Source organism: Streptomyces sp. NPDC107546, from assembly GCF_055639175.1.
Map to the genome: position 1 here is coordinate 115,344 of NZ_JBVKBA010000017.1, position 54,177 is coordinate 169,520.

The 54,177-nt window shown below is 70.9% G+C and carries 41 protein-coding genes and 5 pseudogenes (1 of these 46 cut by a window edge); 31 read left to right on the forward strand and 15 right to left on the reverse strand.

Annotated elements, in window-relative coordinates:
• A protein-coding gene (gene pglX, locus ACZ7L1_RS24475) for a BREX-2 system adenine-specific DNA-methyltransferase PglX (RefSeq protein ID WP_471440124.1) crosses the window boundary here: on the forward strand, window positions 1-3,121 show its 3' portion. Its footprint begins 491 nt before the window's first position; only the last 3,121 of its 3,612 coding nucleotides appear in the window; the start codon falls outside the window, past its left edge; it ends in the stop codon at window positions 3,119-3,121.
• On the opposite strand, the gene ACZ7L1_RS24480 is transcribed toward pglX, so the two are convergent.
• Window positions 3,048-3,632, reverse strand: coding sequence for an ATP-binding protein (locus ACZ7L1_RS24480; protein ID WP_471440194.1), 585 nt, complete (start codon window positions 3,630-3,632; stop codon window positions 3,048-3,050). The genes pglX and ACZ7L1_RS24480 overlap by 74 nt on opposite strands.
• A gap of 206 nt (window positions 3,633-3,838) precedes the next feature.
• On the opposite strand from ACZ7L1_RS24480, the gene ACZ7L1_RS24485 reads away from it, so the two are divergent.
• The 9 genes and pseudogenes from ACZ7L1_RS24485 (at window position 3,839) to pglZ (ending at window position 15,865) form a co-directional block, all read left to right on the forward strand.
• Window positions 3,839-4,669, forward strand: coding sequence for a helix-turn-helix domain-containing protein (locus tag ACZ7L1_RS24485; protein WP_471440126.1), 831 nt, complete (start codon window positions 3,839-3,841; stop codon window positions 4,667-4,669).
• A complete protein-coding gene (locus ACZ7L1_RS24490) occupies window positions 4,666-4,875 on the forward strand; it encodes a DUF397 domain-containing protein (RefSeq protein ID WP_471440128.1) in 210 nt (69 codons plus the stop codon). The genes ACZ7L1_RS24485 and ACZ7L1_RS24490 overlap by 4 nt, the downstream gene beginning before the upstream one ends.
• Before the next feature lie 237 nt (window positions 4,876-5,112).
• Window positions 5,113-5,988 (forward strand): hypothetical protein, encoded by an 876-nt coding sequence (locus ACZ7L1_RS24495; protein WP_471440130.1) that lies wholly within the window; start codon window positions 5,113-5,115, stop codon window positions 5,986-5,988.
• Window positions 5,989-6,085: 97 nt separating this feature from the next.
• Window positions 6,086-6,326: pseudogene (locus ACZ7L1_RS24500) on the forward strand (SAM-dependent methyltransferase); the annotation flags it as partial.
• A 367-nt stretch (window positions 6,327-6,693) separates the two neighbouring features.
• Window positions 6,694-7,155 (forward strand): hypothetical protein, encoded by a 462-nt coding sequence (locus tag ACZ7L1_RS24505; protein ID WP_471440132.1) that lies wholly within the window; start codon window positions 6,694-6,696, stop codon window positions 7,153-7,155.
• 119 nt (window positions 7,156-7,274) lie between these two features.
• Window positions 7,275-7,733 carry a hypothetical protein gene (locus tag ACZ7L1_RS24510; RefSeq protein ID WP_471440134.1) on the forward strand — a complete coding sequence of 153 codons (459 nt, stop codon included), beginning with the start codon at window positions 7,275-7,277 and terminating at the stop codon, window positions 7,731-7,733.
• A 105-nt stretch (window positions 7,734-7,838) separates the two neighbouring features.
• Complete coding sequence (locus tag ACZ7L1_RS24515) at window positions 7,839-8,606, forward strand: hypothetical protein (protein ID WP_471440135.1); 768 nt, start codon at window positions 7,839-7,841, stop codon at window positions 8,604-8,606.
• Window positions 8,607-9,053: 447 nt separating this feature from the next.
• Window positions 9,054-12,944 (forward strand): BREX-2 system ATPase PglY, encoded by a 3,891-nt coding sequence (pglY, locus tag ACZ7L1_RS24520; RefSeq protein ID WP_471440138.1) that lies wholly within the window; start codon window positions 9,054-9,056, stop codon window positions 12,942-12,944.
• The gene (gene pglZ, locus ACZ7L1_RS24525; protein WP_471440140.1) at window positions 12,941-15,865 is read left to right on the forward strand and encodes a BREX-2 system phosphatase PglZ; all 2,925 of its coding nucleotides are present in this window, start codon (window positions 12,941-12,943) and stop codon (window positions 15,863-15,865) included. Before pglY ends, pglZ begins: the two co-directional genes overlap by 4 nt.
• A gap of 58 nt (window positions 15,866-15,923) precedes the next feature.
• Here the strand turns inward: pglZ and ACZ7L1_RS24530 are convergent.
• From ACZ7L1_RS24530 to ACZ7L1_RS24545, 4 genes and pseudogenes are all read right to left on the reverse strand, one after another.
• Window positions 15,924-16,088 (reverse strand): annotated as a pseudogene (locus tag ACZ7L1_RS24530) (DUF397 domain-containing protein); the annotation flags it as partial.
• 171 nt (window positions 16,089-16,259) lie between these two features.
• Entirely contained in the window at window positions 16,260-17,312 is a 1,053-nt protein-coding gene (locus ACZ7L1_RS24535) for a CBS domain-containing protein (RefSeq protein WP_471440142.1), read from the reverse strand.
• Window positions 17,309-19,126, reverse strand: coding sequence for a GmrSD restriction endonuclease domain-containing protein (locus tag ACZ7L1_RS24540; RefSeq protein WP_471440144.1), 1,818 nt, complete (start codon window positions 19,124-19,126; stop codon window positions 17,309-17,311). The genes ACZ7L1_RS24535 and ACZ7L1_RS24540 overlap by 4 nt, the downstream gene beginning before the upstream one ends.
• Before the next feature lie 155 nt (window positions 19,127-19,281).
• Entirely contained in the window at window positions 19,282-20,007 is a 726-nt protein-coding gene (locus ACZ7L1_RS24545; protein WP_471440146.1) for a DUF4839 domain-containing protein, read from the reverse strand.
• 270 nt (window positions 20,008-20,277) lie between these two features.
• On the opposite strand from ACZ7L1_RS24545, the gene brxD reads away from it, so the two are divergent.
• Together brxD and ACZ7L1_RS24555 are read left to right on the forward strand one after the other, a co-directional pair.
• The gene (brxD, locus tag ACZ7L1_RS24550) at window positions 20,278-21,627 is read left to right on the forward strand and encodes a BREX system ATP-binding protein BrxD (RefSeq protein ID WP_471440148.1); all 1,350 of its coding nucleotides are present in this window, start codon (window positions 20,278-20,280) and stop codon (window positions 21,625-21,627) included.
• Entirely contained in the window at window positions 21,627-23,828 is a 2,202-nt protein-coding gene (locus ACZ7L1_RS24555; RefSeq protein WP_471440150.1) for a DEAD/DEAH box helicase, read from the forward strand. The genes brxD and ACZ7L1_RS24555 overlap by 1 nt, the downstream gene beginning before the upstream one ends.
• A gap of 32 nt (window positions 23,829-23,860) precedes the next feature.
• Here the strand turns inward: ACZ7L1_RS24555 and ACZ7L1_RS24560 are convergent, their stop codons facing one another.
• The 4 genes from ACZ7L1_RS24560 to ACZ7L1_RS24575 are packed head-to-tail and all read right to left on the reverse strand — an operon-like array spanning window position 23,861 to window position 30,641.
• Window positions 23,861-25,009: a substrate-binding domain-containing protein gene (locus ACZ7L1_RS24560; protein WP_471440151.1), complete on the reverse strand. Its 1,149-nt coding sequence runs from the start codon at window positions 25,007-25,009 to the stop codon at window positions 23,861-23,863.
• Window positions 25,010-25,061: 52 nt separating this feature from the next.
• Window positions 25,062-26,141: an ABC transporter permease gene (locus tag ACZ7L1_RS24565; protein ID WP_471440153.1), complete on the reverse strand. Its 1,080-nt coding sequence runs from the start codon at window positions 26,139-26,141 to the stop codon at window positions 25,062-25,064.
• Window positions 26,138-27,766: a sugar ABC transporter ATP-binding protein gene (locus ACZ7L1_RS24570; RefSeq protein ID WP_471440195.1), complete on the reverse strand. Its 1,629-nt coding sequence runs from the start codon at window positions 27,764-27,766 to the stop codon at window positions 26,138-26,140. The genes ACZ7L1_RS24565 and ACZ7L1_RS24570 overlap by 4 nt, the downstream gene beginning before the upstream one ends.
• Complete coding sequence (locus tag ACZ7L1_RS24575; protein ID WP_471440196.1) at window positions 27,753-30,641, reverse strand: SpoIIE family protein phosphatase; 2,889 nt, start codon at window positions 30,639-30,641, stop codon at window positions 27,753-27,755. The genes ACZ7L1_RS24570 and ACZ7L1_RS24575 overlap by 14 nt, the downstream gene beginning before the upstream one ends.
• 199 nt (window positions 30,642-30,840) lie before the next feature.
• On the opposite strand from ACZ7L1_RS24575, the pseudogene ACZ7L1_RS24580 reads away from it, so the two are divergent.
• The 7 genes and pseudogenes from ACZ7L1_RS24580 (at window position 30,841) to ACZ7L1_RS24610 (ending at window position 38,251) form a co-directional block, all read left to right on the forward strand.
• Window positions 30,841-31,624: pseudogene (locus ACZ7L1_RS24580) on the forward strand (serine hydrolase).
• Window positions 31,625-31,964: 340 nt separating this feature from the next.
• Window positions 31,965-32,459, forward strand: a complete 495-nt coding sequence (locus ACZ7L1_RS24585; protein WP_471440155.1) for an SH3 domain-containing protein — start codon at window positions 31,965-31,967, stop codon at window positions 32,457-32,459.
• Window positions 32,460-32,688: 229 nt separating this feature from the next.
• Window positions 32,689-33,492 carry a helix-turn-helix domain-containing protein gene (locus ACZ7L1_RS24590; protein ID WP_471440157.1) on the forward strand — a complete coding sequence of 268 codons (804 nt, stop codon included), beginning with the start codon at window positions 32,689-32,691 and terminating at the stop codon, window positions 33,490-33,492.
• A 195-nt stretch (window positions 33,493-33,687) separates the two neighbouring features.
• Entirely contained in the window at window positions 33,688-34,278 is a 591-nt protein-coding gene (locus tag ACZ7L1_RS24595; RefSeq protein WP_471440159.1) for a hypothetical protein, read from the forward strand.
• 220 nt (window positions 34,279-34,498) lie between these two features.
• Window positions 34,499-36,340 carry a phosphatidylglycerol lysyltransferase domain-containing protein gene (locus tag ACZ7L1_RS24600; RefSeq protein WP_471440161.1) on the forward strand — a complete coding sequence of 614 codons (1,842 nt, stop codon included), beginning with the start codon at window positions 34,499-34,501 and terminating at the stop codon, window positions 36,338-36,340.
• Window positions 36,341-36,464: 124 nt separating this feature from the next.
• Window positions 36,465-37,481, forward strand: coding sequence for a permease (locus tag ACZ7L1_RS24605; RefSeq protein WP_471440163.1), 1,017 nt, complete (start codon window positions 36,465-36,467; stop codon window positions 37,479-37,481).
• Entirely contained in the window at window positions 37,478-38,251 is a 774-nt protein-coding gene (locus ACZ7L1_RS24610) for a TIGR03943 family putative permease subunit (RefSeq protein WP_471440164.1), read from the forward strand. Before ACZ7L1_RS24605 ends, ACZ7L1_RS24610 begins: the two co-directional genes overlap by 4 nt.
• A gap of 24 nt (window positions 38,252-38,275) precedes the next feature.
• Here the strand turns inward: ACZ7L1_RS24610 and ACZ7L1_RS24615 are convergent, their stop codons facing one another.
• Window positions 38,276-38,857 carry a TetR/AcrR family transcriptional regulator gene (locus ACZ7L1_RS24615; protein WP_471440166.1) on the reverse strand — a complete coding sequence of 194 codons (582 nt, stop codon included), beginning with the start codon at window positions 38,855-38,857 and terminating at the stop codon, window positions 38,276-38,278.
• 304 nt (window positions 38,858-39,161) lie between these two features.
• On the opposite strand from ACZ7L1_RS24615, the gene ACZ7L1_RS24620 reads away from it, so the two are divergent.
• Window positions 39,162-40,598, forward strand: a complete 1,437-nt coding sequence (locus ACZ7L1_RS24620) for an MFS transporter (protein ID WP_471440168.1) — start codon at window positions 39,162-39,164, stop codon at window positions 40,596-40,598.
• A 103-nt stretch (window positions 40,599-40,701) separates the two neighbouring features.
• Here the strand turns inward: ACZ7L1_RS24620 and ACZ7L1_RS24625 are convergent, their stop codons facing one another.
• A complete protein-coding gene (locus tag ACZ7L1_RS24625; protein ID WP_471440170.1) occupies window positions 40,702-41,316 on the reverse strand; it encodes a DNA polymerase ligase N-terminal domain-containing protein in 615 nt (204 codons plus the stop codon).
• 89 nt (window positions 41,317-41,405) lie between these two features.
• Between ACZ7L1_RS24625 and ACZ7L1_RS24630 the strand changes: the two genes are divergently transcribed.
• Entirely contained in the window at window positions 41,406-41,861 is a 456-nt protein-coding gene (locus ACZ7L1_RS24630) for an RpiB/LacA/LacB family sugar-phosphate isomerase (RefSeq protein WP_471440171.1), read from the forward strand.
• A 22-nt stretch (window positions 41,862-41,883) separates the two neighbouring features.
• Here the strand turns inward: ACZ7L1_RS24630 and ACZ7L1_RS24635 are convergent, their stop codons facing one another.
• Entirely contained in the window at window positions 41,884-42,663 is a 780-nt protein-coding gene (locus ACZ7L1_RS24635) for a CDP-alcohol phosphatidyltransferase family protein (protein ID WP_471440173.1), read from the reverse strand.
• Between the two features lie 108 nt (window positions 42,664-42,771).
• Between ACZ7L1_RS24635 and ACZ7L1_RS24640 the strand changes: the two genes are divergently transcribed.
• The 5 genes and pseudogenes from ACZ7L1_RS24640 to ACZ7L1_RS24660 form a co-directional block, all read left to right on the forward strand.
• Window positions 42,772-43,752 (forward strand): zinc-dependent alcohol dehydrogenase, encoded by a 981-nt coding sequence (locus tag ACZ7L1_RS24640; protein WP_471440175.1) that lies wholly within the window; start codon window positions 42,772-42,774, stop codon window positions 43,750-43,752.
• Window positions 43,753-43,937: 185 nt separating this feature from the next.
• Entirely contained in the window at window positions 43,938-44,336 is a 399-nt protein-coding gene (locus tag ACZ7L1_RS24645; protein WP_388566558.1) for a 6-pyruvoyl trahydropterin synthase family protein, read from the forward strand.
• Complete coding sequence (locus ACZ7L1_RS24650) at window positions 44,333-45,544, forward strand: glycosyltransferase family 4 protein (RefSeq protein WP_471440178.1); 1,212 nt, start codon at window positions 44,333-44,335, stop codon at window positions 45,542-45,544. The genes ACZ7L1_RS24645 and ACZ7L1_RS24650 overlap by 4 nt, the downstream gene beginning before the upstream one ends.
• Window positions 45,545-45,576: 32 nt before the next feature.
• On the forward strand, window positions 45,577-46,470 hold the full coding sequence (locus ACZ7L1_RS24655) for a class I SAM-dependent methyltransferase (protein WP_471440180.1): 894 nt from the start codon (window positions 45,577-45,579) through the stop codon (window positions 46,468-46,470).
• Window positions 46,470-47,453 (forward strand): annotated as a pseudogene (locus tag ACZ7L1_RS24660) (lysylphosphatidylglycerol synthase transmembrane domain-containing protein); the annotation flags it as partial. The gene ACZ7L1_RS24655 and the pseudogene ACZ7L1_RS24660, both read left to right, overlap by 1 nt.
• 215 nt (window positions 47,454-47,668) lie before the next feature.
• Here ACZ7L1_RS24660 and ACZ7L1_RS24665 read toward each other — a convergent pair.
• Window positions 47,669-48,481, reverse strand: coding sequence for a creatininase family protein (locus ACZ7L1_RS24665; protein WP_471440182.1), 813 nt, complete (start codon window positions 48,479-48,481; stop codon window positions 47,669-47,671).
• Between the two features lie 55 nt (window positions 48,482-48,536).
• Between ACZ7L1_RS24665 and ribA the strand changes: the two genes are divergently transcribed.
• The 3 genes and pseudogenes from ribA to ACZ7L1_RS24680 all read left to right on the forward strand — a co-directional run bounded on the left by ribA (window position 48,537) and on the right by ACZ7L1_RS24680 (window position 50,489).
• A complete protein-coding gene (ribA, locus tag ACZ7L1_RS24670) occupies window positions 48,537-49,220 on the forward strand; it encodes a GTP cyclohydrolase II (RefSeq protein WP_388989837.1) in 684 nt (227 codons plus the stop codon).
• Between the two features lie 64 nt (window positions 49,221-49,284).
• Window positions 49,285-49,434, forward strand: a pseudogene (locus ACZ7L1_RS24675) (sarcosine oxidase subunit beta); the annotation flags it as partial.
• Window positions 49,431-50,489, forward strand: a complete 1,059-nt coding sequence (locus tag ACZ7L1_RS24680) for a saccharopine dehydrogenase (protein ID WP_471440184.1) — start codon at window positions 49,431-49,433, stop codon at window positions 50,487-50,489. The pseudogene ACZ7L1_RS24675 and the gene ACZ7L1_RS24680, both read left to right, overlap by 4 nt.
• Before the next feature lie 44 nt (window positions 50,490-50,533).
• On the opposite strand, the gene ACZ7L1_RS24685 is transcribed toward ACZ7L1_RS24680, so the two are convergent.
• The gene (locus tag ACZ7L1_RS24685) at window positions 50,534-51,790 is read right to left on the reverse strand and encodes a serine hydrolase domain-containing protein (protein ID WP_471440185.1); all 1,257 of its coding nucleotides are present in this window, start codon (window positions 51,788-51,790) and stop codon (window positions 50,534-50,536) included.
• A 214-nt stretch (window positions 51,791-52,004) separates the two neighbouring features.
• Here ACZ7L1_RS24685 and ACZ7L1_RS24690 point away from each other — a divergent pair, with 214 nt between their 5' ends.
• Window positions 52,005-52,454, forward strand: a complete 450-nt coding sequence (locus tag ACZ7L1_RS24690) for a PPOX class F420-dependent oxidoreductase (RefSeq protein WP_471440186.1) — start codon at window positions 52,005-52,007, stop codon at window positions 52,452-52,454.
• A gap of 20 nt (window positions 52,455-52,474) precedes the next feature.
• On the opposite strand, the gene ACZ7L1_RS24695 is transcribed toward ACZ7L1_RS24690, so the two are convergent.
• A complete protein-coding gene (locus ACZ7L1_RS24695; protein WP_471440187.1) occupies window positions 52,475-53,359 on the reverse strand; it encodes an NAD(P)-dependent oxidoreductase in 885 nt (294 codons plus the stop codon).
• 112 nt (window positions 53,360-53,471) lie between these two features.
• Here ACZ7L1_RS24695 and ACZ7L1_RS24700 point away from each other — a divergent pair, with 112 nt between their 5' ends.
• Window positions 53,472-54,086: a TetR/AcrR family transcriptional regulator gene (locus ACZ7L1_RS24700; RefSeq protein ID WP_471440188.1), complete on the forward strand. Its 615-nt coding sequence runs from the start codon at window positions 53,472-53,474 to the stop codon at window positions 54,084-54,086.
• Window positions 54,087-54,177 lie beyond the last annotated feature (91 nt).

Below are 54,177 nucleotides of genomic sequence, written 5' to 3' on the forward strand. Positions count from 1 at the left end.
CGACGAGGCGGGCGTCCTCGTCCACGACTTCACCGACCCGCTGAACGAGGCCGGGACCGAGGGCTGGGACACGCGGTTCCTGGGCGACCTCTACCAGGACCTGAGCGAGGCCGCGCGGAAGACGTACGCGCTGCTTCAGACGCCGGAATTCGTGGAGGAGTTCATCCTCGACCGGACGATGAATCCGGCGGTGCGGGAGTTTGGGTACGAGGAACTGAAGATGATCGACCCTACGTGCGGGTCGGGGCACTTTGTGTTGGGGGCGTTTCGGCGGCTTGTGCGGCTGTGGGCGGAGGGACAGCCGGGGAAGGACGTGCATGAGCGGGTGTCAGCCGCGCTGAAATCGGTGCACGGTGTGGACGTCAACCCGTTCGCGGTGGCCATTGCGCGGTTCCGGCTGCTGGTTGCGGCCATGGCGGCAAGTGGGGTGCGGACGCTGGTTGAGGCGGCCAAGTACGAGTGGCCGATCCATCTGGCGGTGGGAGACTCGCTCATTAAGGCCCGTCAGCTTGAGCTGACGCTGGGCGGGGATGAGGACGGGGTGGACGACCCGCTGGCCTCGTTCGCCTACGCCACGGAGGACATGCACGAGCACCCGGAGATTTTGCGTCCGGGGCGGTATCACGTGGTGGTAGGGAATCCGCCGTATATTACGGTGAAGGACAAGGGACTCAATCAGCTGTATCGAGAGTTGTACGACGCCTGTTCCGGAAAGTATGCACTGTCCGTGCCATTTGCCCAGCGTTTCTTTGAGCTAGCGAAGTCGGGGGATGCCGAGAGTGGACTCGGGTACGGACTGGTTGGGCAGATCACTGCAAACTCCTTTATGAAAAGGGAGTTCGGAGCGGCTCTGATCGAGACGTACTTCGAACACAAGGTCGAACTGGCTGAAGTCATCGATACTTCGGGGGCATACATTCCGGGACACGGGACACCTACCGTAATCCTTGTAGGAAAACGACGCGGTGGGAGCAAACGTTCGGAGACGATCCGTACGGTCCGGAGTGTCCAGGGTGAACCCGGTATCCCTGAGAAGGCCGAGGAGGGCAAGGTCTGGCGGGCCATTGAAGAGCAGATTGATCAGCCTGGTTCGGTGAGTCAATGGGTTTCGGTGGATGATCTTGTCCGTGAACGCTACTTCAGCAAGCAGCCCTGGATCCTGACGGATGGCGGTCTTGAGCTGGTTGAAAAGCTATCGGAGAAATCCGTGGGGCCCCTATCGCGTGAAGCCGCCTCTATTGGGATGACGGCGCTCACGGGGGAGGATGACGCTTTCCTCGTGCCTGAAGAGTTCTCCTCTCGAAATGGGTTCACCGCTGACTGTGTATATCTTGTCAATGGCGATGAAGTCCGCGACTATATCATCGAATCGCCACAGCGCGTGGTCATGCCAAGGGACTGGGACGGCGCAGAGCGAGAACTCAGCTCAAGAGCCGTAAAGTATTTGTGGCCTTACCGGTCGAACTTGAGGAAACGCCTCTACTTCGGGAAGTTTCCGGAACAGCGTGGCTTGCGATGGTTTGACCTCGCCATGCTGTTTGCGGATCGCCACCGCGAGCCGTTCTCAATCTCATTCGCAGAAGTTGCCACACACAACCACTTTGCACTCGATCGGGGCGGAAAAGCATTCAAACAAACTGCCCCTGTGATCAAGCTTGAAGCAGGATCCACTGAAGAACGCCACATGCAGCTGCTCGGAATACTGAACAGCTCCACAGCTGCTCTATGGCTCAGAATGGTGTGCCATGACAAGGGGAATCGAGGTGGCGAGCGTGGCACTGGACGCTACGCATTTGAGAGCTTCTACCAGTTCAACAGCTCAAACATTGAACGCTTTCCGCTTCCGAATGCATATCCCACCTCTCTAGCCAGCGCCCTGGACAATCTCGCCCAGCAACTCACTGCCACCAGTCCGTCCTCCTACGCCGACAAGGTCACCCCCACCACTAGTGCCCTACGCGAGGCGCGCGAGGCCTGGCATTCCACCCGCGCTCGCATGATCGCCCTCCAAGAAGAACTCGACTGGCAGGTCTACTCCCTTTACGACCTCCACCCCGAAGACCTCCGCGTCTCCGAGGACCCCGACGACCCCAACACCCCCGAACTCGCCCTCGGCGAGCGTGCCTTCGAGATCGTCCTCGCCCGCCGCGTAGCCGCCGGTGAGGCCAGTGACGAGTGGTTCAAGCGGCACAACTCCACGCCCATCACGGAGATCCCCGCCCACTGGCCCGCCCCCTACCGGGAGATCGTCCAGAAGCGGATCGACGCCATCGAGTCGAACCGGGCCATCGGCATGGTCGAGCGCCCCGAGTACAAGCGCCGCTGGGCCACCGAGGGCTGGGACGCGCTCCAGGAGAAGGCCCTGCGCGCCTGGCTGCTCGACCGCATGGAGAACCGCGACCTGTGGTTCGACGAGAACGGTCAGCCGGCCATCCTCACCCTCTCCCGCCTCACCGACGCCCTCTCGCGTGACGAGGACTTCGTCTCTGTCGCCAAGCTCTACGCGCCCCGCAAGGACCTCCCCAAGGTCGTCGCCGAGCTGATTACCGACGAACACGTGCCGTTCCTCTCAGCCCTGCGCTACAAGCCCTCCGGGCTGAAGAAACGTGCCGACTGGGAAGAGGTGTGGGACCTCCAGCGCAAGGAGGACGCCGCGCCCGACGAGCCGGCCAAGCGGAAGATCCGGGACTCCATCCCCGTACCGCCCAAGTACACCTCCGCCGACTTCCTCCGCGCCTCCTACTGGAAGGCGCGCGGCAAGCTGGACGTGCCCAAGGAGCGGTTCATCTCCTACGGGCAGACCAACGCCGCCACCCCCGAGCTGTACGGCTGGGCCGGCTGGGACCCCAAGGAGCAGGCGCAAGCCCTCGCCACCTACTTCACCAACACCGCGCTGATCTCCGAGGAGATCACACCGTTCCTTGCCGGCCTGCTGGAACTGCAGCCGTGGCTGTACCAGTGGCACAACGAGTTCGACATGCTTTACAGCGGTTCCCCGGCGGACTTCTTCGCCGGTTACCGCCAGCAGAAGCAGGGAGAGCACGGACTCACCGACGACGACCTCCGCAACTGGCGTCCCCCGACCGCGACCCGAGGCCGTCGCGCAGCAGTGAAGAAGTAGCCGGAATCGACTCGGCGTTGTGCCCCTGCACCGACGCCGAGTCTGCCGGATCAGAGGCCCCTGGGTGGGCGTGTGCGTGGCCGTCGGTCGGTACGCGTAACTGCGCCCATACGGTCTTGCCGGGGGCGCCCGGGCGCGGGGTGACGCCCCAGTCGTCCGCAAGGGCGGCCACCAGGAGCAGCCCGCGGCCGGACTCCGACAGAGGGTCCGGGGACGCGGGAGTGGGCGAGGGCTGCTTCTCGGTACGGGTGTCGGTCACCTTGATGCGGAAGGTGTCCTCAACCAAGGTGAGTTGGACGTGGAAGTCGCGGCCGGGGACGTGGCCGTGGCGTACGGCGTTGGCGGTCAGTTCGGCCGTGATGAGGGTCAGTGTCTCGTTGGCCGGGGCTGTGTAGGGGTGGCCCCAGCCGTTCAGGCGGTGCGAGACGAGTCGGCGGGCGAGGCGGGCGCCGCGTGGGGTCGAGGTGAAGCGCATGGTGAACTCGCGTTCGGGTGCGAGGTGCTGTGGCATATGCCCGTTCGAGGGAGTTGCTGACTTCATGCGGTCAACGGTCACGGACTGTGCGTAGCGTTGAACAGGGGCAACGCGCTGACGGGTACGGGCTGTACGCGTGGGTGGTGCGCTTGTACGCGGTGTTGAGCGTGACCGGTTTCCGGGCCCTGCGTTGGGCGGGCGGAGTCCGGTGACCGTGAGGGTCGTACTGGAGGAGCTGCGGCGTGGACGACGAGGTTCAGCAGCCGGAGTGCGAGGCCGGGACGGGCATGCTGTGCGTCTTCGGACGGCAGTTGAAGCTGTTTCGGGAACGTGCGGGGATGGACCGTGCGAGGTTCGGTTCGCTGACCGGGTACTCGGCCTCGACGATCGCGTCGTTCGAGCAGGGGAGACGCATTCCCCCGCCGAAGTTCATCGACCAGGCGGACGAAGTGCTCGGGGCGGGCGGGGTGTTGAGCGCGAGCAAGGGGGAGGTGGCTCGGGCTCAGTATCCGGCATTCTTTCGGGATGCGGCCAAGCTGGAGGCCGAGGCGGTTGTACTGCACGTGTACGCCACCCAGGCGATGCCAGGACTCTTGCAGACCGAGGAGTACGCGCGGGCGGTGTTTGCCATGTGGCTCCCTCAGTTGGACGAAGACGTCATCGAACAACGGTTGGCCGCCCGACTGGCACGACAGAAGATCTTCGACCGGCGGCCTGCTCCGAATCTGAGCTTCGTGGTCGAGGAGGCCGTACTCCTGCGGCCCCTCGGTGGCGAGGCGGTGTGGCGGGGGCAGTTGGAGCAGCTCTTGCTCATTGAGGAGAAGCGGAACGCGGAGATCCAGGTAATGCCGCTCTCCCGCCAGGAACATGCGGGACTGGCCGGTCCGTTCACCTTGATAGAGATGAAGGATGGGCGCAGGATCGCCTACGCGGAGGTGCAAGGCGACAGTCGTGTGCACACGGAGCGGCAGAAGGTCCGTGAGCTTGAACGTACGTACGGAACTCTGCGCGCACAGGCCCACACTCCGGCAGAATCACGTGCGTTGATCGAGAAGCTGTTGGGAGAGAGATGAGCGGGGAAGAGGCCAGGCTCGGCCTGGACGGACTGGCCTGGTTCAAGAGCAGTTACAGCGCTGGTAACGGCGGCGAATGCGTCGAGGTCGCCGCCCTCCCCGGCAAGGGCAGGGTCCACGTCCGCGACTCCAAAGACACAACCCGCGCCGCACTCGCCGTGGAACCCGCGGCCTGGGCCGCCTTCGTAGAGTTCGCGGCACTCTGACAGCGGCAGGACCCTCGGTAGGCGGTGTGCTTGCCGAGGGCATTTGCGCTCCCGTAGCACCTTCAGCAGTCCAGGCACCTTGCTCGCCGGATGCCCGCGACGGCGGTCGCCTTCCCGGGAGGGTGATCGGCATGGTGGTGAACCCGGCCCGCACCACACCGCCACGTGCATAACGAGGTCTCAACGAAGCTGATGCATGCCGGCTCTTGGAGCGCGGAGCGACTGTAAGTTCTTGCCATGAAACAGGGTAAAGAGGTCGAGAATCCCGAGTCGCGCTTCTTCACGGTGCTGCTGGCGGCGGCCAAGCTCCCCGGTGTGCGTATCCACCGGGAGGCGTACCTCCGGACGGCGCTGGCGCGCCACTGCACCGAGGATGAGATCCGCGTAGCGATCGAAGAGACCCCCGCTGCGGCGGGTATCACCGTCGACGTTCTGGAGAAAGCGGCCAACGACTCTATCCGCTACGAGACGGCTAAGGTCAGTGCCCTCTCCGCCGCGGCCGGGATACCCGGCATCCTCGCCCTGCCCGCCACGGTGCCCGCCGACTTGGCACAGTACGTCGGCCACATGCTGCGTATCGCGCAGAAGCTCGCCTATCTCTACAGCTGGCCCGAGCTGTTCTCCGACGAGGGCGATGACGTCGATGACGCGACCGTGGGGGTGCTCACGCTGTTCTTCGGCGTGATGTTCGGCACCCAGTCGGCGAACGCCGCTGTGGGGAAGGTCGCGGGGATGATGTCGGAGCAGGTCGCCAAGAGGCTGCCTCAGAAGGCGCTCACCAAGGGCGTCGTCTATCCCATAGTGAAGAAGGTCGCGGCCTACATCGGCGTCAAGATGACGAAGGAGTCGTTCGCGAAGGCCCTCTCGAAGGCCATCCCCCTCGTAGGGGCTGCTGTCTCCGGCGGGCTCACCTTCGCGACCTACCTCCCGATGGCCAAGAGGCTCAAGAAGCACCTCGCCGGCCTGCCACTGGCGGACCCGTCGCGCCGAGTGATGGAGGGGGACGTCGTGGACGGCGAAGTCGTGGAAGAGCGCGAGTCTTTCGCCACAGCACACGCTGAACTGCGCGGCGCGGACACCGCTGCCGTCAAGCTGGAGGAACCCAGGTCCTGACCCCGCGAGTGGCCTCCTGGCTGCCCAAGGTGCCTGCCTTCCCTCTGCCACGGACGTGCGGGCCCGGGTTCGCAGCCGCGGGACACCTTCGCCGCTACCCGGGGGTGCCTTCGCGTTCTCGCAGCCCCCGGCCATCCCCGGCGCATATGGGCCGCAGGGCATGGACAAGGGAGGCTTCGTCGACAAGGCGATGTTCACCTACCGCTACAACTACCGCCCGGCCGCCTGGGAGTGCCTGCTCACCCGGGCCGGGTCCGCCTCGGCCGACGCGTGGGTCCTCGGCGCGGCTTACCCCCGGGCACATCAGGACGCTCCTCGTCCGTGCGGTCGCGCCATGACGGACCCGGCACCGGGGGCGGCGCACGGCAGGTCGAAGCCCCGTCCCCCTGCCCGCCAGGCCCACCCCCGAAGTAGTTCACTTTTCATGGACATGTAAGTTCACATAGCATCCATGCTCTCCACTCCTTCTTCACGTCTCCCGGGGGAACGATCTCCGTGCTTCACCGGAAATACTTCGGCGCACTGGGCGCTGCCGTCATGTCCATGGCGCTTGCTGCGTGTGGCAACACCGCCACGCCCACTGCTGCGAAGCCTGCCACGCCGAGCAGCTCCGCCGCGGCCGGCCCGGCATCCTCCTCCCCGACTCCACACGCAGCGCTCCTCAGTAAGGCCCAGCTCACGTCCGCCCTGCTGTCGCTGTCGCAGATGCCTGCCGGCTGGTCGACCGAAGGCGACTCCAACTCGGGCGACAAGACGTTCTGCGACTACCGTCAGCCGCACAAGGCCCGGATTCAGGTCTCCCGCAGCTTCCAGAAGGGCGGAGGGCTGACCGCCACGATTGCGACTGTGGGCATCCGGCAGTACGCGAGCGCGAGCGATGCCGCCGAGTCGTTCGCTGCGATGGAGAAGGCACTCGAGACCTGCCACCAGGAGACCTATCAGGGGTCAGTGCTGAAGTACTCGCCGATGAGCGTGGACAAGCTCGGCGACCAGTCCTTGGGTGTACGCATCGACAGCGACGGCACCACGCTGCTCCAGCAGTTCACTCTCGACGGGCCCACCCTGATCAACGTCGGCACCGGCGGCCTCACGAACGCGGAAGCCGACACGGCCACCAAACTCCTGCGCGACCAGGTCGACCGGTACGAGGCCGCAGCCCGCAAGTAGTCCGGGCTGCGAGAGCCGCCTGGCCTGAGGGGCGGTAGCCCGGCCGACCGGCGTCACCAAGGAAGCCCTCCGCTCGGTCGGCATGCGTGAGGGCGACATCATTTGAAACAAGAGGAAATATGGCTGGTTCTGCCAAGCGTGATGACGCGACGCAGGGATGTCTTGCACTGGTCGCCATCTGTGCCGTTGTGGTGGTCGGGTGGCTGGTGTGGACCGCCGTGATGTGGACGCTGGCCGAGTGGCGGTGGGCGTGGTTCGTCGGATGCGCGGCTGTGGCTCCGGCTGCCGCGTACGCGCTCGTGATCGCGTGGGGTGAGGAGCGTCCGTTCGTGCCGTCTCGCCGGCGGGAGGCTTGGATGACGGCGGTCGTCACCGTCGTGGCGGCGGAGGCACCGGCTGTCGTCCTCGTGAAGGGCTGGGGCACCGGGGTGGTTGCGCTGCTTTTCGCGCTTGGAGCCGGGTCTGCCGGTGCGCTCGGTCCGTTTGACCGGCGTGGCGTCCGTCATGCCGACAAGTCCTCCCCTGCGGGCGTGGACGAGAAGCAGAGGTCTGTCGACGCTTCGGCAGCGACGGAGTAAGTGAGAGCCGGCAGCCCTCGGTTGCCTGCCGCGCGCCTCATTGGAACGTTTTCTGAGTCAGCGGCCCTGACCCGTCCCGGTCGGTCTGTACTTGTTGGAGTCCCCGTGATCCCCCCGTCCTTCTTGTCCGGGCAGCGTGTTCGTCGCCTGGGAACCCTGCTGGCCGTCCTGTGTGTGAGTGCAGGGGTCATCGCCATCGGTGAGGCGTCCAGCGGCGAGGCCGCAGCGCCGCAGGCCGACCATCGCCGCGCTGCTCCTTCCGCGAGCCCACCTGTCGAGCCTTCACCGACGAAGACCGCGCTCAAGGCGTCAGCCCGTGCGGTCCCGCAGGTGATGTCCGCCCGTTGCACGGGAAAGGCCAAGAACCTGTTCTTCACGGCGGCGGGAGGTTCGGTCACGGAGTCGTCTTCGCAGCCGCCGGCGTACCTGCGGATCAAGGAAGCCCGTGTGGTTCGGGACAGCAAGGGCGTGACGGTGAGCTACACGCTCGCCGGTAACGCTCCCGAACTCGGTTCGGAAGTGGACGCCACCTACTGGACGTGGCTGGGCGATGGTCTGGACGACATGGACGAACCTGCCGTGAGCATGCAGTACCTCGACTCGCGTTGGTTCGTGCACGTATCCGGAACGAACGACGTGGTCGGAGGAGACGTGGAAGCCCGGCCAGAGATACATGGCCGCACTGTCTCCGTCCGGCTTCCGCTTCGCGTTTCCACGTCGTCCGGCTACGTGGCGGACCTGTCGAAGTTCACGCATGCCGGCTGGTCTACGGAAGGCAAAGACCCCTCGGGATTCGGCACCTGGATGGATGGTTGCCCGATCAGTGGGGAAGAAGCCGGCAACCCGGGATCGTGGGAAGTGGCACTGCACTGAGCTCGCAACGGGCGTGCGGCGAGGGCCGTGTCCGCTCGCTGCCCGCTCTCCTGCCCTGCCGATCAGGATGACAGCAGCACAGCGGTGCGACGGTGCACGGGGTATACGGCGTGGGGGTGGGCGGAGTGCCGATGTATGGTGCTATGCGCAGGCCGTCTGGGTGACCGTTCAGTACGAGGGGGACATACAGTGCAAACGCCGCGACCCTGCCTCCCCTGACCCGGCCGATGCCGTGGACGTCGTCCTCGCCCGGCGGCACGTGACCGGCTCCCTCTCCGCCACCGGTCAGGACCACCGGCACGTCGCACCGCCCACAGGCCGCCCGTGCTTCCGGCTCCCCCTCCACGATCCGGACCGATCACCGGCTTCGGGCCGGGACCGCAGAACCGCACCACATCGAGTACGAGCAGTAGCACCGAACACCGTCAGGGAGAGCGAGAACCCGCGATGGCCCAGCAGCCCCTCCTCCGCGATGTCATCGACATCAAGGAGTCCATCTCCACCTCGGACTTCGTGCTGTCCCTCGCCGAGGCGACGACAGACGAGGGCGCCCACCACGCGCTCAAGGACTACGTCGTCACCGAGCGGCTGCTGGAGAACTTCGACGAGGCGCTGGACCTCATCAAGTCCGCGCTGGACGGGCACCGTTCCAAGGCGGCTTACCTCCACGGCTCCTTCGGTTCCGGTAAGTCCCACTTCATGGCCGTGCTGTACGCGCTGCTCAGCGGCAACCCGGCCGCCCGTGCCCGTACCGAGTTCGACCCGGTGCTGACCAAGCACGAGTGGCTGACCACGGACGGCAAGAAGTTCCTGCTCGTGCCGTACCACATGCTCGGCGCCAAGGCCCTGGAACAGCGGGTGCTCGGCGGGTACGTGCACCACGTCAAGAAACTCCACCCGGACGCCCCGACCCCGCAGGTGTACCGGACCGACTCCCTCTTCGCCGACATCCGCGCGCTGCGTGCCAGCACGGGCGACGAGGCGGTCATCCGCGGACTGGGCGGCAGCGACGCGGACGACGGGGAGGAGGACGAGTGGGGCGAGGGCTTCGCCTGGACCCCGCAGCTCCTGGACATCGCGCTCGCCGCCGAGGAGAACCACGAGGCGGGCGTCCCGCTCAACCTCACCAACCCCTCCACCCCGGCCGAGCTGCGCGCCAAGTTGGTCAACGACGCCGGCACCAACCTCCTCCCCGGCTTCACCAAGCACGCCGCCGAGGACGAGCACGGCTTCATCTCCCTGGACGCCGGCCTGTCCGTCATCGCCGAGCACGCCAAGTCGCTCGGCTACGACGGTCTGATCCTGTTCATGGACGAGCTGATCCTGTGGCTGGCCACCCTCATCCACGACCAGAAGTTCGTGGCACGCGAGGCCAGCAAGATCACGAACTTCGTGGAGGGCGGCGACGCCCGCCGCGCCATCCCCGTCGTGTCGTTCATCGCCCGCCAGCGCGACCTGCGCGAGCTGGTCGGAGAGGAGGTGTCCGGCGCGGCCGAGTCGTCCATCCAGGACACCCTGAACCTGGCCTCCGGCCGGTTCGACAAGATCACCCTGGAGGACCGCAACCTCCCGCAGATCGCCCACGCCCGCCTCCTCAAGCCCAAGGACGCCGAGGCGGCGAAGCTCGTCGACGCGGCCTTCGAGCAGACCAAGCGGGTCGGCCCGCAGGTCTGGGACACCCTGCTCGGTTCGGAGAAGGGCACGACCGGTGCCGACGCGGAGTCGTTCCGGCTGACGTACCCGTTCTCGCCGGCGTTCATGGACACCCTCGTCCACATCTCGTCCGCGCTTCAGCGCTCCCGCACGGGTCTGAAGCTGATGGGCCAGCTCCTCGCCGACCACCGCAACGAGATCCGCCTCGGGCAGCTCATCCCCGTCGGCGACCTCTACCCGGTGATCACTGCGGGCGGCGACAAGCCGTTCACAGACAGCCTGAAGGTCGTCTTCGAGGCCGCCGACAAGCTCTACAAGACCAAGCTGCGGCCCTACCTGCTCAGTTCGTACGACATCACCGAGGACGACGTCGAGCAGTACCGCAACCGGCCTGAGTCCCTCACCGACCCGAAGCGGCTGGGCGGCTGCCGGATGTTCGTCGGCGACAACCGGCTCGTGTGCACCCTGCTGCTGTCCGCACTCGCGCCCAGCGTGCCCGCGCTGTCCGAGCTGACCATCCGGCGGCTCGGCGCGCTCAACCACGGGTCGGTCCTCGCACCCATCCCGGGCGCCGAGGTCGGCATCATCAAGAACAAGGTCGCCGAGTGGGCCGCCAGGTTCCCTGAGATCAAGGAGACTGGCACCGACGCCAACCCCGGCGTCCGCCTCGAACTGTCCGGCGTCGACGTGGACTCCGTCATCGCCAACGCCCAGGTCAACGACAACCCCGGCAACCGCGTCGCCCTCGCCCGCCGCCTGCTCTCCGAGGAACTGGGCGTCGAGCACGGCCAGTTGAGCGACCAGCTCAGCTTCACCTGGCGCGGCACCGCCCGCACCGCCGAGATCGTCTTCGGCAACGTCGCCGACGAGGACGAGCTGCCCGACCACGACCTGATGCCGCAGGAGGAGGGCCGCTGGCGCATCGCCATAGACCTCCCCTTCGACGAGGGCGAATGGGGCCCGGTGGAGGACGTCAACCGCATCCAGCGGCTGCGCGAGCGCCAGCAGGGCGAACGGTCCCGCACCGTCGCTTGGCTGCCCGCACACCTGTCCGCGCAGCGCTTCCAGGACTTCCGGCGCCTCGTCGTCATCGACAAGGCGCTTGCCGACGAGCACCGCTTCGACACCCAGTACGCCGGCCACCTCAACGCCGACAACCGCAGCCGAGCCAAGGGCCTGCTCGAAACCCAGCGCGAGGCCCTGCTCAAGCAGGTCAAGGGCGCCTTCAAGCAGGCGTACGGCCTCGCCCAGAAGCAGGCCGCCGACGTCGTGCCCGACTTCGACGACCACCTCGTCGCGCTGCCCGACGTCGACGGTCTTACCCTGGCCTTCGGACAGAGCCTGTACGACGGCATCCGGCACGTCGCGGGCAAGTTGCTCGCCCACCAGTACCCGGCCCACCCCGACTTCGACCCCGACGCCACCGGCACCGCCGTCAAGCCCGCCGACGCCAAGAAGGTGTTCGTCCACGTCCGGGCCGCCGCCGAGGCGCGCGACGGGCGGGTGGAGGTCCCGGCCGCCGACCGCAAGCTCATGCAGCGGATCGCCGGACCCCTGCGTCTCGGGCAGCAGAAGGAGGCGTACTTCGAGCTGTCCCGCTACTGGGCCGACCACTTCCGGCAGCTCGCCCGCTCGCAGGGTGTCACCGGGGACCTGTCGCTGATCACGCTCACCGACTGGACCGACAAGCCCGACCCGCGCGGCCTGCCCGACTTCCTCGCCCGGCTTGTCGTCGCCTCCTTCGCCGAGATGGACGACCGGGTGTGGGTGCGCGGTGGCACCGTCCTCGACCCCGCGCCTGAACTGACCGCGATCAAGGACCACGACGCGCTGCGCAGCCAGCCGCTGCCCGCCGAGTCCGACTGGGACACCGCACGGCAGCGCTTCGAGACGATCTTCGGGGCTAAGCCGCCCGCACTGCGGCGCGGCCGGATGGTCAACCAGTTCGCCCGCCAGATCATCGAGGCCGCCCGTGCCCACCGCGACCACGCGGCCGACCTGGTGCACCAGTTGGAGGCCCACGCCACCTTCCTCGGCCTCGACCAGACAGCCGACACCGGACGGCTCGCCCTCGCCCGCCGCTCCCTGGAACTGCTGGACGCGCTCACGGCGGAGGCAGGCAAGGGCGCGGCCGGGGCGAAGAAGACCGTGGAGGCCCTCGCCTCCTTCGACCTGGGCGAGACCAGCGCCGACCGGTACGGCACCTCCATCAAGAAGGCCCGCGCCGTCGCGGAGGCCGTCGCCTCCGCCCCCTGGAGCACCCTGGAACTCGCCGCCGGACTCGGCCCCGAGGGCGAGGCGCTGCTCGACTCGCTGCGCAACGTCGCCCGCGACGACCAGCGCACCGCCGACCTGCGCGACGCCCTCACCCGCACCCAGCGCGAGGTCGTCGCCCTGATCAAGCGCACCCAGGCCGCCGCCACCCCGCCGCCCGCGCCCGTCACCTCCCAGCCCTCCTCGGCCGGTGACCTGTCCCTGGACACGCCGACCAGCGACCCGCGCATCCCGTACACCCAGCCGCAGGAGACGCCCACCCCGGCGAGCGGTGGCGGTACGGCGCGGAAGTCCGGACGCCGCAGCACGACCGCGTCCCGGGCCGCCGCCGACCTCCAGGCGGAGCTGGCCGAACTGGCCGCCCGCCACCCGAACGCGACCATCGAGATCACCTGGCAGGTCATCGAATGACCGATACCGCCACCGCCGCACCGGGTGCGGTACGGCTGAACACCGCGACCGTCACCCAGTACCTGTCCTCCCAGACGCATCTCGCCGCCTCTCTGACGGGAGAGGAGCAGGAGCGGCGCCGGGTCGTGCTGCTGCGGTCCGCGCCGCAGTGGGACGGTCCCGCCGAACCCGTCTGGGGCGAGGGTCTGGCGGCCGGTGTCGCGGTGGCGCCGTCCCCGCTCGCCGTCCACGAACTCGTCCTCGACCACCTGGCGGGCCGCCGCCCCGGCCCGGCCGTCCTGGTCGTCCTCACCGACCGCGAGCAGCACGAACTCGACCCGGCGATCCTCGCCCGCGTCCACAAGCTGCGCATCGACACGGTCGACAGCTGGAACGTCGTCCGCGAGGCGTTCGGCGCCCGGCAGATAGACCCCCGGCTCAAGGACGTCAATTGGGCCGCCGAGGCATTGCTCGACGCCACCCCGCCCGGCGGCTGGTCGGCCGTGCCCGGCGGCTGGCTGTCCCGCCAGTACGCCCTCACCGCGCTCGCCCAGCGCCGCCTGCGCTTGGGCCGCTATGACACCGAGGGCGTCACGCGCCGCCCCGGCGACGACCGGCTCGACGCCCAGGCCCTGCTGCACTGGTCGACCCGGCCCGGCGCCCCCGAGCGGTTCCTGGCCCTGCGCGGCCCCGAACGCGGCGGGCTGGCCGCCTTCCTCGGCGAGGAGGACCAGGCGGGCCTCGCCGGCCGTGCCCTGCTCGCCCTCGTCGACGCCGAACGCGGCGCGGACGCCGCCGCCTTCGGCCTGGTGTGCGCGGCGCTGTGGCAGCACGCCGAGCCCGCCCCCGAGACCTACCGGGCGCGGGGCCGCGCCGAACGCTACTTCGGCGATCAGCCTCCGGCGACCAGCGAGCAGCTCGACGCCCTGGTGACCGTCTTCGGCCGGGCTGCCGAGGAGTACGTGACCACGCTGCTGGCAACCGGACACCGCACCGGCGGCGGCACCGACGCCGAGCAGGCACGCGAGGCACGCCGCACCACCGGCATCGTGCTCGACCGGGCGTCCGCGCTGGCCCGCCAGTTCGGCGCGGAGGAGGCCGTGGCGGCGAGCCCCGTCTTGCGCGGCGGACTTGAGTCCCGGTTCACCGCCGTCGGCCGAGCGCTCACGGCGGGTGACACGGCCGCGGTGGCGGACGCCGTCCGTGCCCTGGAGGACCACCGGCTGGCCGCCGAGCCGGAGGAGTCCGCCCGCATCGAACGCGCCCGCATGGGCCAGCGTCTCGCCCGCTGGCTGGCCACCGACCCGTCCGCCGACACCCCCACTGTCGCTGACGCCATACAGCGGCACGTCGCCGAGACCGGCTGGGTGGACCTCGCCCTGGAGCACATCGAGGCCGGCGGTGACCCTGACATCGTTCTCAAGGCCGCCTACGACACCCTCGGCACCCGCGTCAGGGACCGGCGCCGGCAGATCGACGCGGCCTTCGCTCGCTTGCTGGCCGCCTGGACGGAGGCCGGAACCCAGCCCGGCAGCATGCTCACCGTCGAGACCTTCCTTGACCGCGTGGTCGGCCCGGTCGTGCGGCGCGGGGAGGAGCGGCGGGTGCTGCTGCTCGTGCTCGACGGCATGAGCGCGGCCATCGCCAACGAACTTGGCGAGGAACTGCGCCGTTCTTGGGCCGAGTTCGACCCGCTGCCCAAGGGCGACACCCCGCACCGGCGGGCGATGGCCGCCGCCCTGCCCACAGTGACGGCCGTCTCCCGCACGTCCCTCTTCGCGGGCACCCTGATGAAGGGCACCCAGGCCGACGAGAAGCGGCTCTTCCCCGAGCTGAAGCTGTGGGGCGGGGCCCCGGCCGCCGTGTTCCACAAGGACGACCTGCGCACCGAGACGGCGGGCGACACCTTCGGCCCGGCGCTCACCGAGGCCCTCGGCGACGGCAGGACCCATGTCGCCGTCGTCCTCAACGCCATCGACGACCGGCTCGCCAAGGAGCAGAAGCTCGGCGACGGCGCCTGGCGGATCGACGATGTGCCCGGCCTGCGCGACCTGCTGCGGGTGGCGGCCACCCAGGGCATGGCGGTCGTCCTCACCAGCGACCACGGCCACGTCGTCGACCGGCACGGCACGAAGGTCGACACCGCCGCCGATCCCGCGTCCGCCCGCCACCGCCTGCCCGGCGACGGCCCGCTCGCCGAACGCGAGATCGCCCTGTCCGGACCGCGGGTGGTCTGGCCGGAACCTGGCGCATCCGTCGTCGCCCTCTGGGACGCCGACTCCCGCTACACCGCCCTCAAGGCCGGCTACCACGGCGGAGCCTCCCTCGCCGAGGTCACCATCCCCGTGCTCGCCTTCCTGCCGTTCGGCGCGGAACCCCCCAAGGGGTGGCGGGAACTCGGCGACCAGCGGCCGGTCTGGTGGGCCCCGGAGGAGACCGGAAGGACGCCGCTGGCGAGCGAACCCGCCACCCGGCCTGCGGCCGGAACGGTTTCCGCTCCCAAGAAGCCGACCGGGAAGGTCAAGAAGGATCAGGCGGAAGTCGCCCGGACCCACGACACACTCTTCGACGTCGCGTTGACCGCCGGAGGAGACGACGCCCTGCTCACTCCGGCCGTCGTCTCGCGGACCGAGACACTGGTGACGGCCGTGCTCGACTCGGAGACGTACCAGGCCCAGCTCGGTGGCCTGGCCCGCAAGCCGCAGCACGAGCAGGTCCACAAGGCGCTCGCCGCCCTGCTGGACGCGGGCGGCACCCTGCCCGTGACCGCGCTCGCCCAGCGCGCCGGCATGCCCGTCACCCGCGGCGACGGCTTCGCCGCCGTCCTGCGGCAGCTCCTCAACTACGACGGCGTCCAGGTCCTGGAGACCCTGCCGGACGGTCGCACCCTGCGACTCCACGAGGCGCTGCTGCGCGAGCAGTTCGCCCTCGGAACGGGCTGAGTAGACCCTTGGGTGCCTCCAGAGCTGGTCTTGGAGGCACCTTGAGTGTGATCCGTCGTCAGATGGCGGACTCACGGGCGTAGGCGGTGAACGCGGCCCACTGCTCCCGGGCGAAGGCTAGTACCGCGTCCGCCTGCGCCTTCGAGTCCCGGACACGAACGGTACCGGGCGCGATGGCGACCTCCAGGCAGTCACCGCCATTTGTTCCGCTGTAGGTGCTCTTGAACCAAGCGAGTTAGCCCCGCTCCGTCGAAGCGGATTCGGGACGGGGGCTGCTCCTGGTCGCTGCGTACGCCGACCGATGGGGCTGCGAGGTACGGGACACCTTCACGAAGACGGTGTGGGCCGAGATCGCATGCCCGTGGTGACAGAGGAGCGGCCCCGCCCCGCCACCTCACGGCGCGAACTCCCGCAGCACCTTCGCGAAGGTCATCAGCTCGTCGATCATCTCCGGCGGAAGCGGCTTCTCGTCGAAGTGGGCGATCCGGTTGCGGATGTCCTTCACCCGCTTCAACAGGCCGATGAACTGCTCCCGGGGCATGTTGGGCCACTTCAAAGCTGCCCAGTTGCGGTCGGCCTGCTCGGCGAGGGACTGTTTCGTCTGGTCGCCGTCCAGGAGCCTCAGGTAATCGCCGAACATCAGGTCCGACACATGGCCGGTGCGGTGCTCCGGTTTCTTGTTCGTCTGGACCGCCTTGATGGCCTCTGTGTCCAGTGCCGCGCCCAGGCAGCGGCGCAGCAGTGACTCGATCTCGCCCACGATGAAGAAGGGGCGTGCCGCGCCTTCGAATCGATCCGTTACGTCCGCGGCGGTGACGATGCCCGAGAGGCAGCCGTCGTCGCCGCGGACGAGCAGATAGCCGTGCTCGCGGATGACTGGGAGGGCGGCGAAGAACTCCTGGCGGGCATCGAAGACGGGCAGTTCGTCCTTCTCCATCGCGTTGTCCAGAGTGGCCGGCTTCCCAGCCCCGTACATCTTGGCCACGGACCCCCAGGTGACCACCCCGTGGATCTGAGCCATGCCGGTGGTCACCGGGATCTGGGAGAGGCCCTTGGTGCGCATGAGGAAGGTCGTCTGGGACAGGGGAGTGCCGGGTCCCACGGACACAAGGCCGCGCCGCGCCGACGGGATGTCGCCGAGCAGCAGCCGCTGCGGCAGGGCGTGCGAGGGCAGGGCCTCGTCCGCCTGGTCGGCCTCACCCTCCGGTTCGGCCGGCGTGCGCTGCGCGGGAACGGCCGCCAGGGGCACGACGTCGACGGTGCTGCGCAGGCCGCAGACGGCGAAGTCAGGCAGTGTGGTCAGCCCGGCGTCCGTCAGGGCCCGCGAAATCCGGTGCACCGTCCGGTGGTCGCGGACCCTGACTTGGAACAGGTCGAGGATGTCCTGCACGGACACGGTCCTGCCCTTGAGCGAGGCGACGTCCTGCTCGTGAGGCCTGGTCGTCATCGGGCGTCGTCCTCCGGCAGGTCGCGGAGCATCGTCTTCTTGCCCATGGCGGAGTGCACCAGATCCTGCAACTGCTTGGAGCGGTCGTGGTAGAAGCGCTCGTAGTCGTTCTCGCGCAGGGCGTCCGGATCGATCAGGTGGGTGGTCAGAACGTCGTCGAACCATTCGGGACGCATGTCGGACGCGGCGATCATCGTGGCCAGGTAGGACGACGGCGCACCCGTCATGTCCATCGCGGCACGGTAGGACAAGGGTGTCTTGTTCACGATCGAGCCCGTGGGCAGCCCATGGCTGTTACCTCGCCGGAACCACGTCTTGGGGAAGATCTGCCGGATGTCCACGCCGTACTCGTCCAGCCGGCCGGGACTGAGCGGGGCGTCGGTGTAGTGCCAGTCCACCGCTCCCTGCTTGATCAGCAGGGCGTAGATCCCCTTGTACGCGGCGCTGTTGCGGGTGGTGAGGGTGTCGAGGCGGTCGGCGAAGAAGAACGCCTCCGTGACCGTCTCGGGCGCCCTCTCGTCCTCCGCGATCCAGGGGACGAGCTGTTCGACGTCCTTGGTGAAGCGCGTCTCCGTGGAGCCGCCATACATCTCACCGAGGACCCCGCACCAGTACCACTGCTCGATCTTCTCCCCCGCCCCCAGCCCCTCCGTCGCCCTGTCGAGGATGGCGCGGACCGCCGCGAGCGGGACGAGCTGCGTCTTGTACGGCAGGTCGGCCGGGCGGACGATGCACTGCCGCTCCAGGAAGTCGCCCACCCAGGCGAAAGCGTCGGCGAGCTTTGGCGCCAGGCGCACGAAGTCGGCCAGAGGAAGGTCCAGCAGATCGCGGCGCTTGCAGGACACCGTGGCTCCGAGTCCCTGCTGCTTCCGCTCCCAGGTGCGCACGAGCGCGATGGCCTGAAGGAAGTCGATACTGCTCAGCCCGTTCTCAAGGCCGCTGTCCAGTCGGCCGAAGACCGGGTATTTGCTCGCCAGCGCCTGCTTGATCTCCCGCCACACCTCGGGAAGCTGGTAGTAGTCCCCGGTGCGTTCGACGTAGTCGCGGTCCCCGGCGTAGGTCGCGGTGAGCAGTTCAAAGACGTTCAGGGGCACGCCGCCCGTGTTGACCCGCTCGAACACCGCGCAGACGGCGTCCATGGAGGTGGAGGCGGCCAGCCGGATCATCGGCACCTGGAAGGCGCGGACCTGCTGGAGGACCGCCTCGTCGAACTGGCCCCACAGGTCCCAGTTCCGGTCCTCGTCCGCCTTGATGTACGCCTTCTTCCACTCGTTCACGCGCTGCGCGTCGAAGACGAAGTGCAAGGGGAAGAGGCCGGCCGCGCATTCGGCCTTGGTGGTGCTCAGATCCAGCACCACGGTGCGGTTGAAGTCCGTCCGCAGCACCTTGTCGGCCGGGACGGACACGATGGCCTCGTCGCGGTCCGCGGACGGCCCGACGGCCTTGGCGATGTCGACGTAGTACCACCGCTGGATGGGTTTGCCCCGGGCGTCCGCCGTCTCCACCGGGGCGTCCAGCCACAGGGCCTGGAAGAGTGAGGTGAGGCGCTGCTGCCCGTCCAGTAGCAGGAGGTCGGCCTCCTGGTCCCCGTCCGGCCGTGCGCCGGTGAGGGTCCGGGAGCGGAACCGGGTGGCGCCGCCGGTCTGCAGCGTCATCACGACGCCGAGCGGGTAGTCCAGCGTGACCGTCGCGATGATCGCCCGGATCCGGTCGTCGTCCCACTTCCAGTTCCGCTGGAAGTCGGGCAGTTGTAAGGAGCCTGAGGCGACATCCGCCAGTACGTCCTTGAGCTTCACGTTGTCGAGGGCCGCCATGTGACTCCACTCCCCGCCCTGTTATCTGTACGGAGAGTGATTCCAGCAGTGCTCTGTGGCGCCGGTCAAGCCGGTTCGCAGAGGCAGGTGCCGGGATGAGGATCCAGGTCCGGGTCCGGCGCCTATGAGCCAGTCCGACCAGGCCCGGCTGCTGCCTATCGGGTTTCCGTCGAGATCGGTTCGAGGAAGAAGAGGCACTGGTTCGCATTGAACTCTCCCACCTTGGCGACGAAGCGGAACTTGTCGCCTGTGCCGACGGTGGCGGGGATGTTCTTGCCGGTTAGTCCCAGGTCGGGGATGTTGACGTTCTCGTACTTGAAGGCCGGGCCGACCGTCGTATTCGGTCCCTTGTCCCCAGGGCCCAAAAGGATGTCGTAGCGGGTGTGGTAGCCACCGTGGGGAGCCATGTCCACGATGGAGCCGTTGAACGCGATGGTCTGGCCCTTGTGCCTGGTCGAGAAGTCCAGGTTCGCGTCGTCGCACGAGTCCGCCTTCAGCAGTGCTGCGAACTTTGGGTCGTTCTGGGGCGTAGTCAGCTTGTTGGCGGCTGACTTGGTTGCGGTCGGAGTCGGCGTAGCGGAAGGCCTTTCGCCCGCAGCAGCCGTCGACCTGTCTGCTCCGTCCTTTTTCTCATCTCCGTCGCTGAGTGCAGAGGCAACGCTGATGACGATGGCCAGGATCACTAGGACGGCGGCCGCCGCGCCGATCAGGAGCCACGGCTGCGGCTTCTTCGGCCGACGGAAGTTGAGTGTGGAACGGAGCTTGCCCTGCGCCTGCCCCACAAGCTCCCAGCCATCCCTCTGCATCTTCGAGATCACCAAGCCGTCGGTGCCGCGAACCGTCTGCACGGTCTTGTACTCGTACTTGATCTCGTCGGCCATGCCGCTCCGCCCCCTGAATCGACTGCTCATACCAACTGCCTGGCGAGCATAGGGGACTCCGCGACCCCCGCTCGGAGTGCCGGGGCCCCGCCGGCAGGAGAGGCAGGTGCGACGCGGCGCGAACGTTGAGCGTTGCCATCTGGGTGACCAACGAGAAGCGTCCGAGGATACGAGCGCTACCTCGTGGTGCGACCTGCCCTTGCCTACGAACTGGTCATCGTGTTTCTTGGCCGAAGCACTGGTACACAGGAAGATGGGACACTGGTTCCCGTGAGCACCACCGGATCCAAGCGCCCCGCCCAGGTCAGCGCCGCCCGCCGCCGTACCGTCATCGACGCCCTGCGCCGCGGAGCCGTGCCCGAGAGCGGACTCGATCTGCTCGCCACCGGTCTCGACCGGTTCGAGGGGGCACTCGATGCGGAACTGGACACCGTCGCGTCCGGCGGGTCGGTGTTCAAGGCCGTGCGTGGTGAGTACGGCTCCGGTAAGACCTTCTTCACCCGTTGGCTGGGGGAGCGAGCCAAGCGCCGCAACTTCGCCGTGGCCGAGATCCAGATCTCCGAGAACGAGACGCCGCTGCACAAGCTGGAGACGGTCTATCGGCGGCTCACCGAGCGCCTCACCACCTCCAGCTTCCCGCCCAGCGCCCTGCGCCCGGTGGTCGACGCCTGGTTCTACGCCCTGGAGGAGGATGCCCTCGCCGCAGGGGCGACCGAGGACGAACTGCCGGGCGAGGTCGAGAAGCTGCTCGTCGCGCGGCTCGCCGAGGTCTCCCGGCACGCCCCGTCGTTCGCCACCGCCCTGCGCGGCTACCGGGCCGCCCTCGCCGACGGAGACGAGGCGACCGCCGCGGCCGTGTTGGCGTGGCTCGGCGGCCAGCCGCACGTCGCGGCCTCCGCACGCCGAGCCGCTGGAGTGCGCGGCGACCTCGACCACTTCGGGGCTCTCGGTTTCCTGCAGGGGCTCCTCACCGTGCTGCGGGACTCCGGGCACACCGGGCTGTTCGTCGTCCTCGACGAGGTGGAGACCCTGCAACGGGTCCGCTCCGACGCCCGCGACAAGGCGCTCAACGCGCTGCGGCAGCTCATCGACGAGGTGCACTCCGGGCGCTTCCCCGGCCTGTACCTCATCATCACCGGCACACCGGCCTTCTACGACGGCCAGCAGGGCGTTCAGCGACTGGCCCCGCTCGCCCAGCGGCTCGCAACCGACTTCACCACCGACCCCCGCTTCGACAACCCCCGGGCGGTGCAGATCCGGCTGCCCGGCTTCACCCAGGAGTCCCTCGTCGGCCTCGGCGTCACCATCCGGGACCTGTACGCGGACGCCGCCACGTCACCCGAGCGCGTGCGGACGGTCGTCGACGACGCCTACGTCGCGGACCTCGCGCGGGCCGTCGGCGGAGCGCTGGGCGGGAAAGTCGGCGTGGCGCCCCGACTGTTCCTGAAGAAGCTCGTCGGAGACGTCCTCGACCGCGTGGACCAGTTCGACGACTTCGACCCACGCCGACACTACAAGCTGACCGTCGCGAGCAGCGAGCTCACCGACGTGGAGCGGAACCTGGCCGCCACGGTCACCGGCGGTTCCGCGTCCGCCGACGACATCGACCTGGAGCTGTGATGGCGGACGCCGACAGCCCGGCCGGGGAAGGACCGGCCGGCGGAGGGGCCGACGTCCTCGACCGGCTCGATCCCGTCGTCCTGCACCACATCGTCAACACTCTCGGCTGGCCCGACCTGCGCCCTCTCCAGCGGGCAGCGATCACACCGCTCATGGACGGACAGGATGCCGTGCTGCTGGCGCCGACGGCGGGCGGCAAGACCGAGGCGGCCTGCTTCCCCCTGCTGTCGGCGATGGCCGAGCAGCGATGGACCGGTACGTCGGTGCTGTACCTGTGTCCGCTCAAGGCCCTCCTCAACAACCTGGTCGGCCGTGTCGACACCTACGCGCAGTGGTTGGGGCGGCGCGCCGCGCTCTGGCACGGCGACACCAAGGAGTCGCAGCGGCAGCGCATCCGCACGGACGCACCGGACATCCTGCTCACGACCCCCGAGTCGCTTGAGGCGATGCTGATCGGCGTCAAGACCGACCATGCGCGCCTGCTGGGCGGCGTACGGGCCGTCGTCGTCGACGAGGTGCACGCCTTCGCGGGTGACGACCGGGGATGGCACCTGCTCGCCGTACTCGAACGGCTCGAACGGGTCACCGGCCGCCACATCCAGCGGATCGGCCTGTCGGCGACGGTCGGCAATCCCGCCCAGCTGCTGCACTGGCTGCAAGGCGCCGGTGCCGGAAGCCGTGCCGGGGAGGTCGTCGCTCCCGGAGTGCACCTGCCGCCCGTGTCCAACGGCGCCGGGCACACCGACAAGGCTGTCGCTGACCAAGTCCCTCGGCCCGCGGGTGAGGTGGAACTCGACTACGTTGGATCGCTCGAGAACGCAGCCAAACTCATCGCGGCCCTGCACCGGGGAGAGAAACGGCTCGTCTTCTGCGATTCGCGCCGCCAGGTGGAGGAGCTGGGCGCCGCGCTGCGGGCCCGTGAGGTGACCGTCTTCCTGTCCCACGCATCCCTTTCCGTCGACGAACGCACCCGCTCCGAGCAGGCCTTCGCCGAGGCACGCGACTGTGTCATCGTCTCCACGTCCACCCTGGAACTCGGCATCGACGTCGGTGACCTGGACCGCGTCATCCAGATCGACTCACCGGCCTCCGTCGCCTCGTTCTTGCAACGCATCGGCCGCACCGGTCGGCGACCCGGCACCGTGCGCAACTGCCTGTTCCTCACCACCCGGAAGGACACGCTGCTGCAGGCGGCAGGCCTGCTGCTGCTGTGGTCGCGCGGCTGGGTCGAACCAGTGCTACCACCGCCCGAGCCGCGTCACCTAGTGGCTCAGCAACTGCTCGCCGTCACCCTGCAACAGCACAAGCTCGGCGACCACCTGTGGGACCGACAGTGGAACGGCCTCGCCCCCTTTGACAAGTCCGCCGCCCCGATCCTTCGCCACCTCACGGAGGAGGGTTTCCTCGACAACGACGGCGGCATGCTGTTCGTCGGCCCTGAGGCGGAACGCCGCTTCGGCAAGCGGCATTTCATCGAACTCACCGCATCCTTCACCGCACCGCCGCAGTTCACCGTCCTGTCCGGGCGCACGGAGATCGGTCGCACGGACCCCAGCGTGCTCACCGAGGAGCGCCCCGGTCCCCGGCGCCTGCTGCTCGGCGGACGCAGTTGGCAGGTCACCTACATCGACTGGCTGCGCAAACGCGTATTCGTAGAGTCTGCCGACGGCGGTGGCATCGCCAAGTGGATGAACGGCGGCGTCGCCGGACTGTCATACGCTCTGACGCGCGCCATGCGCGAGGTGTTGCTGGGCACGGATCCGCCGGTCTCTCTCACCCGACGCGCGGAGGCGTGTCTGACCGAACAGCGCGAGACGGACGCACCCGACACCGTGCATCCGGGCGGCACGCTGGTGACGCGCGTCGGCAGTGACGTGCGCTGGTGGACCTGGGCCGGCTACCGCGCCAACGCCACCCTTGCGGCCACGCTGCAGTCGGTCACCGACCCGCTGCAACGGCCGGTGGACAGTTGGCTGCGGCTGCGCGAGGACCTCACCCCCGACGCTTGGCGCGCGGCCCGCGAGAACATCAGTGGGAATCTCGTCCTGCCCGACGTCGACCGTCGTGCCGTGCGCGGACTGAAGTTCTCCGCCGCCCTCCCGGAACGCCTGGCTGTCTCAACGGTCGCGGGACGGCTGGCCGACTTCGAGGGAGCCCGCGCGGTGCTGGACGAACCTGTGCGGTTTCAGCAGAACCAATGATCGGGTCGACCAGGTGAGGAGTGCTCACCCGGTCACGTAGTCCCCCAGATCCCCCGATAAGCCTCCCGATACCCCACCGGATCCCACGACGTCGCCCCTCCCGTGTTCCCGGCGGTGGCCACATGCACCGGAGCCACATACCCACTCGCCGGCCTCCCCGCGAACGCCCGGTTGAACTCGTCCACGATCTGCCAGCCCTGTTGTGTGAGCGGTTCCGGGACCGTCGCCGCCTGGTAGCTTCCGCTGTTGATGCGCTGGAACGCGGACGGATCGCCGTCTCCCGCGCCGACGTTGAAGGGGGGACCCACGCCCTTCCTGCCCGCGGCGCGCAGGGCCGGGGCGGCGTCGGCGAAGTAGAGGTCGTTGATGGCCGCCGAGTAGGTCCAGCGGTCGCCCAGGCGGGAGGTCAGCGAAGAGACCTCCTGGGGGACGCGGCTGCTCGCGTCCGGGAGCGGGATGTTCTCGTAGGACAGGAGCCGCACGCCACCGCACGTGGCCAGTTCCTCTCTGATCGATTCCGTCTTGTGCTTCGCGAACGGGATCGAGTCGTCGGTGAACAGGACGGCGCCCGCCCGGCCGCCGGAATGCGCGATGATCCAGTCGGCCGTGATCCTCGCGACGTCCCCCACGTGCGTGGTGACGTTCGTGAACAGCTTCGGGTTCTCGCTCGGACCGGGCTTGTCGACCGCGTGCCAGCCGATCAGCGGGATGCCCTCCGTGTTCGCCCTCGAGATCTGCTGCGCCGTGGACTTCGGGTCGAAGCCGCCCAGCACGATGCCCGACGGCTTGAGCGCGATCGCCTGGCTGAGCGCCGCCTGGATGCCGGCCGGTGTCCCGTCCCCGTCGATCACCTCGAACTTCCATCCGATGGCCTTCGCGGCCTCCCGCGCGCCGTTCGCCGTGCCGGCCACACCCGGGTTGGTCATCGTCTGCGCGACATAGACGATGGTCCGGCCGCGGGCCGCTCTTGGGCCGGTCGTGGGGCCGTCCCAGGCGGTGTGGGGCTGCTCCGCCTGGCGTACGGCCGACTGAGCCCGGGTGAACGCAGCCGGGCAGCCGGACGTCGACGGCTCGGTGGAGGTCCCGGTACCCGGCCGTGAGCCGTGTCCGCAGCCGGCGGCGAGGACGACGACGGCGGCCAGAGCGGCGGTCCCGGCGGCGGTTGTGCGGTTCACGTGCACATTTTCCCGCTTTGGGTCACGGCGAAGGGGCCGCGGAGGATCTTCGTCCACCTCAAGGGTTCCTCGGAGGTCCCTCGTCGGTCGTCGGCGCGGGGCGGCCGTCCGTCGTGGCGGCGCGTAGGCGGCGGCGCGCCGCATAGCCCGCGAGACCGACCGCCAGCAGCAGGGTGCCACCGTCGAACAGCGGCGTGACCCAGAAGTCCGCGCCGAGCTGTTGGATGCCGGCCAGGCCGATCGCCAGCACCGCGACGGCGACGAGGGTTCCCGCGGCGTTGGCGCGGCCCGGCCTGATGGCGGTCGAGCCGAGGAGCGCGCCGACGAAGGCGGGGAGCAGGTAGTCCATGCCCACGCTCGGGTTGCCCAGCTCCTGCTGTGCCGCCAGGAGGACTCCGGCGAGGCCCACTACCAGGCCGGAGGCGGTGAAGGCGTAGACGCCGTAACGGCGGGTGGGGATACCGACCAGGTCGGCGGCGCGCGGGTTGGAGCCGATGACGTAGAGGTACCGGCCGAGCGGCAGACGCTCCAGCAGCAGCCAGAGCACAACGGCCAGTGCCAGGACGTAGAAGGCGGGGAGGGGCAGGCCGAGGAACGTGGCGTCGTAGAGGTCGGTGAACGCGGGCGGCAGGCCCGCCGGGCCGGGGACGATCCGAGCGCCCCCGGTGATCCAGCCGGTGACCCCGTACATCACCGTGCCGGTGCCGAGGGTGGCGATGAAGGAGTTGATGCGGGCGAACTCGACCAGCAGGCCGTTGCAGACGCCGGCGACCCCGCCGCCGGCGATGACGGCCAGGCAGGCCGCCGGCCAGGGCCAGCCGTCGGCCACCATCAGGTGCAGGACCATCACGTGGGCGAGGCCGAGGCCGTACCCGATGGACAGGTCGAACCGGCCGGTGGCGATGGGGACCGTCGCGCCGAGCGCGAGGATCGCCGGCACCGACTGGTCGGAGAGGATGGAGGAGATGTTGTCCAGCGTCGGGAACGTGCCCGGGAGGGCGAGGGAGAAGACGAGGAACAGCAGGGCGGTCAGGAACAGCAGGCCGTACGCGCCGATGACGTGGCCGCGGGCACGGGCCGGGCGCCACCGTGGCGGGCGGGACGGTCCGCGCGGGGACCGCGGGACGGCGCCGGTCATCGCTCCGTCGCCGTCCCGGTGATGCCCGGCATGGCCGACGCCGTGCGGGTGAGTTCCGGGACCGTGAGGGCCGCGCCGGTCAGCTCCGCCGCCACGGTCCCGCGGACGAACACCAGGGCGCGGTGACACACGTCGGCGACCTCCTCGAAGTCCGTGGAGCACAGCAGCACCGCCGCCCCGGCGGCCAGCGCCTCATCGAGCAGGCGGTGGACCGCCGCCTTGGCGCCGACGTCGATGCCGGCGGTCGGCTCCTCGAGGATCAGCAGGCGCCGCCCGAGCCCGAGCCACCGGCCCACCATGACCTTCTGCTGGTTGCCGCCGGACAGGGTGTCGATACGGGCCTCGGTGTCGCGGGGACGCACCCCGTACCGGTCGAGCAGGGACAGGGCCGTGGCGCGCTCGCGTCGCGGGCCGATCCAGCGGGGCGCGCGGGGGCCTTGCGCCCGGGGGTTGGCCAGGAGGTTCTCGCGGACGGTGAGGTCGTGCAGGCAGCCCTCCTCCTGCCGGTCGTCGGTGACGAAACCGACCCCGGCAGCGACGGCGTCGGCGACCGTCCGCGGGTGGTGGGGGCGGCCGTCCAGCAGGACCCGTCCGCTGGTGATCGTCCCCGAGCCGGCGAGCGCCCGCCCCAGAGCCATGTGACCGGCGCCGGTCAGGCCGACCATGCCCAGCAGCTCACCGGACCGCAGCCGCAGGCTGACCGGCCCCGCAGTCTCGGTGCGGACGTCCTCCAGGCGGAGCACGACCGGTCCGGGGGCGGGAGCCGTCGTGGGCCGGGGGTCGGCCCGTCCGGAGGCAGGAGCCGTCGTGGGCGGGTGGACGACCGGTCCGGGGGCGGGAGCCGTCGTGGGCCGGGGGGCCACCACCGGGCCATGGCCCACGATGTCGTGAACCAGCCGGGCCGGGGGATGGTCCGCGAGGCGGCCCCGGCTGACGACACGGCCGTCGCGCAGTACGGCGAAGCGGTCGGCGACCTGGTACACCTCGTCGAGCCGGTGGCTGACGTACACGATGCCGTGGCCGCGGTCGCGCAGGGCGTGCAGTACGTCGAACAGGTGCGCGCAGTCCGTCGCGGGCAGGCTCGCCGTGGGCTCGTCGAGCACGATCAGCGGGGCTCGGGTGGCGAGCGCGCGGGCGATCGCGACCAGTGAACGCTCGGCCCGGCCGAGGTCGGCGACCCGGGCGTCCGGGTCCAGGTGGCCGGCGACGATCTCCAGGGCCTCCACGCACCGCTCCCGCACACGGCGGAAGGAGATCAGGCCCAGGCGGCGTGGGTAACCGGTGCCCAGGGCGATGTTCTCCGCGACGGTCATCCACCCGACGAGCCCGAGGTCCTGATGGATGAAGGACATGGCACGCGCGGCGGCCTGCGTGGCGAGCGGGTGTCCGGCCACCGTCACCTCTCCCTCGTCGGCGCGGTGCACCTGGGCGAGCACCTTGATGAGGGTGGACTTGCCGGCGCCGTTGGGACCCAGCAGTGCGAGGACGCTGCCCCGGTGGACGTCCAGGTCCACCGAGTCCAGCGCGAGCGTGCCGCCGAACCGCTTGCCGAGCCCCCGGATGCGCAGGAGGGGCTCGGCACCGCTGTCGTTCGCGGCGAAGTCCGGGACGTCATGCGAGGCCAGCGAGGTCCCCCCAGTCCATGTCCGTCGGCGTCGCCTCCGGCAGAGCGCCGGACGCCGCCTGGAGTGCGCACTCCGCCCAGATGATCTTGCCCTCGGCGGTGTAGCGGGTGCCCCAGGACTGGGCGAGCTGCGCCACGAGGAACAGGCCCCGGCCGCCCTCGTCGCAGGTGGCCGCGTGGCGCAGGTGCGGCGCTGTGCTGCTGGTGTCCGCGACCTCGCAGATCAGGGTGCGGTCGTGGATCAGGCGTACGTGGATGGGACCGCTGCCGTAGCGGACGGCGTTGGTGACCAGTTCGCTCAGCAGCAGTTCCGCGGTGAACGACACCTCGTCCAGGCCCCAGTCGGCCAGGCGGCGGCCGACGGCGGCTCGGACGTCCTTGACGCGGGCCGGGTCGGCGGGCACCGACCAGTCGGCGACCCGGCCGGGGTCCAGGGCGTGGGTGCGGGCGACCAGCAGCGCGATGTCGTCGTCGGGGTGTTCCGGCGCCACAGCGGCGAGGATCGCCCGGCAGGTGTCGTCCGGTGCCCGGTCCGGGTGGGCGAGCGCCCGGCGCAGCAGCTCGAAGGAGGTGTCCAGGTCCCGCCCGCGGTCCTCGACGAGTCCGTCGGTGTACATGATGAGTTCGCTGCCCTCGGGGAGGGGGATCTCGGTGGACTCGAACGGCAGGCCGCCGAGGCCCAGGGGAGGCCCGGCGGGCAGGTCGGGGAAGGTCACGCTGCCGTCGGGCTGCACCAGCGCGGGCGGCAGATGACCGGCGCGCGCCACCGTGGCCCGCTGCGAGGTGGGGTCGTAGACGGCGTACAGGCAGGTCGCGCCGATGATGCCGGTGGTGCTGCAGGCCGTCTCGTCCCGGTCCATGCGCCCCACCAGGTTGTCGAGGTGGGTGAGGACCTCGTCGGGGGAGAGGTCGAGTTCGGCGTAGTTGCGCGCGGCCGTGCGCAGCCGGCCCATGGTGACCGCGGCGTGCAGGCCGTGACCCACCACGTCGCCGACGACCAGCGCGACCCGGGTGCCGGAGAGGGGGATGACGTCGAACCAGTCCCCGCCGACCTCCCACTCGGCGGGCTGGTAGCGGTGCGCGATCTCGACGGCGCTCTGCTCCGGCAGCCGGTTCGGCAGCAGGCTGCGCTGCAGCGCCAGGACCATGGTGTGCTCGCGGGTGTAGCGGCGGGCGTTGTCGATGCAGATCGCTGCGCGTGTGGCGAGTTCCTGGGCCAGGGAGCGGTCGTCGTCGTCGAAGGGCGAGGGGGACTCGCAACGGTAGAAGCTGGCGATGCCCAGGACGACCCCGCGAGCGAGCAGCGGGGCGGCGATCAGCGAGTGGACGCCCATGGAGACCAGTCGTTCGGTGTGCGCCGGCTCCTGGGAGATCCAGCCGGTGGAGACCCTCAGATCGGGTACCAGCACGGCGTGCTCGCGGTCCAGGCACCGGGACTGCGGCGTCGCGGGGCGCGGGTCGATCCGCTCGCCGACCGGGTAGAAGGGGAGGCCGCCACGGGTGCCGTGCATCACCGCGCGCACCATGCCGGTGCGTGGGTCGGCCGCCTCCTCGCCGCGCAGGACGGCCTCGGGCAGGTCGATGGCGACGTGGTCCGCGAGACGCGGTACGGCCATCTCGGCGAGCTCGAGGGCCGTGCGGCGCACGTCCAGCGTGGTGCCGATACGGGCGCTCGCCTCGGAGAGCAGCTCCAGGCGGCGGCGCGCCGCGACGGCGTAGGTTCCCACGCCGGGCTCCCCGACGAGGACCAGCGGGCCGTCGACCGTCGTCGGGACGGGTGCGCTGCGGCCGCGCTGCTCACGGGGCTGCTCGGGCGTACGGACCGTGATGGGCGGGGCCGTGGTCACCTGGCGGGACGGCACACCGAGAAGGTGCCGGGGCACCGGAATGACGGACGTGTCCGGCGGGGCGAGGTCGCGCGGTTCGCCGGGGTGGCAGGGCAGGGTGAGCAGTGGCTGCGGCCCGTCGTCGTGCAGGACCGCCTCGACGGCGACGCCCTCCGTGCCGCCGGGGCCGGTCACCACCTGGCTCAGCAGGGTGAGCCGCCGGCCGTCGCAGAGGGCCACCTCGACCGCGCCGCGCCGGGCGGCGGAGATCAGCTCGGCGGCCTTCTCCTTGACGATCATCCGGTCGCGCCCGTTGAGCCCGCTCAGGGCCTGCTCGTCCACGCCGATCCGCGCGGCGTCGAGCAGCCGCGCGCCGACCGTGGCGCCGCGCCGGGCATCGAGGTACGCCTGGAGCAGGTCACGCTCGCGCGCCGAACTCTGTTCCAGCAGCCGGCGCTCGATCGCGTGGGCGGCCTGGACGATGAGGGTGTCCATGACCGGGCCGGCGTCGGTGCGGGGGCACCCGAAGGACAGGACGCCCTCGATGCGTCCGCTGAGCAGATCCCGGATCGGGATGGCCGAACAGGCGTTGCCCTGCGACCGCTCGGCGAAGTGCTCCGCGCCGTACAGTCGGCACAGCCGCCGCTCCGCGAGGGCGAGGCCGATGCCGTTCGTGCCCGCGACGTGCTCGGCGAACACGAACCCCGGGACGACCTGGAACGGCGGCAGCCTGCGCGCCAGCGACGGTTGCCCGAAGCGGCGCGTGAGCACCGTTCCCTCCCCGTCGGCAAGCCCGATGTTCACCCGGCTGCCGGCGAACCGGTTCTGCAGCCAGTCGAGCACCGGGTCGGCCGCACGGACGAGTCGTACGTCCGTGTCGACGTCCGGCCGGTAGGGAAGCTCGGCCTGGTCGGGGGAGAGGCCCAGCAGCACGGAGCGCTGCCAGGAGTTGCGGATCATGCTCCGTACGCAGCTGTCCACGGTCCCGCCTTGCAGGAACCGCTCGCGAACCGGGGCGAGGTCGATGCCGTCGTCCACGACCATGTGCATCACTCCCCTCGCCGGCTCGCCGCTGGGCTGCCCCGTCGCCTCGTTGGGGGAACGGTCGGATGCCGTAGGCAATTTTAGAACTTATCTTGGCAAAAGAGACGAATCGCTTATTTCCGTCACACCGTCGTCGAGGAGATCGGTCTGCCCCTGGATGTCCGCTTGATGTCCGCGTCGGCATCACCCTCGATGTCCGCGATGCGTGCAGGCCTTCCCGTCTCCACCGACCGTATGGCCGCGAGCGCGATCGTCAGGGCGGCGCGGGTTCGGAGCGGCCCGGTCGCATGTCGCGGCCGTCGCCGCCGCCGAACTGCCCGCGCCGTCGGCCTCGGGCGAGGTCCGAGACCTCACCCCCGCGGTGACGCGGCAACTCGACGAGGCCGTTCGGCGGGTCATGCGGGAGGCGCACGTGCCGGCGTGACCGTGGGGCTGTGGACGCCCCACCAGGGCAGCTACGTACGGTCGTTCGGCGTCGCCGACCGGAGCAGCGGGCGGCGGATGTCGCCGGACCTGTACCTGCGGATCGGCAGCGAGACCAAGACGTTCACCGTGACCGCGAGGTCGAGGACGCCACCGACCGGAACCCCTCCTGGGCATGGGCGGCCGGCGCGATGATCTCCGATCTGCGGGACCTGCGGGTGTGGGCGCGGACGGTGGCCACCGGCATGCTCCCGGGCGGAGGCACCCTGATCAGCCCGGCCCTGCAGAAGCAACGGCTCACCACACCCCCGACCCCCGTCCCGGGTGCCGGATACGGCCTGGGCGTCTTCGATGTCCACGGCTGGATCGGGCACAACGGTTCCCTCCCGGGCTACGAGTCCCTCACCGCCTGCCTCCCGTCGGCGCGGACGACCCTCGTGGTGCTGCTGAACACCGACGTCGGCCATGCCGGCCAGGAACCCAGCACGCTCTTCGGCGAAGCGGTCACGAAGCTCGTCACGCCCGGGCACGTCTTCGGCCTGCCCGCCCAACCGGCAGGCAGATGAGGACGGCGACCCTGGCCCCAAGCCGGTAGTTCGACAACGGTCCCGCCTCGCGCATGAGGCGGGACCCAAACGTCCGCACGTCCGCACGCACGTCCACGTCCGCACGCCCGTATGTTCGAGCGTCCGTACGTCGCCACGTCTGCGCCGCGCAGGACCCCGCGCCTGCCGTGCGCCGTCGTGTGCGGCCCGTGCTCCGGTGGCTCACCGTCGCCGGTCGTCCCACGGGACGTCTCCCGTATCCCTGGCACAACGGGACGGAATCCCCGGCCGTCGGCACGGAAACGCTGGGCGACATGAGATCACGCAGACCGTGATCGGCATCGTCAGCACGGAGGTTCCCATGATTCGCCGGACACTGCAGAGCGGCCTGGTGGCCGCGGTCGCGATGTTCGCGCTGGTGCCCACGGCCGCCGTCGCCGCCGACGGCGGCCGGCCCAGCCCGGCGCCGGTCGTGCGGACGGTTCCGCACCGCCCGCACATCCTGCTCCCCGCCCCGGCCCGGCACATCCAGGCCCGGCACCGCGCGCACCGCTCCACACGGTGCTCCCACCCCGCCCGCCACCCCCGGCACGTCACCCGCGTGGTCCACCACCGGCGCCCCGTCCGCCTCGTGGGACACGTCGCCACGCGCCACGTCAGGCTGAACGTCCGCTCCGGTCCCGGCTTCCGCTACCGCGTCGTCGGTCACGCGAACGTCAACGGCCGCCTCGTACTGGTCTGCAAGAAGAACGGCTCGTACGTCTTCGGTGACCGGCGCTGGTACAGGCTCTCGGGCAACCGGGGCTACGTCTCCGCCCACTACGTCCGCACGCGGGGCGCCCTGCCCTGGTGCTGACACCGCGACCGCTCTCCCCTCCAAGGGACGGCCTGCCCGGTCACGCACGTGACCGGGCAGGCCGTCGGTGTGCTCCGTCCCGGCGGCTGCCGTCGCCCATTTCTCATACCGGTCCCGATGTGTGGCGGTACCGCGCCCCCGGGAACACATCTCGACAACAAGGGCGAACCACCCAAATAGGATTAGGTGTTGAGGGACAGGTCATGCGACACCCCCAAGGATCCAGACCGTGAAGACCGGCGCGGCACGGACGGCGGCGCCCTGCGGCCCCTCGGCCGCACCGCCCGCACAGACGGACGAGGCGTTCGTGACCACGTTGCGCGGCCTGAAGGAGCGCACCGGTCTCAGCCTCGCGGCCCTCGCCGCGCGCACCCCGTACAGCAAGTCCGCCTGGCACCGCTATCTCACCGGCGCCCAACGACCCCCTCGCTCGGCGGTCGAGGCGCTCGCCGAACTCGCCGGGGCCGACTCCGCTCCCGTGCTGACCCTGTGGGAGGCGGCCGACCGCCCTCCGCCCGCGGACACGCCGCCGCACGACGGCCCCGCGCCGCGGACCGCCCGGCCGCGCCGGCTGCAGCTGTCGGCGGTCGCCCTGATCGTCGCGGTCACCGCGGTGGCCGTCGCCCTCCTCGCCTCCGACCGCTCCGGTGCGCCGGGCGGACGGCTCGCCGCGGCCTCGCCCCGGTGCCGGGGTGACGCCTGTCAGGGGCGGTTGCCCGACGTGTCCGCCTGTGACCGGGACGCGCAGACCAAGAGCAAGGTCCGCGACGCCTCCTATGCGGTGCGCCTCGAGTACTCTCCGACCTGCGGCACCGCCTGGGCCGAGGTCGACGCGGACGCCTCCGACGCCCGCGTCATCTCCGTCCGCAAGGGGCGGGACGTGCTCTCCGCGGCGTATCCGGGCGACGGTTCCGGCGGCTCGGCGAGTCCCATGCTCGCCGTGACGTCGCCCGACGACGTGGAGGCGTGCGCCAAGGTGGACGGCAAGCTGGCGTGCACCGGCCTGGACGCCGAACCCGCCGAGGAGCACTGACCGTATGCCCGAGCCGGTCGCCGCCCCGGGGAATGTGCGGTCTGAACACTCTGCCCCTGCCGGAGGTCCTACATGTTGTAGGGTTTGGCTCGTCCGTCCGCCGGTCGGTATCGGCCGGCCCGTTGTGCGCCGATCGGGGGATCTGTGTGGGAGTCCGAGGAGCCGTCACCGGCGGGCGGCCCGATCTTCGAACGGATGGTGGACAGGGCCCTCGGCCATCCGGGGGTCGCGGCGGCGATCGGCGCCACCGGCGCGGGGCCGGTGCGCGAGCAGTTGCGCGCGCGGGCGCTGGAGGCGTGCGACCGCCTCGCCTGGATCGCCGCCGACGAGTACCACCACTACCTCGCGCTGCGGGCCGCGGCCGCCGGACGTGACAGGCCGGAGGGGGACGGCGACGATCGTATGCAAAGAAGACTGCTGCCGGTGCTCGCGGTCCTGGTGCCGAGCCTCGGAGCCGCGGCCACGGGAGTGTTCCTGCTGTGCGGCTTCGGACTGCGGGCCTTCGCCGCGCGCCCGCACATCGGCGACGGGCTCGTGATGTCCGGGGTGATCGCCGCCGTCGTGACGGCGGGAGCGGCCCTCGGGGACCTCGCCTGGCTCCTGGCGGCCCGCGCCCGGAACCGTCGCGACGAGGGCGAGGACCCCACGGACCGCGATCCCCGGGTGCGGCGGGCCCGCGAGGCCTGGGAGCGCGCCCTGCTGGAGCGGGCGATCGTGCCGTTCCTGCTCGAACACGCGGACCTCGAACGCGGCGGTCTCGAGCACACCGAGGAGCGAGCCCCATAGGCAGACCCGTAGACTTTCAGGGGTTCCCGTGCGGGGGAACCTGTCGCCCCCGGCGGCCGTCCCGCCCCGGCCCTTCCGGGTTCGCGGGAACGGGATCGTCCTTGCCGGACTCCTACCCTAGGAAAAGCCGCCGTTACCCCTACGAAATGTAGGGTCGATGTGAGTGCTTCCGTCCACGCCGGTCGCTCCGGCCTCTTACTCGTCAAGGTGAGTCATCGCGGTGCCCCCACAGCAGCAAGCAGAGATCGTCCAGCAACGCGCCCGGCGCCCGCAGGGCGCGGCGGGGGAGGGCCCGTCCCTGCCCGCGCGCCTGGGCCCCGGGGCGGCCGTCGCCACGGTCTGGTACCTGCGACTGATGGCCCTGCTGAACATCGTGGCCGTCCTCTCGCTGCCCTTCCGTGAGGAGGTGCACGAGCACAACGGCGGTCAGTTCTTCACCCCGTACCTGGCCACCGCCGGACTGGTCTCGGCGGTCCTCGCCCTGTTCCTGGCCATGGTCATGCGGCGCCGCAAGCGCGCGGCCTGGATCGCGAACCTCCTGCTCGCCGGCCCGCTGCTCGCGCTCTACGCGGCCGCTCTGACCCAGCACCAGTACAACCGGCACGTCTTCAACTGGATCTCCGCCCTGCTCACCGGTCTCTTCGTGGCCGCGCTGCTGCTCGGCCGCAGGGAGTTCCGGGCCGTGGGCGACCGCTCCAACCCCAAGCTCGCGCTGATCGTCGCCGCCGTCGGCATCGTCGTCAGCGGCGGCATCGGCACCCTGCTGGTGGACGCCACCAACAAGGCGCACAGCGAAGCCTCGGCCTCCCTCGCGGACAAGATCGTGTATGCGTTGCTGCGCGGCGTCAGCGTCGGACCGCTCGCCGACCACATCGAGCACGTGCACGCCCCCCGCTGGGTGGACATCACCATCAACGTCCTGACCGCGGCGACCTTCCTTCTCGTCCTGTACGCCTGCTTCCGCGCGCCCCGCGGCCGTGAGCTCCTCGGCGAGGAGGACGAGCGACGGCTGCGCGAACTGCTCGCCAAGCAGGGCGAGCGGGACTCCCTCGGCTACTTCGCGCTGCGCCGCGACAAGGCGGTGATCTGGTCCCCGAGCGGCAAGGCCGCCATTGCCTACCGGGTGGTCGGCGGTGTCACCCTCGCCTCCGGCGACCCGATCGGCGACCCCGAGGCCTGGCCCGGCGCCATCGAGGAGTGGCTGGAGGAGGCCCGTCGGCACGCCTGGACGCCCGCCGTCATGGGCGCGAGTGAAGAGGCCGGCACGATCTACGCCCGGCACGGTCTGGACGCCCTCGAACTGGGCGACGAGGCGATCGTGGAGGTCGCCGAATTCAGCCTCGAGGGGCGTGCGATGCGGGTCGTGCGGCAGGCGCACAACCGGGTACGGCGCGCCGGATACACCGTGACCATCCGCCGTCACGGGGACATCCCCGAGTCCGAGATGGCCGAGCTGATCGAGAAGGCCGACCACTGGCGCGACGGCGCCACCGAGCGCGGCTTCTCCATGGCCCTCGGCCGCCTCGGCGACCCCGCCGACGGGTGCTGCATGATGCTGGAGTGCCGCGACAGCGAGGGCGAGCCGCGGGCCCTGCTCAGCTTCGTCCCCTGGGGCGAGCAGGGCCTCTCCCTCGACCTGATGCGCCGCGACCGCGACTGCGAGAACGGCCTGATGGAGTTCATGGTCATCGAGCTGCTGCTGCGCGCCCGCGACCTCGGCATCGAGCGGGTGTCGCTCAACTTCGCCATGTTCCGCGCCGTCTTCGAACGCGGCTCCCGCCTCGGCGCCGGTCCGGTCCTGCGGCTGTGGCGCTCGGTGCTGACGTTCTTCTCCCGCTGGTGGCAGATCGAGTCCCTGTACCGGGCCAACGCCAAGTACCGGCCGGTCTGGGAGCCCCGCTTCCTGCTGTTCGAGAACACCCGCGACATACCCCGCATCGGTATCGCCAGCGCACAGGCCGAGGGGTTCCTGACCGTGCCGAGCCTGCCGGCCCTCTTCCGCCGCCGGCACGTCCCGGCCGCCGGGGGACGGCCGAAACCGGCGTACGGCAGCGGCCGGTGACGGCGGAAGGTCATTGAGCGGCAAAGTCCCGGGTCCGCGGTGAGACACCGCGCCCGGGACTTCGTATGAGTGGGGAGGGGGAAGTCCCCCGCGCCGCCCGCCCCCTTCCGGAGGTACCCCGCCCGTGACCGTCGTCAAAGCACCCCCGGCCCCGGTCGACCGGGGTCACCACGACGAGGAGCCTTCGCAGGGCTGGCAGTTCAACTCCTCCCTGGGCCTGACCCTGCTGCTGCTCGTGCTGGTCGTCGGGCAGGGCCCGATCCGCCGGGCGCTGGGCGCCCCGGTGATGCAGAGCTGGATGACCGTGTTCCTCGCGGTGGTCGTCCAGGCGCTGCCCTTCCTCGTGCTCGGCGTACTGCTGTCGGCGGCCCTCGCGGTGTTCGTCCCGCCGTCGTTCTTCGCCCGCGCGCTGCCGAAGCGGCCCGCCCTCGCGGTGCCCGTCGCCGGGGTGGCCGGGGCGATCCTGCCCGGCTGCGAATGCGCCTCGGTGCCGGTCGCCGGGGCGCTGGTACGCCGGGGGGTGACGCCCGCGGCGGCGCTGGCGTTCCTGCTGTCCGCGCCCGCGATCAACCCGATCGTGCTGACCGCCACCGCCGTGGCCTTCCCCCGTGACCCGGAGATGGTCCTCGCCCGGTTCCTGGCGAGCCTGCTCGTCGCGTGCGCGATGGGCTGGCTGTGGCAGCGACTCGGCCGCACCGACTGGCTGCGGCCGCCGGCCCGGGCGTCGTACGAAGGGCAGAGCAAGGGGGCGGCGTTCTGGGGGTCCGTACGGCACGACGTGATGCACGCCGGGGGCTTCCTGGTCGTCGGCGCCATGGCCGCGGCGACCCTCAAGGCCGTGGCACCGGCGAGCTGGCTGCGGACGGCGGCCGACAACCCGGTGGTGGCGGTCCTCGCGCTCTCCGTGCTCGCGGTGCTGCTGTCGATCTGCTCCGAGGCGGACGCGTTCGTCGCGGCCTCGCTGTCGCAGTTCTCGCTGACCGCGCGGCTGGCGTTCCTGGTGGTCGGGCCGATGATCGATCTGAAGCTGTTCGCGATGCAGGCCGGGACCTTCGGCCGCTCCTTCGCACTGCGGTTCGCGCCCGCCACCTTCACGCTGGCGGTCCTGGTGTCGGTCCTGACCGGGGCGGTGCTGCTGTGAACCGACAGGCGCAAGCGGCCGTCCTGTTCCTGGTCGGCGGGGCACTGCTGCACGCCGGGACCACCAACCTGTACCTGCGCTACGTCAAGGCGGGCCTGCAGCCGCTGCTGCTCGCGGCCGGCGCCGTCCTGATCGTGGCGGCAGGCGCCACCTTCTGGTACGAGTCGCGCCGCGCGCGGGCGGCCCGGAAGCACCCCGGCGGCGGCGCGGCACACGACCAGCTTGACGAACACACCGACGGCCACGGCCATGGCCACGCCCACCGCGAGCCGCGGATCTCCTGGCTCCTCGTGCTCCCCCTGTTCGCGCTCATCCTGGTCGCCCCGCCCGCGCTCGGCTCCTACAGCGCCGTGCGCTCCGGTACGGCCCTCCAGCAGCCGCTGGCCTATCCGCCCCTGCCGTCCGGCGACCCGGTCAGGCTCGGCCTGGTGGACTACGCGGGCCGCGCGGCGTACGGCCACGGACGCTCCCTCGGCGGCCGGAAGGTGGAGATCGCCGGGTTCGTCGCCCTGGACCGCGCAGGGACGCCCTACCTGGTCCGCATGGCCCTCAACTGCTGCGCCGCCGACGCCCAGCCGGTCAAGATCGGCCTGACCGGCAAGCTGCCGCCCGTCCTGCAGCCGGACTCCTGGCTCGACGTCACCGGCACCTACACCGCCAAGCACAGCAAGGACCCCGTCAACGGCGGGATCATCCCCTACCTCGACGTCATACGGGCGAAGCCCGTCGCGACACCCGGCGACCCGTACGACGAGAGCTGGAACAGCTGAGCGCGGTCCGGCGCCTTGGCACCGTCAGGCGCCGGACACCCGGACCCCGTCCAGGGCCACGGTCAGGACCCGGTCCCGCTGGGCGTCGTCCAGGAAGTTCGTCGCCGTGATGCCGGCGACCATCCGCAGCAGGTCGTCGAAGGTCATGTCCGTGCGCGCCTCGCCGGCCTGCTGCGCGCGCTCGAAGAGCGGGCCGCCCGCCCGGTACATGGACTCCCGGCAGGCCAGGAAGATCTCCGACTCGTCGTCCATCGCCTCGCGGATCGCGCGCTTGGTCACCGTGTAGTCCACGAACCGGCGCAGCCACGAGGTGAGCGCCTCCCACGGCTCACGGTCCGCGACCTCCTGCGCCACCCGGCACAGGTCGTTCACCTCGCCCGCGTAGACGCTCTCGAAGAGGTGGCGGCGGGTGGGGAAGTTGCGGTACAGCGTGCCGATCCCGACGCCCGCGCGGCGCGCGATGTCCTCCAGGGACGCCTCCGCGCCGTGCTCCGCGAAAGCCTCGCGTGCGGCGGCGATCAGGGCGTCGTAGTTGCGGGCGGCGTCCTTACGGTGCGGCCGCTGGGACGCCACGATCTCACTGACGGGGAACGGCGGAGTCGTCACTGCTGCCTCCCGAGGCCGGCCGGTTGAAGCGGAGGGGTCCCTCCGTTACAGTGGAGGCACACCTCCACTTTACCAGTCGGGGTGTGTCCGCCCTGGGCGGGTGCGGCCGCGCGCGCCCTCGGCGGCCTCGTGCCCATGACCTCTACCGCGGGCCCTGCGCCGATCGCACCGCCCGCCGTCAGTCCATCCGCTCCGCGACCGCTCCCCGCGGCCGTGGGCGTGCTCCACGCTGCCCTGACGCACGACGGAGTCCCACGACCGCGGCCGGAGGATCTCGGCCGCGCCCTGTTCGGAGAGGCTTTTCATGCCCCGGAAGTCCACCCGTCTCACCTTCGCGGTCCTCGCGACCGGTGCGGGCGTGTTCTCCATGTTGCAGTCACTGATCGCGCCGGCCCTGCCGACCGTCCAGCACGCGCTGCACACCTCGCAGTCCACCGCGACCTGGGTGATGACGGCGTACCTGCTGTCCGCCTCGGTCTGCACACCGATCCTCGGAAGGGTCGGCGACCTCGTCGGAAGGAAACGCACCCTCGTAGCGGTGCTGCTGACGCTGCTGGCCGGCTGTCTGCTCGCCGCGCTCGCGCCGAACATCGGCGTGCTGATCGTCGCCCGGGTCGTCCAGGGCGCCGGCGGCGCCCTGTTCCCGCTGTCGTTCGGCATCATCCGGGACGAGTTCGCCGCGGCCGAGGTGAGCGGCAGCATCAGCAACCTGTCCGCCGTGATCGCCGCCGGTGGCGGCGTGGGCATCGTGGCGGCCGGCCCCATCGTCTCCGCGCTCGACTACCGCTGGCTGTTCTGGATCCCGGTCGCCGTCGTCGCCGTCACCACGCTGATCGCCGCGCGCTTCGTGCCCGAGTCGCCGAGCCGGGCCGAGGGACGCGTCAACTGGCTGGGTGCCGTCCTGCTGTCCGCGTGGCTGGTGGCGCTGTTGCTGCCGCTCAGCCAGGCGACCAGGTGGGGCTGGGGATCGGCCCCGGTGATCGGTCTCTTCCTCGCCGCCGCCGTGCTGTTCGCGCTGTGGCTGTCGGCCGAGGCGCGTTCCCGCAGCCCGCTCATCGATCTGCGCGTCCTGCGGCTGCCCGCCGTGTGGACGACCAACGCCGTCGCGCTGCTGTTCGGCGCGGGCATGTACGCGATCTGGTCCTTCCTGCCCGCCTTCGTGCAGACGCCCCGCTCCGCCGGATACGGCTTCGGCGCGTCCGTCACCGCGTCCGGGCTGCTCATGCTGCCGATGCTGGTGGCCATGTTCGTCTCGGGCGTCCTGAGCGGCCGCCTGGAGCCGGTCGTGGGAGCCAAGGCGTTGCTCACGGCGGGGGCCGCCCTGGGTGCGGTCGCCTGCGGGTTCCTCACCCTGTGGCACGACGCGCAGTGGCAGGTGGCTCTCGTGGCGGGTGTGTTCGGCTTCGGCATCGGACTGGCCTTCGCCTCCATGGCCAACCTGATCGTCGGCAGCGTTCCGGCCGAGCAGACCGGTGCGGCGACCGGGATGAACGCCAACATCCGGACGATCGGCGGCTCCATCGGCGCGGCGGTCACCAGTGTGCTGGTGACGGGACGGTTGCAGCCGACGGGACTGCCGTACGGCTCCGGGTACACGCATGGCTTCGGTCTGCCGGCGGTGGTGTGCCTCGGCGCTGCGCTGGCCGCGTTGTCGGTGCCCGGCAGGCGCGCGTTGCGTAACACGGGTGCGCCGCGAGCCGCTTCGCGACCGGAGCGGGAGGCTGCCACGTCGGGTACGTGACGTTGCCCGGCGGGCAGCCGTCAAGTGCGGTGCCGGGGCCGCGCCGTGCCGACCAGCGGATGCTGCTCGGCGGGCAGTGCCTGAAGGAGGCCGCTCATGGCCCTCACCCCTCACCGCCGTCCGCCGCCACCTGCGCGAGTGTGCGTCCACTGCGGGCCGACCGGGCGCGGCGCGGGTCGGGCGTCCCGTGGCCGCCGGAGCCGGCACGCCCCGCCTTCACCAGCAGCCAGGCCTCCTGTTCGCCGCCCCTCTCGCCGCCGCGGAACCGGGTGAGCGCGTACTCGCCGTGCAGCTTCGACCCGACCAGCCGGAAGGTGGCGTGCCCGCGCTGAAGCGACTCCTCGAAGGGCACGGGGCGCCCGCGCCGGTCGTGGCTGAGCGGCTGATAGGTGCCGTGGTCCCAGACGATCACGGTGCCGCCCCCGTACTCGCCCGCAGGAATGACGCCCTCGAAGTCCTCGTAGTCCAGTGGATGGTCCTCGGTGGGCACGGCGAGCCGCTTGTCGCCGGGATCGGCGGACGGGCCCTTGGGGACGGACCAGGACTTGAGGACGTCGCCCACCTGGAGCCGGAAGTCGAAGTGCAGGGTGCTCGCGTCGTGGATCTGCACCACGAAGTGGGGCTCCGCGCCGGAGGCCGCCGTGTCGCCCCGGGGCTCGGCGGTCCGGTCGAAGTCACGTTTGCCGCGGTACTCCCGCAGCCGATCGCTGCCGCCCACGTCCGGCTCCTTCCGCCTCGGTCCCGGGGCCGAGTACCCCGCACGTCGGCGGAACCACCCGGTGGGTGTGAGCGGGTACCCTCCGAGACATGCGGATCTCCGTTTCCTCGGACATGGACGAACCCGTGGCCCGCAGCCTCGTCGCCGAACTGCGCGGCCGTGGCCACGAGGTACTCACACACGGTGCGCTGCGCGCCGGGGACGACCCGCAGTGGGCCGCGTGCTCCGAGGCGGCGGCCCGCGAGGTCGCCGACGGCACCTCCGACCAGGCGGTCGTGTGCTGCTGGACCGGCACCGGCGCGTCGATCGCCGCGAACAAGGTGCCGGGTGTGCGGGCGGCGCTGTGCACGGACGCGTACTCGGCGGGCGGTGCGCGCCGCTGGAACGACGCCAACGTGCTCGCGCTCAGCCTGCGCCTGACCTCCGAGCCGCTCCTGAAGGAGATCCTCGACGCCTGGTTCGCCGCCCGCCCCAGCGAGGACCCCGAGGACCGGGAGAACGTGGCGCGCATCGGCCGGCTCGACGGCCCGAGAGCCACCTCCTGACGACCTGAGGCGATGGCGCCGGTCAGCCGCCCGCGACCAGTTCCACGACCGGCTCCGCCATCATCGCGGCGGACGACTCCACCGCGACGCCGTCCCGCACGCTCCACAGCCACAGCACGTCCCGCCCGAACGACCACACCAGCGACGCCAGCGCGCACCCGACGACCCCCACGTTCGCCGCGTACGGCAGCAGGTCCGACGCGGCCACCAGCAGGGCGACGCCCTGCACCGCCGCCACCGTCTTGCGGGCCATGCTCGGCGGCAGTTCGCCGTTCAGCCAGGGCAGCACCCGGGCCGCCGCCACGAACACATACCGCATCGCGCCGATCAGCAGCACCCACGGGCCCAGCGCCATCGACACGTACACGCTCAGCACCAGGATCAGGAACGCGTCGACCTCCATGTCGAAACGCGCGCCCAGCGCCGACGACGTGCCCGTGCGGCGGGCCACCTTGCCGTCCACGCCGTCCAGGATCAGCGCCACCGTCGTGAGCCCCACGAACACCGTCACCGGCGGCGCGCTCTCGAACGAGTCCGCGACCAGCGCCGTCACCCCGCCCACCAGGATCGCGCGGCCCAGCGTCACCCGGTTGGCCGGGCCGAACGAGCTGAGCCGGGAACGCAGCACGGCCCGGGTGAGCACGGCCCAGGTGGCGAGCGCGAACGCCAGGCCCGCCAGCCAGCCGGCCGGGCCCATGCCGATCGCCGTGCCCAGCAAGGTCAGCAGCAGTACCTGCACGCCCGCCCCCACGGTCGTCTCCTGCTGCAAGAGCCTCGCCTCGTATGTGTGGTTCAGGGCCACCGCTCACCCTCCGGCCAAGTGACAGATTCGATCTTCGCCGCGTACCTTGTGCGCGACTTCTCGTAGCTGCGTACGTGGTGAAACGCCGGATCGTTCAGGGAGACGCACATGGACCTCACAGCTCGCGCCTTCTGGCTGCGCTCGCCGGGCCACGGGGAGCTGCGGGACGTGGAGCTGCCGAAGCCCGGCGACGGCGACGTGCTGGTGCGCGCGCTGTACTCCGGTGTCAGCCGCGGCACCGAGACCCTCGTCTTCCGCGGCGGTGTCCCTCAGAGCCAGCACGCCGCCATGCGCGCCCCCTTCCAGGAGGGCGACTTCCCGGCCCCCGTGAAGTACGGCTACCTGAGTGTCGGGCAGGTGGAGCAGGGACCGGACGAGTTGGTCGGGCGGACCGTCTTCTGCCTGTATCCGCACCAGAGCCGGTACGTCGTCCCTGTCTCGGCCGTCACCGTCGTCCCCGACGCCGTGCCCGCCCACCGCGCCATCCTGGCCGGCACCGTCGAGACCGCCGTCAACGCCCTGTGGGACGCGGGCCCGCAGCTCGGGGACCGGATCGCGGTCGTCGGCGGCGGCATGGTCGGATGCTCCGTCGCCGCCCTCCTCGCCCGCCACCCCGGCGTCCGCGTCCAGCTCGTCGACGCCGACCCGGAGCGCGCCCAGGCCGCCCGTGCGCTCGGTGTCGACTTCGCGCCGCCCGAGGAGGCCCTCGGCGACTGCGACCTCGTCGTCCACGCCAGCGCCAGTGAACAGGGGCTCGTACGCTCCCTGGAACTCCTCGCGCCCGAGGGCACCGTCGTCGAACTCAGTTGGTACGGCGACCGGCGCGTCACCCTGCCGCTCGGCGAGGCCTTCCACTCGCGCCGCCTCACGATTCGCAGCAGCCAGGTCGGCACCGTCTCGCCGCGCGCCCGCACCGGACGTGACTACGCCGACCGCATGGCCCTCGCCCTCGACCTGCTCGCCGACCCCGCGTTCGACGCGCTCGTCACCGGCGAGTCCGCCTTCGAAGACCTCCCCGACGTGCTGCCACGCCTCACCCGTGGTGAGCTCAAGGGGTTGTGCCACCGCATCCTGTATCCCGCCGACTGAGTCCCAGGGGCCCACAAGGCACCCCTGACCGCCCGAGTTGCCCGACCTTGGGGGAAACTCCCAAAGAACTTCCAAGGAACCTCCGAACAAGGAGAACGGGCAGCTGAACAACGCGGAGGGGTCAGCCGTACTACACGGCATGCCCCGGAGGGGGACCAGACGCACCGCACCTGGAGGGTCGTCCGTTGTTCAGCATCACCGTCCGCGATCACCTGATGGTCGCCCACAGCTTCCGTGGCGAGGTCTTCGGACCCGCGCAGCGCCTGCACGGAGCGACGTTCCTCGTGGACGCCACCTTCCGCCGCGCCGAGCTGGACGACGACAACATCGTCGTCGACATCGGACTGGCCACGCAGGAGCTGGGGGCGGTGGTGAGCGAGCTCAACTACCGCAACCTCGACAACGAGCCGGACTTCGCGAACATCAACACCTCGACGGAGTTCCTGGCCAAGGTGATCGCCGACCGCCTCGCCGAGCGGATCCACAAGGGTGCCCTGGGCGAGAGCGCCCGCGGCATCGCCGGCATCACCGTCACGTTGCACGAGTCGCACATCGCCTGGGCGAGTTACGAGCGTGCCCTGTGACCGACACGACCATCGAACACGCGTCCGTGAAGACCACCGGGCAGCAGGCCCAGCTCCGTCTCGGCTATGTGCCCGTGCAGAACACGGCCCTCAGGAACGCCGACATCATCCCCATGTCCCTGCGCACCGTGCACTTCGTGATGCCGGGCGGCGTCGACGACCCGGCCACGCCCAGCGGCGGCAACGCCTACGACCGCCGGATCTGTCTGGACCTGCCCGGCTTCGGCTGGCAGGTGGAAAGGCACCTGGTCGAGGGCTCCTGGCCCCGGCCCGGCGCGCAGGCGAGGGCCGAACTCGCCCGTACGCTGCGGGACCTGCCGGACGGCACCGTCGTCCTGCTCGACGGCCTGGTCGCCTGCGGCGTCCCCGAGATCGTCGTGCCCGAGGCCGAACGCCTCCGCCTCGGCGTTCTGGTGCACCTGCCGCTCGGCGACGAGACCGGTCTCGACCCCCGGGCCGCGGCCGACCTGGACGCCAAGGAGCGGTCCACCCTGAGGGCCGTGCCCGCCGTGATCGCCACCAGCGACTGGGCGGTGCGCCGGCTCGTCTCCCACCACGGGCTCGCCCCCGAGCGGGTCCATGTCGCCGCGCCCGGCGCCGACATCGCACCCCTCGCCCCCGGCACCGACGGCGTCTCCCGGCTGCTGTGCGTCGCCGCCGTGACCCCCCGCAAGGGGCAGCACCGGCTCATCGAGGCCCTCGCCACGGTCAAGGACCTGCCGTGGAGCTGCGCACTTGTCGGCGGGCTCGGCCACGACCCGCAGTACGTGGAGCGGCTGCGCGCCCTCATCGACGAACACGGCCTGGCCGACCGGCTGCACCTGGCCGGCCCGCGGTCCGGTGCCGAACTCGAGGCCAGCTACGCCTCCGCCGACCTCATGGTCCTCACCTCGTACGCCGAGACGTACGGCATGGCCGTCACCGAGGCCCTCGCGCGCGGCATCCCGGTCCTCGCCACCGATGTCGGCGGCCTGCCCGAGGCGGTGGGGCGCGCGCCGGACGGCGGGGTGCCCGGCATCCTCGTCCCGCCGGAGGACCCCGGCGCGATCGCCGCCGAGCTGCGCGGCTGGTTCGGCGAGGCGGACGTACGGCGCCGGCTCAAGGCCGCCGCGCGCGGCCGCCGGGCGGCACTGGACGGTTGGGCGACCACGGCACGCAGCCTGGCGGGTGTGCTGGGCCGGCTGCACGACCCTCGGAGGGCGGCATGAGTACGGGTACGACATCGGAGGCGGGGTCCGAGATGTCCACGGAACCGGGGCCCGGGGCGCTCCCCGCGATCCCCGCGCCCGGCGGCGGCGAAACCGAAGTGCCGCGATACGCCCCGCAGTGGCTGAGGCTGCGGGAGCCCGCCGACGCGCAGGCGCGGGCGCACGAACTGCTCGACCCGCTGCGGATCCGCCTCGCGAACCGGCCCCGGCACGGCACGGAGCTGATCGTGCACGACCTGGGCTGCGGCACCGGTTCCATGGGCCGCTGGCTCGCCCCGCTGCTGGATGGCCCCCAGCACTGGGTGCTCCACGACCGGGACCCCTACCTGCTGCACTTCGCCTCGGTGGGGGCGCCCCGCGCGGCGGCCGACGGCAGCCCGGTGACCGTCACCACCCAGCGCGGCGACATCGGACGGCTCACCCCGGACGCGCTGACCGGCGCGTCGCTGCTGACCGCCTCCGCGCTGCTGGACGTGCTCACCGCCGAGGAGATCGACACGCTCGCCCGGGCCTGCGTGGGTGCCGGCTGCCCGGCGCTGCTGACGCTGTCCGTCCTGGGCCGCGTGGAACTGACGCCCGAGCACCCCCTGGACCGGGAGATCGGCGAGGCGTTCAACGCCCACCAGCGGCGCGGTGACCTCCTCGGCCCCGACGCGGTGGGCGCGGCCTGCGAGGCCTTCGACCGGCTCGGCGCGAGCGTACGGGTCCATCCGAGCCCCTGGCGACTGGGCGCCCGGCAGCGGGAGTTGACGCAGGAGTGGCTGCGCGGCTGGGTCGGTGCGGCCGTGGAACAGCGCCCTGACCTCGCGCCCCGCGCAGAGACGTATCTGCGGGACCGCCTGGACGCCTGCGCGGCGGGCGATCTGCGCGTGACGGTCCACCACAGCGACGTACTGGTCCTGCCCCGCCCGACGGGAGGCGCGTGATGACGGCGCGGACGGCGGCCTTGGCGACGACGGCGGAGGACGTGCGCGTGACCGTGACGGAAACCGCCCCCGTGGCGGCCGCCGCCCACACCGAGGCACCCCCACGCCGCCGGGTCCTGCGCGCCCTGCGCACCCACTTCGGGACCCTCGCCGGGGCGCTCATCCTCGGGGTGCTGCTGTGGCGGCTCGGGACCGGGGTGCTGCTCGACGGGCTGCGGCGGATCGATGTGCCGACCCTTCTCGCCGGGCTCGGGATCGGAGTGCTGACCACCGTGTTCAGCGCCTGGCGCTGGTGCCGGGTCGCCCACGCGCTCGGCATCAGGCTGCCGTTCGGCGTCGCCGTCGCCGACTACTACCGCGCCCTGTTCCTCAACGCGGCGCTCCCCGGCGGCGTCCTCGGCGACGTGCACCGCGCGGTGCGGCACGGGCAGAGCGCCGGTGACGTCGGCCGCGGCGTCCGCGCCGTGGTCCTGGAACGCACCGCCGGCCAGATCGCCCTGGTGGCGGTAGGCGTACCGGTCCTGCTCACGCTGCCCTCGCCGGTGCTCACCCAGGCCCGCCATCTCGCCGGCCTGACGGCGCTCGCCACGCTCGGTGCGCTCGCCATCGTCGTGGCCGTCCGCATGGGCCGCGCCCCCCGCCCCTCCCGCAGGCGCCGGGCTCTCGGCGCCGCGCTCGCAGAGGCCCGCACCGCCCTGCTGGCGCGCGGGAGCTGGCCCTCCGTCCTGCTGTCGTCCGTCGTCGTGCTCGCCGGGCACCTGCTGATGTTCCTGGTGGCCGCGCGGGTAGCCGGATCGCACGCCTCCCCGGTCATGCTGCTGCCCCTGGCCCTGCTCGCGCTCATCGCGATGGGCCTGCCGCTGAACATCGGCGGCTTCGGCCCCCGGGAGGGCGCCACCGCCTGGGCCTTCGGCGCGGCGGGCCTCGGCGCGGACACCGGGCTGGGCGTCGCTGTCGTCTACGGCGTCCTCAGCTTCGTGGCGAGCCTGCCCGGCCTGCTCGTCCTGCTCGTCCGCTGGTACACGGGTCTGCGGCACCCGCGCACCGCGACGGAGAACGCCGCCGTGGAGGACCAGGCCCTCGCGGCACCCTCCCGGCCCCCCGTACCGGGCGCGGAGCGTACCCCCCACGCGCTCCGCGCCCCCCGTCCGCGCACCCGCCGTACCCGCTCCGCCCCCGCTCCCTTCCTGACGCGGGGTCACCGGCGATGTGTCACACCGTCCTCGTCGCCGTCCGAACCGACCAGGGAGAAATACGGCTCGAAGGACTCCGCGAGCGTCGCGAGCAACTGCTTCCCCTTCTCCGCGGAAGCCAGCGAAGGACGCCCGATGACACCGGACTCCGTATAGGCCGACATACCGAGGGTGAGCAGATGCCGCCGGTCGTCGGCGATGAAATCCGTGGTCTCGTAACCAGGCCTGACCAATTCGGGATGACAGTGCAGAAGAATGGAGGTCTCGATTTCCCCGGCATGCATGTCGCTGAGCAGCGAGGTGCGCACCCCGGCCCGTTCCCGGGCCGCCTCCCAGTCCTCCGGGGCCGGGAAAAGAGCCATCCGCACACCGCTGCCCGTGGAATCCCGGACGGCATTGCCCTCCTGGACGACATTGCCGAGGACGTAATTACCGCCGTGACCGTTGACCAGGACCAGGGCCTCCACGTCCGAGCGTTCGAGCGACGCGGCGATGTCCCGTACCACCGCATGGAGAGTGACGGAGGAGATGCTCACCGTTCCCGGCCACGCCGCGTGCTCGTGCGAGCAGGAGATCGTCACCGGAGGAAGGAGGTGAACCGGATACGCGGCGGCCAGCTCGTGGGCGATCGCGCAGGCGACCAGCGTGTCGGTCGCCAACGGAAGGTACGGACCGTGCTGTTCGAAACTGCCCACGGGAAGGACGGCCACCTGACGGTGCGCAGCCTCCGCCCGCTCCCGCACGTCCCGCGAGGTGTCCGACGGCAGCACACCCGCGGTGTGGCCCCCGGCAGTATCCGCAGTTCCCGAACCGCTCATCACTTCACGGCCTTTCGTCTCGTACCGCCTGCGCTTACCAGATAGGAATCAGATCATGACAGACATTGACGGCGTGCTCGGCGGGAATGCCCCCTCGGGAGTCACCCGGATCGCGAACGTGCCCACCGGGGTCACCCGAGTCGTGAATGCACCCCTGCCCACCAAGTACGGTGATTTCCAGGCCGTCGGCTACCTCGACCACGACCGCGGCGACGAACAAGTGGCGCTGGTGTACGGCGACATCGAGGAAGAGGGCATGCTCGTCCGCCTGCATTCCGAGTGCCTGACCGGGGACGCCTTCGGATCCACGCACTGCGAGTGCGGGCCCCAACTCTCCACCGCTCTCAGGCAGGTCGTGGCCGAGGGCCGCGGCATCGTCGTCTACCTGCGCGGCCACGAGGGCCGCGGCATCGGCCTGCTGGCCAAACTGCGCGCGATGAAGCTCCAGTCGGAGGGCCTGGACACCGTAGAGGCCAACCTCGCCCTCGGTCTGCCGGTGGACGCCCGCGACTACCGGGTCGCGGCGGAGATCCTGCACGACCTCGGCGTACGGTCCGTGCGCCTGCTCTCCAACAACCCGCGCAAGCGGGAGGCGCTGCTGCGGCACGGCATCAAGGTCGACGAGCAGGTGTCGCTGCTGATACCGCCGTGCGAGAACAACATCACCTACCTGCGCACCAAGCGGGAACGGCTCGACCACTACCTGCCGCACCTGGACGCGGTGGTGCAGTCCTCGTGAGCGGCCCGCGCGGCGGCCGTCCGGCGCCGGCCGCCGCGCATCCCGCCCCCCTCGGTCCACCGACCGCCGTGGCCACGGCCTCCCGCTGGGACCCGCCGTCGGCGAGATCCCGAGGGATCTGCTCCCCGGGCGCGTACCCTTCGTCGACGTCAGCCCCGTGAGCGTCGGACGCCTCGCCGCCGACGCCCCGCGCCCGGAGGTCAACCGCGTATGACCGCACTCCACCTGTGGCTCCGCCACGAGTCCCGTACCACCGAACGGCGCACACCGATCGTGCCGTCCGACGCCCGGCGCCTGGTCGAGAGCGGCGTGACCGTGACGGTCGAGGACTCCCCGCAGCGGGTGTTCCCGGCCGAGGCGTACGAGCAGGTGGGCTGCCGTGTCGCCGAGCCGGGCTCCTGGGTGTCGGCGCCGCCCGAGGCGGTGATCGCCGGCCTGAAGGAACTCCCCGACGGGCCTTCCGCGTTGGTCCACCGTCGCCTGTTCTTCGGGCACGCCTACAAGGGGCAGCCGGGCGCCGAGGCCCTGTTGCGCCGGTTCGTCTCCGGCGGTGGTGCCCTGCTGGACCTGGAGTACCTGGTGGACGAGGAGGGGCGGCGGCTCGTCGCGTTCGGCTACTGGGCCGGATACCTGGGCGCCGCCCTCGCCCTGCTCCAGCACCGGGGCCGGCTGACCGCGCCGCTGCGGCCGACGTCCAAGGAGGAGCTGGACGAACAGCTGCGCGCCGCCTCGGGCGAAGGGGTGCGGGCGCTGGTGATCGGCGCCCTCGGCCGCAGCGGGCGCGGCGCCCGGGTCGCGCTCGGCGTCGTGGGCGCCGACTCCACCTGCTGGGATCTGGCCGAGACCCGGAACCTGGACCGTCAGGCCCTGCTCGCCCACGAGCTGATGGTCAACACCGTCCTGACGACCCGGCCCGTACCGCCCTTCCTGACGGACAAGGACCTCGACGAACCCGGACGCCGGCTGCGCACCCTGTGCGACGTGACGGCCGACGTCGGCTCGCCCCTGAACCTCCTGCCGGTCTACGACAGCCCGACCGACTGGGACCACCCGGTACGCCGGCTGCGCGAGCACCCCGTGCTCGACCTCATCGCCATCGACAACCTCCCGTCCCTGCTGCCCCTGGAGGCCAGCACCGACTTCTCGGCCGCACTCACCCCGCTGCTGCTTGACTTCGAGGTGGGTGGCGCGTGGGGCCGCTGCCGGGAGCACTTCGACGCCGCGGTCCGGGCACTCGGAGCCGGGGGAGAGGAGCGGGGCGATGTCTGAGTCCTCCGCGTACGGGCCGGCCCGGGGCAGACCTGGCGGGGCCGCTACCTGCCGGATCTCGCAGCGGAACCGACGCTTTCCGGCAGGGCCTCGTGCACGAGCTGCTTCAGCTCCGGATACACCGTGTGCGAGCCGGTGGGCCGCAACTGGGTGAGGAACTGGACCGTCAGGTCGTGCTGCGGGTCCACCCAGAACGTGGTGGTGGCCACCCCGCTCCAGCCGAACGAGCCCCGCACCGCCGGGGACCGGGTGAGTTCCGGGTCGGTGACCACGGAGACGCCCAGGCCGAAACCGAGGCCCGCCTTGCCGGGCTCGCGGTGCACCCGGCTGCCGAACGACCGCAGATCGGCACCCCCCGGGAGGTGGTTGGAGGCCATCGCGGCGACCGTGTCGGGGGCCAGCAGCCGGGTGCCGTCCAGTTCGCCGCCGCGGCGCAGGAACTCCATGAAGCGGTGGTAGTCGTACGCCGAGGCCACCATGCCCCCGCTGCCCGAGAGAAGCCGGGGCCGTCCGCGCAGCGGCAGGCCCGGAATCGGCGTGATGCCGCCGCTCTCCGTCTCGCCGTACAGCTCCGCGAGGCGCGGCGCCCGGTCCTCGGTGACGTGCAGGCCCGCGTCCTCCATGCCCAGCGGCCCGAAGACCCGTTCGGCGAGGAAGGCGTCCAGGTCCTGGCCCGAGGCGACCTCGACGAGCCGGCCCAGGACGTTGGTCGCCACCGAGTAGTTCCACCGCGTGCCCGGCTCGAACTGCAGCGGCAGCCGCGCGTACACTTCGCAGGTCTGGGCGAGATCCGTGCCGGGCACCACGGACGAGTCGATGCCCGCCTCCCGGTACAGCGCGTCCACGGGATGCGTGTGGTAGAAGCCGAACGTCAGGCCGGCCGTGTGCGTGAGCAGATGGCGGACCAGGATGGGCCGCTGCGCGGGGCGGGTCCGGACGGCCGGGCCGGTGCCGTCGACGTATACCCGCGGTTCGGCGAACGCCGGCAGGAAGTCGGCGACGGGCGTGTCCAGCCCGAAGCGGCCCTCCTCCATCAGGATCAGCGCGGCGACGGACGTGACCGGTTTGGTCATCGAGTACATCCGCCACAAGGTGTCGCTCTCCACCGCGAGCCGCTCGGCGACGTCGCGGTGGCCGTACGTGGTCAGGTGGGCTATGCGGCCGTGCCGGGAGAGGGCCACCAGGTAACCGGGCAGCCGGCCGTCGTCCACCTGGTGTGCGAAGTGCTGGTCGAGGCGGGCCAGCGCCTTCGGGTCGAGGCCGACCTCCTCCGGCTCGACCTCCTGCCGCAGGTGTCCCATCGTTCTCCTCCGGTCTCTCCCGGTGCGGTCCCCGGCTCCCGGGGCCAACCTTTCATGCTCCGCCACGGACCGGGGCCGGTCCCTCCTGGCGGAGCGGTCCGCCCCGGGGCGAGGCAGGCACCGTCCTGCAGCGGGTAACTGCTCACTACCCAGCTGGTGCCGACTGCCACCCCGATCGGGAATGCGCAGCCAGGCCCGGGGAGTTGACCCGGATATGACTCAGGACGGGACACAGAACGCGCTGCTCGCGCTGCTCTCCGAAGGCCGCGGCGGGGTGCTGGTCACCCTCAAGCGGGACGGTCGGCCCCAGCTGTCGAACGTCAGCCACGCCTATGACCCCGGCGAGCGGGTCATCCGGGTCTCGATCACCGACGACCGCGCCAAGACCCGCAATCTTCGCCGGGACCCCAGGGCCTCCTACCACGTCACGAGCGCCGACCGGCGGGCGTACACGGTCGTCGAGGGCACCGCCGAGCTCTCGCCCGTCGCGCAGGACCCGTACGACGCGACGGTCGAGGAGCTCATCCGGCTCTACCGCGACGTCCTGGGCGAGCACCCCGACTGGGACGAGTACCGCGCCGCCATGGTCCGCGACCGCCGCCTCGTGCTGCGCCTGCACGTCGAGCGCGCGTACGGCATCCCCAAGGGGGCGAACCTGGGCTGACCCCGGAACGGCCTGCGGGGCTAACCCTGGAGGCCCTCCTCGGTGCGTGACTCGATCGCGCGCAGGACGGCCACCATGTCCTCGTGGCCGTGGCCCAGCGTCACGGTCTCCTCGAACAGGGCGTGGCAGACGTCGAGCAGCGGGGAGGCGACCCCCGCTTTGCGAGCGGCCTCGGCGATCAGCCGGTTGTTCTTCAGGACGTCGTGGGCCGCCGCCTGCACCGTGAAGTCGCGGGCGTACAGTTTCGGCGCCTTCATACGGGACACCCCGCTGGCCATCGGGCCCGCGTCCAGGACGTCCAGGAAGAGCCGCCGGTCCAGGCCGTGCCGGTCCGCGAAGTGGTACGCCTCCGACAGCCCGGTCACCAGCGTGATCAGGAACAGGTTGACCGAGAGCTTCATCAGCAGGGCGTTCGGGGCGGCACCGCAGACGAACGTCTCCCGGCACAGGGGTGCCAGCAGCGGCCGTACGACCTCCACGGCCGACTCTTCCCCGGCCAGCATCGCCACCAGCTGCCCGTTCTCCGCGGGCACCCTGGACCCGGAGACCGGCGCCTCGACATAGCGCCCGCCCGCCGCGCGCACATCGGCCTCGAGGGCGCGCGAGTATCCGGGCGACGTCGTGCCCATGTGGACCACGATGCGTCCGGCGACGCGGGCCGCGAAGTCCGGGGTGCCGCGGCCCAGGGTGGCGTCGATCGCGAGGTCGTCGGCCAGCATGAGGATCACGACGTCCGTCCGCGCGAACACCTCGGCGGGATCCGCCGCCACCTCGGCGTCGGCCGCGCGCAGCGGATCGGTGCGGGCGGCCGTGCGGTTCCACACCAGGAGCGGGGTGCCGGCCCGGGCCAGCCGGAGCGCCATCGGCTGACCCATGACCCCGAGACCGATGAAGCCGACGTCCATGGGGACCGCCCTCCCTGCGAGGCGCCGTCACGAGTTATGACAGCGGTCATAGTAGCGGGCCTTATGACACCGGTCATAGGGTGGGTGCCGAAGTGTCGAGACGGAGGTCACGATGGCGGTGTCCGAGCGCGGGCCACGCGAGCGGATGGTCTTCAGCGCGGCCCAGCTGATCCGGCGCGACGGCGTCAGCGCGACCGGCATGCGCGACGTCGCCGCGCACGCGCGGGCGCCGCGCGGCTCGCTGCAGCACTACTTCCCCGGCGGCAAGGAACAGCTCGTCAACGAGGCGGTGCAGTGGGCCGGCAGGTACGCCGCCAAGCGGATCGCCCGCTTCCGCGCTTCGATGGCCGAGCCGACACCGAGCGGGCTGTTCGCCGAGATGGTCCGGCAGTGGACGGACGAATACGCCAGAACCGGCTTCGAGGGCGGCTGCCCGGTGGCCGCGGCGGCCGTGGACTGCGCACAGTCCACCGACTCCACGCGCGCGGCGGCCGCAGCGGCGTTCGCCGACTGGACGCGCCCGGTCGCCGAGGCGCTGACGGACATGGGAGTCCCGGCGGCCCGGGCGGAACCGCTCGCGACGCTCATGATCAGCGCCCTGGAGGGCGCCCTGCTGATCGCCCGCGCCGAACGGGACGACCGGGCCCTGACGACCGTGGTGGGGGAACTCGGACCGCTGCTCGACGCGAGCGTCGACAACGGCACCACCGGGCAGTCCTGGAACTAGGCGCTGTTTCTCGGATCTCCCTCCGCGAGTGAGGTGTTGGGGGCAGGCTGACTGCATGGGACGCGGAGACCTGACGAACGCAGAGTGGGAG

What these genes read in the sequence shown, in the direction of transcription:
- ACZ7L1_RS24480 (WP_471440194.1), bottom strand. Translation starts at nt 3,632, where the DNA reads ATGCCACAGCACCTCGCACCCGAACGCGAGTTCACCATGCGCTTCACC.
- ACZ7L1_RS24490 (WP_471440128.1), top strand. Translation starts at nt 4,666, where the DNA reads ATGAGCGGGGAAGAGGCCAGGCTCGGCCTGGACGGACTGGCCTGGTTC.
- ACZ7L1_RS24495 (WP_471440130.1), top strand. Translation starts at nt 5,113, where the DNA reads ATGAAACAGGGTAAAGAGGTCGAGAATCCCGAGTCGCGCTTCTTCACG.
- ACZ7L1_RS24505 (WP_471440132.1), top strand. Translation starts at nt 6,694, where the DNA reads ATGCCTGCCGGCTGGTCGACCGAAGGCGACTCCAACTCGGGCGACAAG.
- ACZ7L1_RS24510 (WP_471440134.1), top strand. Translation starts at nt 7,275, where the DNA reads ATGGCTGGTTCTGCCAAGCGTGATGACGCGACGCAGGGATGTCTTGCA.
- pglY (WP_471440138.1), top strand. Translation starts at nt 9,054, where the DNA reads ATGGCCCAGCAGCCCCTCCTCCGCGATGTCATCGACATCAAGGAGTCC.
- pglZ (WP_471440140.1), top strand. Translation starts at nt 12,941, where the DNA reads ATGACCGATACCGCCACCGCCGCACCGGGTGCGGTACGGCTGAACACC.
- ACZ7L1_RS24535 (WP_471440142.1), bottom strand. Translation starts at nt 17,312, where the DNA reads ATGACGACCAGGCCTCACGAGCAGGACGTCGCCTCGCTCAAGGGCAGG.
- ACZ7L1_RS24540 (WP_471440144.1), bottom strand. Translation starts at nt 19,126, where the DNA reads ATGGCGGCCCTCGACAACGTGAAGCTCAAGGACGTACTGGCGGATGTC.
- ACZ7L1_RS24545 (WP_471440146.1), bottom strand. Translation starts at nt 20,007, where the DNA reads ATGGCCGACGAGATCAAGTACGAGTACAAGACCGTGCAGACGGTTCGC.
- ACZ7L1_RS24555 (WP_471440150.1), top strand. Translation starts at nt 21,627, where the DNA reads ATGGCGGACGCCGACAGCCCGGCCGGGGAAGGACCGGCCGGCGGAGGG.
- ACZ7L1_RS24565 (WP_471440153.1), bottom strand. Translation starts at nt 26,141, where the DNA reads ATGACCGGCGCCGTCCCGCGGTCCCCGCGCGGACCGTCCCGCCCGCCA.
- ACZ7L1_RS24575 (WP_471440196.1), bottom strand. Translation starts at nt 30,641, where the DNA reads ATGCACATGGTCGTGGACGACGGCATCGACCTCGCCCCGGTTCGCGAG.
- ACZ7L1_RS24585 (WP_471440155.1), top strand. Translation starts at nt 31,965, where the DNA reads ATGATTCGCCGGACACTGCAGAGCGGCCTGGTGGCCGCGGTCGCGATG.
- ACZ7L1_RS24595 (WP_471440159.1), top strand. Translation starts at nt 33,688, where the DNA reads ATGGTGGACAGGGCCCTCGGCCATCCGGGGGTCGCGGCGGCGATCGGC.
- ACZ7L1_RS24620 (WP_471440168.1), top strand. Translation starts at nt 39,162, where the DNA reads ATGCCCCGGAAGTCCACCCGTCTCACCTTCGCGGTCCTCGCGACCGGT.
- ACZ7L1_RS24630 (WP_471440171.1), top strand. Translation starts at nt 41,406, where the DNA reads ATGCGGATCTCCGTTTCCTCGGACATGGACGAACCCGTGGCCCGCAGC.
- ACZ7L1_RS24640 (WP_471440175.1), top strand. Translation starts at nt 42,772, where the DNA reads ATGGACCTCACAGCTCGCGCCTTCTGGCTGCGCTCGCCGGGCCACGGG.
- ACZ7L1_RS24655 (WP_471440180.1), top strand. Translation starts at nt 45,577, where the DNA reads ATGTCCACGGAACCGGGGCCCGGGGCGCTCCCCGCGATCCCCGCGCCC.
- ACZ7L1_RS24665 (WP_471440182.1), bottom strand. Translation starts at nt 48,481, where the DNA reads ATGAGCGGTTCGGGAACTGCGGATACTGCCGGGGGCCACACCGCGGGT.
- ribA (WP_388989837.1), top strand. Translation starts at nt 48,537, where the DNA reads ATGACAGACATTGACGGCGTGCTCGGCGGGAATGCCCCCTCGGGAGTC.
- ACZ7L1_RS24680 (WP_471440184.1), top strand. Translation starts at nt 49,431, where the DNA reads ATGACCGCACTCCACCTGTGGCTCCGCCACGAGTCCCGTACCACCGAA.
- ACZ7L1_RS24685 (WP_471440185.1), bottom strand. Translation starts at nt 51,790, where the DNA reads ATGGGACACCTGCGGCAGGAGGTCGAGCCGGAGGAGGTCGGCCTCGAC.
- ACZ7L1_RS24690 (WP_471440186.1), top strand. Translation starts at nt 52,005, where the DNA reads ATGACTCAGGACGGGACACAGAACGCGCTGCTCGCGCTGCTCTCCGAA.
- ACZ7L1_RS24695 (WP_471440187.1), bottom strand. Translation starts at nt 53,359, where the DNA reads ATGGACGTCGGCTTCATCGGTCTCGGGGTCATGGGTCAGCCGATGGCG.
- ACZ7L1_RS24700 (WP_471440188.1), top strand. Translation starts at nt 53,472, where the DNA reads ATGGCGGTGTCCGAGCGCGGGCCACGCGAGCGGATGGTCTTCAGCGCG.